The following is a 57457-nucleotide window of genomic DNA, read 5'->3' on the forward strand; positions in this document are numbered from 1 at the left end:
CGAGGCCGCCCGCACGATCGCGGACCTCTGCGACACCATCAAACAGGCTTTCAAGCGCTTCACACCGAATGAGTGCCGCAACTACCTCGTGGCCGCAGGATACGATGCTTTTGACCCTACTTGATCGGATGTAGCCCTAGACCCCGAGGCCCTTCAAGCGGCCTAACGCAAGCAACAGTGCGCCCGGCATAGCGACCCCCGCCGACCCGCCGGGCGCACCCACCCACCCATCACACCACGCCCCCGCGATCCGGCGCCTTCATGCCCTGGATCGTGAAGGGGGACCCGACTCCGCAGCACAAGGACGCCACCCATGGCCAGACAACCATTCCGACCCGTAGAACTCACCGAGGCCCTTCGCCCCGTAGCCGCCCACGTCGATAACTTCATCCATGCCCAGGAGCCCAGCCGAGACACCAACCTCCAAGACCTCGCCCGATCCCTCTCCGGCCTAGGGGGGTCTCTCGCCGGCATGGTGGGAGAACGCGACAGGAAGGCGAAGGAGGATGACAAGGTCAGGGGCGAAGCAGCCTACTGGCAGACCAATGGCACCGGGGCCGCCGAGGCTGTCGCCAAGGGCCTCATCCCCGCCCAGGCCTCCCCCGCCTACCTCAAAGCCTACAAGCGTCTGGAAGGCGAGGTGGCGGGCGGCCAGTTGGAGCAGCAGTTCGCCTCCGCCTACGACACATGGGAGGGGAAGTCCTCGACCGACCCGAAGGCCTACGATGCGTTCCTCGGGTCCTTCATCAAGTCCAACATCACCACCGAGGACCCTGACGTCCTCCGGGGCCTTCTCCCGAAGGTGCATCAGGTCGCGGCCAACTACCTTCAGCGGCACATCGGGGATGCCTCGAAGGCTACCCAGGCCGGCTACAGCACCGCCCTCTCAGCCAGGGGGGAGCAGGCGATTGACGAGGCCAACACCGCAGGCCTCTCCTCCAAGGCCGGCACCGACTACCAAGGGGTCTTCGGCAGGCTTGAAGCCATCCGCGCGGATGGGCTCAAGATCGGCGCCAACCAGGAGCAGGTAGACCAGAAGCTCATCGACACGGTCACCGCCTCCGCCATCTCGAAGCGGGACCCGAAGCTCCTCGACTTCCTGGACCGCAAGGTGCCCGGCCGGGACTATACGTGGTCCAACACCCCCTACGGCCGGGACCAAAAGCAGAAGACCATCGACGCCCTGGAGACCATGGGCCGTAAGTCCATCGCGGACGACGAGAAGAAGAACCGGGAGGAGCTGGCCGCCATCAAGGCCGACACCACCCGGCAGACCATCAAGGCCATCACCGAGAACCCGAACGGCCCGCTCCCGGAAGCCCTCCTTGCCCAGGGCGAGAAGGTGGACCCGGACTTCCGCGTCAACGCCATCACCTGGCGGAACACCATCTCCAAGGCCGGCGGGGTCTCCGATCCTGAGGCCATGCTCGGGGTCACCTCCGACATCATCAACGGTGGCGGCCTCGGCCGGGTCCAGAAGGCGATGCGGGACGGGGTCTTCAAGAACCCGGCGGACCTCACGCGGGCCTACAAGCTGGCCGAGAGCATGGATAAGGGCGGGGCCGACATCGGCGCCATCATGAAGGGCGGCTCGGCGAAGACCATCCTCGATACCATCAAGGTCCGCACGGCCAACGACAAGGACGCCTCGAAGGTGTTCGATGACGGCTCGGTGTCGCCCGAGGGTCTCCAGGCGCAGACGGACTTCAAGCTTCAGATACTCGCCTGGAAGGAAGCCCATCCCACCGCGAATGCCATCGAGCAGGAGAAGGCCATCTCCGGCATCGGCGCCGATATCCTCAAGCGCATCCAGCAGCCGGAGGAGATGGGCGCAGTAGGCTTCGACCGGACGGGGATCGACGGTCCCAACACATTCGGGGCCAACGCGCCGCCTAAGGTCGTCCCGGAGGACCCCGAGGTCGCCCCGGCAAAGCCAGTGGCCAAGCCCCCGGCGGCTCCCGGTAAAGGGCCAGTCTTCGGGAACCCCTCCGTCACCATGCCGAGCGGGCTCCCCGGCGATACCGAGACCCCGGCGCCAGCCAAGCCGGCCACGCCCCCGGCACTCACTCCGGCCAAGCCCGCCGCCCCGGTCAACGAAGCAGACGCCGCCGAGTGGTTCAACAAGCTCGACCCCGAGGTGGCCAAGAGCATCGAGCTTAAGGCTGCCCAGGAGAAGAAGCCGCTGACGCTGAAGGCCCAGGAGGTCTACCAGCGCGGCATCGAGCGCGGGGTCATCCCGGCGCCAGTCCCGAGCCCCGCAAAGCCCGGCAAGCAGTCGAGCACAATGAGGGCGCCGGACGGGACGCCTATCGAGACCGCCAGCGCCAGCGAGGAGGGCATCGGGAAGGCCTTCCGCGAGGCAATAGACCCACCTGCTACGGCCGATACGGTGAGGCTGATGGGTGAGGCCTTCCAGCGGGCGCTTGCCGCCACGGGGAAACCTCAGGGCGGCTACTCGGCGGCCACCCTCCGGGACGATCCCAAGGCCGCCCGCATCCTCGACTTCGTGGCGGGGCCGGAGAGCGGGGGCAACTACAACGCCTTCTTCGGCAACGGCCGGTCCACCAAAAACCTCTCGGCCATGACCTTGGACCAGGTGATGGCGTGGTCGGGGAGCCGGGGAACGGAGTCCTCCGCCACTGGCCGGTACCAGTTCATGAAGGCGACCCTGCGCGGCCTGAAGACCGAGATGGGTCTCTCGGGCTCGGAGCCGTTCTCCCCGGCCTTGCAGGACCGTATGGCCGTCCAACTCCTCAACCGCCGGGGCTACTCCGAGTGGCAGGCCGGGCGGATCACCGATGCCCAGTTTGCCAACCGCCTCGCCCTCGAATGGGCCTCCCTGCCAAACATCACGGCGCAGAACGGCAGACCGGCGGGGGTCTCAGCCTACGCGGGGGACGGCTTGAACCGGAGTTCGGTGTCGCCGGCTTCGGTCCTCGGGGCGCTCACGGGGGTCTTCCGGCGGGGCATGCGGGCGGTGGGTTCATCGAGGCCGCGCGACGGCGAGACCAGCATCTAAGAACGGCAACAGGACGATAGGAGACAGAGCACCATGACGACGACGATGACCAAGGAAGAAGCGGATCAGTTCATCGCCTCGGGCGAGGTGGCGGCCAGCGTCGTGCGGGCCTTCGAGGAGGCGGCGCGGATCGGCAGGGAGGCCATTGCGGAGGACAGGGCGGACCCGGTGAGGCTTATGAGCGAGGCGTTCGAGAGAGCCCAGGCGGCCTTGCCGAGCAACGTCCTGCCGTTCGTGCGGAGGGGAGCTGCCTAAGGGTCCGGGTAGGAGGGCTTGAGGCAGGAAACGAGGCGGCCGGGGGTGGGCGTGATGTCTGCTCCCGGCTGTGGCCGCCGGCCGACTTATTGAGGCCGTTGGAACGTCTGCTTTCTCGCTGCACATCGACTTCAAGCGCAGCCATCATCGCCTCGTCGCGGTGCATCGTGTAAGGAGTGCGAACAGATTACCGGAGAATATTATGGCCAAGGATAAAAAGAGCACGTTTCCCGGCTCGATTCGGGAAAACGAGGAAGCTGTGAAGGCTGAAGCTAAAAAGGTCAGCACCAAGATCGAGGCGGCGTTTGGGAAGTTCGCCAAGAAAATGCGCGAGCGTGCTGACACGGCAAAGTCGAAGATGAACGAGACGCGGAAGCCCGAGAAGCGTGCTGTACTACTGAAGCGCTACGAGTTGTATGCGGATGCAGCAACCCACCTCGAAGAACGACTTTCCCACGACAAAGACTAGCGGGCCAAATCTGGCGCGTGCTACCGCCCGATTGCTGACGCTTCCCCTCAGGCAAGCGGCTTCTGTTGAGAGTGGTGGCGTTGGGTTTCTTTCTCGCAGAGCCGGACGCTCCTCAATCTGATACCTCCCTTGCGTCCGGCACTTAGACCGCCAGGCCAGCTTCGCGTGGCCCATGGATCGTTTTGTGCATCGCCGACGTTTCTCATTGTGCGTGACAGCATCAGGATGCCGCGATGCCGTCGTTGCTCGAAGCCGCCGAAGACGAATTGACCGCCATGGCTCAGGCTGCGCGGGAGGCCATAGACCTTCGCTTGCAGATGTCTCCAGGCGAAGACGGGGTGAGCTTCTGGGCAGCCGTGGCCAAGCTCTATGCCCGAGGTCTGGCGGAGCCCGTAGCGGTGCCTGAGGAATGCTCCGCGTAACCTTGGGCTATGAGAGCCCATATTGAGTGAGAAGGGCCGCTCTCTTCGCCCGCATCTGCATGGCTTTGATGGCGTGCTGACGGCTTGCTTGGAGCAGGGCTTTCTCCCCTTCGCTCTGACCATTACCCATCGCGCGTGCCAAGTTGCCTAGACCAGCGGCTGCATCTTGCTCAGCCTCAATCCCGCTGTCGAGCGTATCGAGAACGCCTTGGACCATCGGAATGAGCTGAGCGTAACCAACGTTCGTTCTCAAGTGCTCCTCCTCTTCGGCCTACGGGTCACGGGTGGCGAGGGCCGACCAGATGGCGTACTGTCAGTCGGGTAATGATGCACCAGAAGGGAAGTGACAGGTAGGCCGACGGTTAAGGGGGTCAAGGTCGAGCGCTAAGATACAGGCAAGCCAATGGGCGAATGCAGCCCAGGTAGCAAAGTTGGTAGCAACGGGTGGCCACCAAGTGCTTGCCCCCCGGCGCTTTACCCCTTCATGTCGGCAGGAGCCGAGACGCAGGCGAAATCTTCGAGTTTCTAATAGTCGAAGGAATGGACCGTGCCGGCATGTCATCCCATGTTCGCAGATCTAGAGTTCGACCCGCGGCCTTCTTGTTTGTCCCGCCCCATTGCTTGAAGTGAAAGGCCACGCTTTGTGCTAGGCAGGCGTCGCGGATAGCACGAACCCAGTCCGCTTCCATTGGGCGACTCCCTGGGCCGCTCTCGCCCCCTGCAATTACCCAATCGATGCCATCCAGATCAGTCGCAGCAATTGGACCCAAAAGCGGCTCAAGGCTTAAAAATCGCACTGCTGCCCCAGTCGCCCTTAGATGATTTACACGCCACCAATAGTCTTGGCTCTCTACGCTGACACCCATCCATACGTTAGAGGGCCACTTCAGTTTCTTTCCAATTGCCTCAAGCCTCTCGGCCCGCTTCGTTAGAACCTGGTAGGTATGCTGCGGGGTTAATGCCATAACTTCAAATACGCGACGGATAAAACTCAGCGGCACTTCCTCGTGAAAGAGGTCTGACATACTATTCACAAAAATCAGCCGACCTGTCGTCCACTTGCGGGGAAGCTCAAGGGCCTTCTCGTCTAGAACCACGCGACCAGTCCACTTGGCCCGCCCGCCAGAAATGCGTGTGGTTCCTGCGTACTTGCTCTGCCCCATCGCCTCTAGTCTGCGAGCCATACGCATGGCGTAGCAGTTCGTGCAGCCCGGCGACAGGATGGTGCAGCCTCCCACTGGGTTCCAAGTAGCTTCCGTCCATTCGATGGGTGATCCAATAGCCATTGCTGCTGCCTTAAAGTCCGGGGAACGAAGCTGTTACATCATCGCCAAAGGTACCAGGGCGCCTTTTCGCTGGCTTTGCGGTAATCTTGTTTTCGGTCTCCAAAGACAGAAGAGCGTCCTTATAATTCTTTTTTATGAACCGGGTATCAACGTGATGGCGACGGTAGACGTCTTCCATGCGTATGGTTTGCCCCTGATACTTGTGGAGCAGCTCTGCGGCCAAACCGTCGAGTGAGCGTTGAAGTGAGAAGAGGAGTGGTGTTCGCGCGTCAGCAGGAGAATACTCAAGGGACGGTACCCCTTGGTCGTTTGTCGAACTTTCCTTAGCCATGATCTCCTTCATGACCTCATACCCACGCTCATGTTTTGATACAAAAATCAAGTAGTGAGTAGACCTGGTTCCAGATGCATTGCGGAAGCGGAACGGAAGAACAAATTTACCGCCAAGCCCCTTAATGGCGCCCGCTATATTCTCCAGTATCAACGCCTCACGCTGCACTGGCGTTAATCCTGCAAGTTGATCTCGAAGTAGACTGGTTCGCACCTCACCAAACAAAGCCGTCATATGCTTATCTACCGCTTCGTTTGATATTCCCGCATTGATCCGGTTGTAGTTAAAAAAGAAGACGCAATCGCAGCCCCAGTCCTTGATTGCCCCTTTGATTAGTCCTAGAGACAGACCAATATATCCGAATGGATCGATAAATGAAAAGGTCGGCACCATCCGTGCGGTTTGTAGCCACGTTGCGATAGAACCCCCAACGTCACCTGTTGTGATTTTTGGCTGATAAGTGAGGGCTCCTATATCAGGAATTTTAGCGAACTCTTTCGCGAGACTGTCGGTGTGCTCTGGGTCTTCATCATTAAACAAGGTCAGCAATGACTTTCGCAAGCTCGGATCAGCGATTGCTTTTTCTATTATCATCAGCGGTGTTGACGCCGACCCATCTTTGTACCGGCCTGGCCCTGCGTATAGGTCAAGATAAGCAACCGGGTTGCCGTTTCGCTGTGCCCAAGGAACGATTATTTTGGCCCATGCAAAAAGGTATTTGCTTACAATTACTGCCTTGACCGCAGATTGGTCTTCACGCTCATTGAAAAACTTGCCTGCCAAGCTCATTCTCCCAAAATAATAAATTACCCTGCGATCAACAAAAGGGTGCTAGCCCATTATTATTGGAGAGAACGTATGAGGAACGCGCCTGAGAGTCAAAGCGACGCACGCAATCAATGCTTGAAGCAGGCGAAGGCGCGTCGCGGCTTGCTATGTTGATCGCCACTACGGCTGAAGCCCGTTGAGCCCGCCTCTGATCCCGTGCTACAGGACCGTGTTACAAAGGCGCTCCGCCCATCCCTCGGACCCTTTATTATCAATCACTTAGCGGCGCACTTGTCCAATCCGTCCCTGGGCACGCTACTGCTGCTTCCAGCTTAGACCCCGGATCACCCCCGGCACCTCAATCCTCGCCATCTCCTCCGCCAGCGCCTTCAGCCCGAAGCCACTACCGTATCCCCGCCCAACGCCCCCGCCGCCACTGTGCCCCGTAAGCGCATCGTGCACCTCTTCCGTCAGCCGTGCGTCTCGCGCCATGCGCTTGAAGGTGTGACGGAACGAGTGAAAGACCTTCGTCGGCTCCTCGACACCAGCCTTCCAACGGAGGTGGCGGTTGAACCACTTGGACCACGGCCCATTCTGCCGCCCCTCTTGGTCCGCCTCGACCTGAGGCCATAGGGGCGACTCCCGGCCAGCGCCGGCAGCTATGAGGGACTGGCGGTAGCGGAGGAGGCCGATGCGAACCAATTCGGGGTGCACGGGGACCTTGCGCCGGCTCGATGCCGTCTTGATGCTTCTCCCACCAGCGGTGCCGATGTCGAGATACCAGACACCCGACTCGGCATCTTGCGCTAGGTCCCTCACGCGGAGTTGGACTAGCTCGCCCTGCCTTGCGCCCGACATCAGGGCGAGCAGCGGCAACCAGAACGATGCCTCCCCGCCGCCGCCGCGTGGCCTCTCACCGTCACAATAGACCCCGGTCCCGAAGATCGCCTTGAGGTCCAATTCAGTGAACGGGAGGCGCTTGTCCTCCGCCCGTGCATCGACCGCCAGCTTGGTGCCCTTCCCGAAGGGATTGCGGAAAGCCGGCAGGGCATCGAGCTTCCCCGCAGCCTCCGCATGGCCGATGATGGCCGCGAGGATGTTGAGGACCTTGTTGACAGTAGCGGCGTGCCGGGATGGGTAGGCCTTGAGGTCGCGTTGCAGCAGTTCCCGCATCGCCAGCCGCTTGAGGTTCTCCGGCATCTGCTTCGGCACCTTCGCAAAGGCGTCCCGGAACTCTCGTGCCATCTCCCGCGTGAGGTCGCCCAAGCGGATGTCACCGTGCCACTCCGTCAGGCGTCGGACCGCGTAGTCGGCTTCGAGCAACGTCCGGTCGCTCGGCTTCTTAGTGCCTCTGGCGCCGCTCCCCGCTTTCCAGGCCTCGTATGCCTCCGATAGCTTCGGCCCTCTCCCCTCGTTCGGCTTAGGGGTGGGCACGATGTCACCCCGCTGCCTGTCGAGCATGCGGCCATATCCGGCAACGTGGGCCTTGAGGATCGCTAGGCCGGTCGCGTGGTAGACCTCCGAGCCTGGATCAATCGGTATGTTTTTCTCGCGGAAGAAAGCGCGGCACTCGGCGTCAACGATCTCTGTATCAAACCGGCTGAGAGCCTCGCGGTACTCCTCATGAAGGGTTTGCAGGCCGGAGCCGTAGGCGTCTGCATGATCTCGTCCGATGCCCCGCCGTCCAAACGGCACGGGCGCCAAGAGAGGCCACTGTGCCCGCTCCTCTGGCGTCTGAAGGTGGCGCCTTGGGTCGCCCTCCGACCTGTGAGCCTCGTCTTCAGCTAGGAGGCCTGCCAGCACCTCCCGCTCAATCGCTTCGGCCGGGGGCAGGACGGTGCGTCTCGGACTGGAAACCGCAGGCTCCCCGCGCTTCTCCCGCTCGGCTGCCTCGAAGTCCGCCATGCAGTCCCGAAGGAAGCGCGAGGCGGCTTGCTTTGCGGTGGCAGGGGATTTGGTCTTGAGGCTGAGCTTCCAGGCCGTCTTGCCCGTCCAGGGGGCCGGCATGAAGGGCCTTAGGTCCGCCGGGATGACACGGCGAAAATAGTACGTGCCCAGCCTGTCGCGGAGGAGGTAAGACATCAGGGCCATGACAGTTTGCACCACCGGTTTGTATGACCGGCGGCTGCATAAGGCACTGATTTAAGGGATATTTCCGCCCAAGCAATGGCTTAGGAAAAGATTGGCGCGCCCGAAAGGATTCGAACCTCTGACCCCCAGATTCGTAGTCTGGTGCTCTATCCAGCTGAGCTACGGGCGCCGACCTGACCGGGGGAGAGTTGTGCGCTCCGCCGTCGGTGGGGGTGTCTAGAATCTCCTTTTCGGCTTGGCAACCCCTTTGCGACCGATCGGCCTGCCTTTCTGCGATCCGCGTGCCGGAGGGTGGTCGCGGGACGCAGTGTCGGTCATGCTGGCCGCTCTCCCTATCGCAGGATACGCCCGACCCGTCATGACCACGCGCACCCCCTCCCTCTCCGGCGACGTCCTCGCCGCCATCGGCGGAACGCCGCTGATCCACCTGCGCCGTGCCTCGGACCTCACCGGCTGCACCATCCTCGGCAAGGCCGAGTTCCTCAATCCCGGCCTGTCCGTGAAGGACCGGGCCGCCCTGTCCATCGTCGCGGATGCCGAGCGGCGCGGGTCGATCCGGCCGGGCGGCACCATCGTCGAGGGGACGGCGGGCAATACCGGCATCGGGCTCGCCCTCGTCGCCTCGGTCCGCGGCTATCGTACGGTCATCGTCATCCCCGAGACGCAGTCGGCCGAGAAGAAGGAGACCCTGCGCCTCGCCGGCGCCCGCCTCGTCGAGGTGCCGGCCGCGCCGTTCTCCAATCCGGACAACTACGTCCATGTGGCGCGCCGGCTCGCCGAGCGTCTGGCAGCGACCGAACCGGCCGGCGCCTTCTTCGCGAACCAGTTCGACAACGTCGCCAACCGGCAGGCGCATGTGGACACGACCGGCCCCGAGCTCTTCGCCGCGACGGAGGGGCGGATCGACGGCTTCGTCTGCGCGGCCGGGACGGGCGGCACCCTCGCCGGCACCGCCCAGGCGCTGCGGACGCTCAAGCCCGGAATCACCGTCGCGCTCGCCGACCCCGAGGGATCGGCCCTTCATGCCTACTACACCACCGGCACGCTGAAGGCCGAAGGCTCCTCGATCACCGAAGGGATCGGCCAGGGCCGGGTGACCGCCAATCTCGAAGGGTTCCGACCGGACCATTCCTTCCGCATCCCCGACACGGAGGCCCTGGACATCGTGTTCGGCCTGATGCGCGAGGAAGGGCTCAGTCTGGGCGGCTCATCGGGAATCAACGTCGCCGGTGCGATCCGGCTGGCACGGGTTCTCGGCCCCGGCCACACCATCGCGACGATCCTCTGCGACGGGGCGGCGCGCTACGCATCGAAGCTGTTCAACCCGGCCTTCCTGACCGAGCGCGGGTTGCCCGTGCCGCCCTGGCTCACGGAAACGGCGGGCGAACTGCCGGACTGGCGGGCGTGACAGCGACTTTCCTGCAACACCGTCATCAATCTGCATCATTGTGACGCGCAAGCGTTGAACGGAATCGGCGGATGGACGTTTCACCGGTCAAGCTCAAGCAATGTTGGTTGGGCGTGACCGGAGTTTCTTTCCCATGACCCTGACCACCATCCTGCTCATCATCCTGATCCTCGCCGTCCTCGGCGGCGGCAACTTCCTCGGTGGCGGTGCTTATCGCGGGCAGAGTTTCGGTCTGGGCGGTATCCTCATCATCATCCTGATCGTGCTGCTGGTCACGGGACGCCTCTGATCGCACGTCCGAACCGGCGGGGTGTTCCGGCGCCCCGCCGTTCACGCATCGCGATCCGAACGGGACCGAGCGGATCCCCTACGGACAGGTGAGGCCGACCACCGAGCCGGCCGCCCTGGAGGCGACCGCGCCCAAGGTCGAGCCCGACCTGTCGGTGGCCGTAACCGGCGAGATGCCGTTCTCGGCCAGAAACGCCACCGCCACGCGGCCATCGACCAGGGGGTAGCTCATCGGCGGCGCAACACCGGCGACGAGCCGGGGCGATAACGGATAACGCGCGACGAGGCCCGCCAGGGCGCCGTCCCGGTCGAGCACGACGGCCCCCGACGATCCCGGCTGAAGCGGCGCGGAGAGCCGCTCCTGGCCCACTTGGCCCGACGAGACTTGGCCCGACGAGATTTGGCCTGACGAGACGGCGATGCCTCCTCCCGCATCGGCCCCCAGGACCACGAGCGCGTCGCCCGGCGTCAATGCGCTCCCCCGCGCGGCCAGGGGGGCGACACGGCCCTTGACGCCGGCCCCTTCCAGAAGCGCCAGACCCCGCCCTGGATCCACTTTGACGATGCGCGCCGCCATGTCGGCGATCCGGGGCGCCGCGCAGGCCTCCAGGGCTGACGAGGTCGTCAGGACACGCCCCGGGGCGACGATGAGGCCGATGCCTGCCGTCGCAGCAGATCGGGACAGAGGTGGGAGGGCTCTCACGGCCGGCCCCGGCAGGGGCCTGTCAAGCGTCCCGCCCGGTTTGGCCGCCACCTGGGCAGGGGCCGTATCGGCCGTCTCGGGGAACGGCGCGAAGCTGTTGGCGATGGCGATGACCAGGCGGTCCACATCCGGCCCGAGGGCCTTGTCGTAGCCGATGGTGAAGCCGCGAATTCCCCCCGCGCCGGCGGCATAGCGAATGTAGGATTTGCCCGTCGCCGTCTCGCCGGTGACCACGAGGAAGTCCGGCCGCTTGATCTTGTAGGTCACCTTGCGGTCGGCGGCCGGCGCGGTGGCACGGGCGAACAGGGTGTCGAGACCGGTCTCGTCCGGGGAGAAGGACTTCGTGTCGAGGGTGACGCGACCGTCCCCGCTCTGCCAGCGGGTTCCGCCGGCCTGAGGGCTGCGCTTGGCGAGCAGCCGCTCCGGCACGCCGATGACGACACCGCTCGCGGAATCTGGTTTCACGGTAAAACGCGCCGCCTTCCGGGCCATGTCGCCGGCCGCGAGGATTGCCGCCCGCATCCTTGCGTCGGGGAAGCCGGGCGCCGGGTTGCCGGCACGCTTCTGGTAGGAGAGCAGGGCGTCGTAAGTGCGTCGCCCGAACGTGCCGGTGATCACGCTGTTGTAGTCGCCGGTCCAGACCAGGGCGTCCTGCCAGCCCTTTCTGTCCGCCTCCGACAGGGGCTCGAAGGCCGCCTTCGCCGCCTCGAAGGCGGGGTCGGCCGCCGGTGCGGGACGGGCGGGCGCTTGAGCGGGACCTTGCGCCTGAACCGGCAGGACGAGGAGGGCCAGAGCCGCCGCAGCCCCTGCGATTCGCGCGCGCTGCGTCATGGTTCACGCTCCCCGATGGCCTTTTGGCGATGCCGTCTGCGGAGGTGTGACAGAGGGATCGCCCGATTTCCAGCGGCTCGTTAGGGCGAACGCGTCATTGCGGCGGCTGCGCGAGGTGCTAGGGTCCGGCGCGGCCCCGAGGGGGGATCGGATGCCGCCGAGGACGAGGTGGGCGATGTCGGGATCAACCGGGCTCGGGCGCGCGACCGCCCGTCTTGCCAAAAGCTTTCTTGCCAAAAGTTTTCTCGCCAGAGGCGTTCTCGCCGGCTCCCTGGCCCTCGGCGGCCTCGTCGCGGCACCGGCCTTCGCCCAGGCGCCGGACCGGCCGGTGGCGCGGCTTGCCACCCCGAAATCAGCGCCATCCCCCAAGGCTTTCGTGCGTGACGCGCTGGCCAGTGACGCGGTCCGTCTCGAAGCGACGGTGAAGGCCGATTCCGCCACGTCGGGCCTCACCAAACCGGCGGCCAAGCTGCGTGCCGAGGGCGAGGCCCTGGTGGAGGCCGAGAAGCCGGCCGATGCCCTCAAGCCCCTCGCCGGCGCCATCGCCGCCGATGCGGGTGATCCGCAGAACTGGCTCGCCTATGCCCGCGCCGCGAGCACGGTGGGCAATGACGAGCAGACCGGCGACTATTCCTACCGACGGACCCTGCGCGGTCAGGCTCGGGCCGCCGCCTATCAGGCTTACCTGAAGGCCCGCGGTGCCGCCGCCGAGGCCGAGGCCCTGGCGGTGCTGGGCGAGGTCTATGCCGATGAATCCGAGTGGCGGCCCTCCCTCGAGGCCTACCGCGCCAGCCTCGCGCTCGCCGACGACGCCACGGTGCGCGAGACCTATGAGGGTCTGCGCGCCGAGCACGGCTTCCGCATCCTCGACTACAAGGTCGATTCCGACGCCGCCGCTCCGCGCGTCTGCTTCCAGTTCTCCGAGAGCCTCGCGCCGAAGACCGACTTCGCGCCCTTCGTCGCCGTCTCGGGCGCGGCCAACGCCGCCGTCACCGGCAGCGGCCAGCAGATCTGCGTCGACGGGCTGAAGCATGGCGAGCGCTACGCCTTCGTGCTGCGCTCGGGCATCCCGTCCTCCGTGGGCGAGGCCTTGCTGAAATCGGCCGATTACGAAGTCTACGTGCGGGACCGCTCGCCCCAGGTGCGCTTCACGGGTCGCAATTATGTCCTGCCGCGCACCGGCCAGGCCGGCGTGCCCCTGGTCTCGGTCAACGCCCCGAAGATCGACGTGGAGGTGCTGCGCGTCGGTGACCGTGGCCTGCTGCCGTCCCTGCGCTCGGAAGAATTCCTCGGCCAGCTCAGCGGCATGACCGCGAAGACCATCGCCGACCAGAAGGGCAGCCGCGTCTGGAAGGGTACCCTCGATACCGCCAAGGCCGAACTGAACCACGAGGCGGTCACGGCCTTCCCGGTGCTGCAGGCGGTCGGCAAGCTGGAGCCCGGTATCTACATCATGCTGGCCCAGGCCAGCGGCGTCGCCACGAATGTCGATGAAGACGGCGGCTACGAGGCCCAGGCAACGCAATGGTTCGTCGTCTCCGATCTCGGCCTGACCGCCTTCAAGGGCCGCGACGGCATCCACGTCTTCGCCCGCTCGCTCGCCAGCGCGAAGACGGTGCCCGGAGCCGAGATCCGTCTGGTGGCCCGCAACAACGAGGTGCTGGCGACGAAGAAGACCGACGGCCAGGGCCACGTCGCCTTCGATCCGGGCCTCGCGCGGGGCGAGGGTGGGATCGCGCCCGGCCTCGTCGTGGCGCAGCTCGGCGACGATTACGGCTTCCTCGATTTCTCGCAGAGCGCCTTCGATCTCACCGATCGCGGCGTGAAGGGGCGGCCGCAGCCGGGCGCGGTGGAGGCCTACGTCTTCCCCGAGCGCGGGGTCTACCGCTCCGGCGAGACAGTGCAGATCACGGCCCTGCTGCGCGATGCCGCCGGCATCGCCGTGCCGGCCCTTCCCCTCACCCTGGTGGTGAAGCGCCCGGACGGGGTCGAGTATCGCCGCGCCCAGGTCGCCGATGCCGGCCTCGGCGGCCGCGCCCTCCCCCTCGCCCTGATGTCGGGCGCGATGCACGGTACCTGGCGGATCGCCGCCTATACCGACGCGAAGGCGCCGCCCGTCGGCGAGGCGACGTTCCTCGTCGAGGATTACGTTCCCGAGCGCCTGGAGGTGACGCTGACGCCGAAGCGCCCGACCCTGACCAAGGGCGAGCCGGCCATCGTCGACGTCGCCGCGCGCTACCTCTACGGCGCACCGGGCTCGGGCCTCGACGTGTCGGGCACGGTCCTGGTCCAGGCGGCCGCGACGAACGGGATCAAGGGGCTCGACGGGTTCTCCATCGGCCTCGACGACGAGAAGGTGGAGGCGACCTCGGCCGAGATCGAGGCCAAGGCCACCACGGACGCCAAGGGGCTGGCGACCCTCACCGTGCCGGTCCAGACGCTCAGCGCCCCCCGGCCCACCGAGGCGAAGATCACCCTCCAGGTCGGCGAGCCCGGCGGTCGGGCGCTGAGCCGCAGCCTCACCCTGCCGATCCTGCCGGCTAACCCCGTCCTGGCTATCCGCAAGAACTTCTCCGGCGACCTCACCGAGGGCGGCGTCGCCGCGTTCGACGTGGTCATGGCGAGCCCCGACGGACGGAGACTCCCGCAGAACGGCGTCGCCTGGACCCTGTCCAGGGTCGACCGGAACTACCAATGGTACCGCGAGGGCGGGCGCTGGTCGTTCGAGCCGGTGACCTCGACGCGGCGCATCGCCGACGGGCGGCTCGATCTCGCCGCCGACGCGCCGGGCCGGGTGAATTCCACGGTCGGCTTCGGCACCTACCGCCTCGAAGCCCTGGTCGCCGGCCGGCCCGAGGCCACGGTCAGCGTCACCTTCACCGTGGGCTGGGGCGGGTCCGAGACCGCGGACGTGCCCGATCTCCTCGACCTCAAGCTCGACAAGCCGAGCTATGCCGCCGGCGAGACCCTGAGGGCGCGCCTCCAGCCGCGATTCAAGGGCACGGCGACCCTCGCCGTGGTGAGCGACAAGGTCCACGACATCCTCGACGTCACGGTGCCGGAGGGCGGCGCCACGGTGGACATTCCCGTGAAGGCGGAATGGGGGGCGGGCGCCTATCTCGTGGCCACCGCCTACCGGCCGCTCGATCAGGCCGCCAAGCGCCTGCCGGGCCGGGCTTTGGGCCTCGCCTGGTTCTCGGTGGATACCGACAAACGCAGCCTCGCCGTGACCGTCGGGGCGCCCGCGACCACGCGGCCCCGCGAGACCCTGACCCTGCCGATCCAGCTCGCCGGCCTCGCCTCCGGGGAGGAGGCGCGGGTGAGCGTGGCCCTGGTCGATGTCGGCATCCTCAACCTGACCCGCTACGAATCGCCCAACCCGTTCGGCTATTTCTTCGGACAGAAGGCGCTCGGACCGGAGATCCGTGACCTCTACGGATACCTGATCGACGGCATGCAGGGGACGCTCGGCGCGATCCGCTCGGGCGGTGACGGCGGCGCGGCGGAACTCTCCGATTCGCCCCCGACCCAGGCGCCGTTGGCGCTCTATTCCGGCGTGGTCCGCGTCGGCCCCGACGGCCGCGCCAGCGTCGACTTTCCCCTGCCCGCCTTCAACGGCACCGGCCGGGTGATGGTGACCGCCTGGAGCAAGACCAGGGTCGGCTCGGCCCAGGCCGACGTGATCATCCGCGATCCCGTCGTGCTCACCGGCACCCTGCCGCGCTTCCTCAATGTCGGCGACCGCTCGCGCTTCTTCATCGCCATCGACAATGTCGAGGGGCAGGCCGGCGACTACACCGTGGATCTCGACCTCACCGGCCCGGTCCTGGTCTCGGCCGGCGCGGTCCACAGCACCCTGAAGCTGGAGCCCGGGGCGAAGACCTCGCTCGTCATCCCGATCACCGCCGCCGGCCCCGGCCTGTCGCGGCTCGACGTGAACCTGTCCGGCCCCGGCATCACCGGCACCGTCGGCCAGAGCTTCTCGCTGAACATCGGCCCCGGCACCGGCGCCCTGGTCCGCCGCTCGGTGAGTTCCCTCGAACCCGGCGCCAGCCTGCAGGTGACGGGCGACCTCCTGGCCGACATCCTCCCCGGCACCGGATCGGTCTCGGTGACGGCCTCCTCCCTCGCCGCCCTCGACGTGCCCGCCCTGCTCCAGGCGCTGGACCGCTATCCCTATGGCTGCTCGGAACAGACCGTGAGCCGGGCAATGCCGCTCCTCTACGTCAACAAGCTCGCCTCATTCGACAGGCTCGGCATCGACGACAAGGTGGACGAGCGGGTGCGGGAGGCCATCGACCGCGTGCTCTCGCGCCAGGACGCGTCGGGCGATTTCGGCCTGTGGAGCGTCGGCGGGTCGAGCGACGTCTGGCTCAATGCCTACGTCACCGACTTCCTGACCCGTGCCCGCGAACGGGGCTTCGCCGTGCCGCAGACCGCCTTCGCCAATGCCCTGGACCGCCTGCGCAACACCGTGGCCAACACCACGGAGGTGCGCGACGGCGGCATGGACATCGCCTACGCGGCCTATGTTCTGGCCCGCAACGGCCGCCCGGTGATGGGCGACCTGCGCTACCTCGCCGACACCAAGCTCGGTGAGTTCGCGACTCCCCTCGGACGCGGCCAGATCGCGGCGGCTCTCGCCCTCCTCGGCGACCGGGGCCGCGCGGCCAGGGCTTTCGACTCGGCGGTGACGGCGCTGGGATCCGCGCGCGACACCTCGACCTATCGCGCCGATTACGGCTCGCGCCTGCGCGACGGGGCCGGCCTTCTCGCCCTTGCCGCCGAAACGGGCCTCGCCCGCGAGACCATCCGGCCGCTGGGTCAGGTCATCACCCAGGAGCGCGCCGGCGGCCGCCTCACCAGCACCCAGGAGAATGCCTGGATGGTGCTCGCCGCCGAGGGCCTCGCCAAGGACGCGGAGGCGTTGAGCTTCAGCGTCGACGGCACGCGGCAATCGGGCCCGGTCTCGCGGCTCTACCGCGCGCCCGCTCTCGATGGGAGGACCGTCACCATCACGAATGACGGGACGAGCGCCGCCCAGACGGTGGTGAGCGTGTCGGGCAATCCCATCGCGCCCGAGCCGGCGGAATCGCGCGGCTACACCATCGAGCGGACCTATCACCGCCTCGACGGCACGGCGGTGGATCTCGCTCAAGGGGTTCGCCAGAACGACCGCCTCGTGGTGGTGCTCAAGGTGACCGAGTCCAAGGCCAGCGCCGGCCGCCTCCTGCTGGTGGACCGCCTTCCCGCCGGCCTCGAGATCGACAACCCGAAGCTCCTCGATTCCGATGCCCTGGCGGGGCTCGCCTTCGCCAAGTCGGACGTGCAGCCGGTGAGCACCGAGTTCCGCGACGACCGTTTCGTGGCGGCCTACGAACGGTCGCCGGAGCAATCCGCCTTCTTCACGGTGGCCTATACCGTGCGGGCGGTCTCACCCGGCACCTACGTCCATCCCGGCGCCACCATCGAGGACATGTACCGCCCCGAGCGCTTCGGCCGCACCGGATTCGGTTCGGTCGAGGTGAGCGCGAAATAGGGCCATGGATCGCGCCGTCCCCTACCCTCCCCCCGCTGCGGGGGAGGGTGCCTGCGGAGCAGGCAGGAGAGGGGGCGACCTCTCCGGACCACGCGCTCCCCTCTCCCGACCCGCTTCGCGGGCCACCCTCCCCCGCAAAGGGGGGAGGGTTCTCGCGAGCGTCATCGCCCTCCTCATCCTCCTGCCCGCCCTGGCCCTCTGGCGCTTCGTCGCGACCCTCCCGCCCCTCGACCTGACCCAAGCCAACCTCCGCTCCACCGTCATCCTCGACCGCGAGAGCCATCTCCTGCGCCCCTTCGCCACCGCCGACGGGCGCTGGCGGCTGCCGGTGACGGCGGCGGAGGTCGATCCGCGCATGCTCGCCATGCTGAAGGCCTACGAGGACTGGCGCTTTGCCGACCATCACGGCATCGACCCCGCCGCGACCCTGCGCGCCGCCTGGCAATGGCTCCGTCACGGCCGGATCGTGTCGGGGGGCTCCACCCTGTCGATGCAGGTGGCCCGCCTGGTCGAGCCGCGGCCCGAGCGCTCGCTCAGTGCCAAGCTCCGCCAGATGGTGCGGGCGGTCCAGCTGGAACGCAGGCTGGGGAAGGACGGCGTGCTCGATCTCTACCTCGCCCTCGCCCCCTATGGCGGTCCGGTGGAGGGGTTGCGGGCGGCGAGCTTCGCCTATTTCGGGCGGGAGCCGGCCCGGCTCTCCTTCGCCGAATCCGCCCTCCTCGTCGGCCTGCCGCAGGCGCCGGAGGCACGCCGGCCGGATCGTTTTCCCGCCCGTGCGCGGCAGGCGCGCGACCGGGTCCTCGACATCGCCGCGGCGCGCGGCGTCATCACGCCCGCCGAGGCGAAGGCCGCCAAGGCCGAACCGGTGCCGGACCAGCGAAAACCCTTCCCGATGCTGGCGGCCCATGCGGCGGAGGCGGCCATGGCCGCCGATCCCGTCGCGCGGGTCCAGCGCCTCAGCCTCGACGGGCGCCTTCAGGCGAGCCTCGAACGGCTCACGGCCGAGCGCGCCGCCGCCATGGGGCCGGGCATCTCGGCGGCGATCCTCGCCATCGACAACCGCACCGGCGCGGTGATCGCCCAGGTGGGAAGCGCCGGCTATCTCGACGCCAGCCGTTCCGGCGCCATCGACATGACGGGGGCGATCCGCTCGCCTGGCTCCGCCCTGAAGCCGTTCATCTACGCACTGGCCTTCGAGAACGGCATTGCCCATCCCGAGACCCTCCTCGACGACCGGCCGGTGCGCTTCGCCGGCTCCTACGCGCCGGAGAATTTCGACCTCAGTTACCAGGGCACCGTCACGGCGCGGCGCGCCCTGCAGCTCTCCCTCAACGTGCCGGCGGTGGACCTGCTGGAGGCGGTGGGTGCCGCCCGCTTCATCGCCCGCCTGCGCGGCGCGGGAGCCCGGATCGACCTGCCGCGCGACACCGCGCCCGGCCTGCCCGTCGCCCTGGGCGGCCTGGGCATCACCCTCACCGACCTCGCGCGGCTGTTCTCCGGCCTCGCCCGGGGAGGCTCGGTTCCCGACCTGATCCGCCGCCTCGACGGGCCGGCCGCCCCGGCCCCGCCGGAGACGCGCGTCACCGAACCGGTGGCGGCGTGGTACGTCGCCGACACCCTGCGCGGGGCGCCGCCCCCCGAGAACGCGCTGCCGAACCGGATCGCGTTCAAGACCGGCACGTCCTACGGCTATCGCGACGCCCTGGCGGTGGGGTTCGACCGGCGGGTCACCATCGCGGTCTGGGTCGGGCGGCCGGACGGCAACGCCGTGCCGGGCCTCGTCGGGCGGGTGGTGGCTGCGCCGATCCTGTTCGACGCGTTCTCGCAGTTCGGCGGCGAGCCCGATTCCGTGCCGATGCCCCGCGACGCCCTGGTGACCACCACCGCCGGCCTGCCGCCGCCCCTGCGCCACATCCGCAGGGACGTGCCCAAGACCCTATCGGCGGCTCTCGGCTCGGCCCTCAAGATCGCCTACCCGCCGGACGGAGCCCGCATCGATCTCGGCCTCGCCGAGCCGGGCCCCCCACCGAGCCTCGCCCTCAAGGCGCTCGGCGGCGTGCCGCCCCTCACCTGGATGGTCAACAGCCTGCCCGTCGCCGAGAGCCCCCGGCGCCAGTCGGAATGGGCACCGGACGGCGCGGGCTTCGCCAGGATCTCGGTGATGGACGCATCGGGAGCCAGCGACAGCGTGGTGGTGAGGCTCGAGTGACGGGCCGGTCCTTCTCCCTACGCGGGCAGGACGACCACCTTCGTCTTCACCGGCGTCCGTGAATACAGGTGGATCATGTCCTGGCTGAGCAGGCCGACACAGCCGCTCGTGATGCCCGTGCCGATCGAGTCGGGCTCGCTCGAGGCGTAGATCGTGTAGAGCGTATAGGCGCCGTTCTGGTAGAGATGGAGGGTACGGGCACCCAGCGGGTTGTCGAGGCCGCCCGGCATGCCGCGGGCGTATTTGGCCGCCTCGGGCTGCCGCCGGATCATCTCCTTGGGCGGCGTCCAGGTCGCCCATTCGGACTTGCGACCGACATAGGCGTCACCGCTCCACAGGAACCCGGCGCGGCCGACATTGGCACCGTAGCGGGTGGCGGCCCCGTCCTCCTCGATGCGGTAGACATAGAAATTGCCGGGATCGACGATGATCGTGCCGGGCGCTTCCTTGGTCTCGTAGCGCACCGTCCGGCGATAGTATTTCGGGTCGATCTTCCTGATGTCGGTGGCCGGGATCGGGAACTTTTCGTCCGGCATCGGCCCGTAGATCGTCGCCGCCTCGGCGAGGATCAGACCGTCGGTCGTCGCGCAACCGGCCAGCCCCAGCGCGCCGAACCCGGCGGCCGAACCGGCCAGAAACGACCGGCGGCTGAGATGCCCCGTCCGGCGCCCGAGCCGGGCCATCTCGTCCATTCCGCCGGCAGCGGCCTTCCCAGAGTCCATCGTCATGATACCGGACTTCCCTTGTCCTGCGGTCCGCCATGTCCCGTGGCCCGACGGCACAACGCACCGGCGGACATCCGTCCAGCGGACTGCCAAGCTGAGTTAGCCGGTCCCCGACTTGGCTGGCAAGCTCGGCATTCCCTCTCCTTCCCTTCATTCCGTGTAAGCAGAAGGCGTTCCTACCAGGGTCAGTCTTCGCGCGTGCGACGCGTCACGCCGGAGGCGCGCGGATTCGAATGTCCTCCGTCTCGGCCAAGCTTCAACGCGGCCGGGTGATTCGATGGACGAAGGGGCGGCGGACATGAATGGGGATCGGACATGAGCGGCAGCATGGTCCCGGTGACCGCCCCCCTCACCGTCGCGGAAGCGGCGCTGGCCGACGTCGCTTCATCCCTCGCGCCGGCGGGCAAACTACGCCTGCCGCTGGCCCTCAAACTCGCCTATACGGCCTTCATGGCGGTGCTCGTGCCCGTCTACTGGACTTGGTACGGGCCGACCAACTTCCTCTACTTCTGCGACCTTGCGCTGATCCTCACCCTGGTCGGCATCTGGCGGGAGAGCCCGCTCCTCGTCTCCATGCCGGCGGTGGGCATCCTGGCGCCGCAGGTGCTGTGGGTGGCGGATTTCCTCGCCGAGCTCGTGGGCGTGCCGCTCACCGGCATGACCGCCTACATGGTCAAGGCCGAGAACCCGCTCTTCCTGCGCGCGCTCTCGCTGTTCCACGGCTGGTTGCCGTTCCTCCTCGTCTACCTGGTCTGGCGCCTCGGCTACGATCGGCGCGCCTGGGCGGCCTGGTCCGGCCTCGCCGTCGCCGTGCTGATGGTGTGCTTCGTCCTGATGCCCGGTCCGCGTCCGGATGCGGGGCTGGTCCCCGTCAACATCAACTACGTCTGGGGCATGAGCGACGCCGTTGCCCAGACGCTGATGCCGGCCTGGGCCTGGTTCGCGAGCCTTCTCGTCACCGTGCCGCTGGTCCTGTGCGGCACCACCCACCTCGTCCTGCGCCGGCTGATGCCGGCGCCGGTGGCGCGGTAGAACCCGTCAGCTTCCGGACTTGCGCACGGCGTCGGACACCGTGATCGGCTTCGGCAGCAGGCCGAGGCGGTGGAACGTGTCGGCCACCTTCTGCTGGTCGGCGATGACCGCGGCGTCGAGGGGCGTCACGCCGTAGGTCAGGCGCTTGAGGGCTACGGTGAGGATCGGCGCCGGGATGCCGATGGCGGGGGCCAGTTCGGCGGCCACCGTGTCGGTATTGTCCTTCGCCCAGGCGTCGATCTCGCCGATCGCGGCGAGGGTGGTGTCGAGCGCCTCCTTGTTGGCGTCCGAGAATGGGCGCGTCGACAGGTAGAACTGGCGGTTCGGCACGATGTCGGTGCCGTTGACGAGAGTCCGCGCGCCGGTGGCCCGCTCGCCCGAGGCGAGGAAGGGGTCCCAGATCACCCAGGCATCCACGGCGCCGCGCGAGAACGCCGCGACCGCGTCGCCGGGCGCCAGGAAGACCGGCGTTACCGCCTCGTAGGGCACACCGGCCTTGGCCAGGGCCTCGACCAGGAAGTAATGGACGTTGGAGCCCTTGTTCAGGGCGATCTTCTTGCCGCGCAGATCGGCGACGGTCTTGATCGGGCTGTCCGTGGCGACGAGGATCGCCTCGCCGAGCGGTGCCGCCGGCTCATGGGCGACGTAGAGGAAATCCGGGTTGTTGGCCTGCCCGAAGATCGGCGGGGCCTCGCCGGCCGAGCCGAGATCGATGGCCCCGGCATTCAGCGCCTCCAGCAGCGGCGGCCCCGAGGGAAACTCGGCCCAGGTCACGCGGTAGCCCAGCGGCGCCAGCTTCTTCTCCAGGAGGCCCTTTCCCTTGAGCAGGACCAGCGTGCCGTATTTCTGGTAGCCGACCCGGATGACCTTGTCCTCGGCGCGCGTCAGCAGGGTGCCGAGGATCAGGAACGCCAGGGCGGTGAGGAAGGCCAGGGTCGTCTGCCTGGGCGGGGAGAGGGTGCGCGCGGTGGAACGGGGCATGGAATGTCCTCGTGCAGCGTCTGGAACGGATGTCCGGTGAGCCCCCCTCGCCCCGCTTGCGGGATGAGGACCGGATGCACCTTGGTGTGCATCCGGTGAGTGGAGGCGAAGTCGAAGCGAGGGTGACTCACCGTCGGCTGCCGCCTCGTGGCGCCGACGACGGGGTCGTCGCCCCCCTCTCCCTCAATGCGCCGCGATGCGGCGGCTGGGGACGATGTCATTGGCGATGACTTCGCCGAAGGGGCCGTTGTTGCGGGCGTTGCTCGGGGGGACGCCGGTGGTGGACCGCAGGGGAAGCTTCGGGAAGACCAGCTCGGCGAAGCGGTAGGCCTCCTCCAGATGCGGGTAGCCCGACAGGATGAAGCGGTCGATGCCGAGGTCGATGTATTCCTTCATCCGGTCGGCCACCTGATCGGCCGAGCCGACGAGCGCCGTACCGGCGCCACCGCGCACGAGGCCGACGCCGGCCCAGAGGTTGGGCGAGACTTCGAGCTTCGAGCGGTCGCCGCCATGCAGCGCCATCATCCGGCTCTGGCCCACGGAATCCTGGCGCTTCAGGGTCGCCTGCGCCCGCGCGATGGTCTCGTCGTCGAGACGCGAGATCAGGTTCTCGGCCGCCGCCCAGGCCTCGCCTTCGGTCTCGCGGACGATGACGTGCAGACGGATGCCGTAGGAGAAGGTTTTTCCCTTCCGATCGGCGGCTTCCTTCGCCTTCGCGATCTTCTCCGCCACACCGGCGGGTGGCTCGCCCCAGGTCAGGTAGACCTCGCAATGCTCGGCCGCGACCTCGATGCCGGCCGGCGAGGAGCCGCCGAAGTACAGGGGCGGATAGGGTTTCTGGACCGGCGGGAAGATGACCCGGCCGTCCTCCACCTTGAGATGCTTGCCTTCGTAGCTCACCGTCTCGCCGGACATGAGCCCGCGCCAGATGTGCAGGAACTCGTCGGTGACGACGTAGCGCTCGTCATGGTCGAGGAAGACGCCGTCGCCGCGCAGTTCCACCGGGTCGCCGCCGGTGACGACATTGATGAGCAGGCGCCCGTCCGAGATCCGGTCCAGGGTCGCGGCCATGCGCGCCGCCATGGACGGCTCCTGCAGGCCGGGACGGACCGCCACGAGGAAGCGCAGGCGCTTCGTCAGGGCGGCCAGGGCCGAGGCGATGACCCAGGAATCCTCGCAGGAGCGGCCGGTGGGCAGCAGCACGCCGTAATAGCCGAGCTCGTCGGCAGCCTGCGCGATCTGGCGGAGATAGGCCAGCGACACGTCGCGGGCCCCCTCCTGCGCGCCGAGGTAGCGGCCGTCGCCGTGGGTGGGGAGGAACCAGAGGACGTCGGTCTCTGCGGTCATGGGATGCTCCTGGGGTTGTGCCGGTGGGATCGCGCGCGTCCGGGGATCAGACCGGGGCACGGTCCTTCAGCAGATGGTCGAGGATGCGGCCTTCCAGGCGCGCGAGTTCGGGGTCGCCGCGCCGGCGCGGGCGGGGCACGTCCACGGTCAGGTCGAGGGCGACGCGGCCCTCCTCGACAACGAGGATGCGGTCGGCCATGGCCGCCGCCTCGGCGACGTCGTGGGTGACGAGGATGGCGGTGAAGCCCTGGTTGCGCCAGATCCGCTCGATCATGTCCTGCATGTCGATGCGCGTCAGAGCGTCCAGTGCACCGAGGGGTTCGTCCAAGGCGAGCAGGCCCGGGCGGCTCACGAGGGCGCGCGCCAAGGCGACGCGCTGGCGCTGGCCGCCGGAAAGGGTCGCCGGCCAGTTGCCGGCCTTGTCGGTGAGGCCGACCTCGGACAGCACGCCGGCGGCCCGCTCGCGCCGTTCCTGGCGCCGCCCGGCCCCGCCGAGACCCACGGCGACGTTGTCGACGACCCTGGCCCAGGGCAGCAGGCGCGGCTCCTGGAACATGATCCGCTTCGTGGCCGAGCGCGCGCCCTGGTTCTCGAGGTCGATCCGCCCGGAGCTCGGCTGTTCGAGCCCGAGGATCAGGCGCAGCAGGGTGCTCTTGCCGCAGCCCGAGCGGCCGACGATGGCCACGAACTGACCAGCCGGGATGTGGAGGTCGAGCCCCTCGATCACCCGATGGCCGTCGAAGGATTTCGACAGGCCGCGCAGGGTGACGGCGACCCCCGTACCCGTACCCGTACCCGTGCCCGTGGTGGGTGCGGGGCGCGTGGCTTGGCGGGCCTGGGGAACGACGGGAACCTCGCGGGGCGGCACGAGGGCGGCATCGGGCGCGCGCAGCAGGGTGGAGGCGGTCATGGACGTCGTCCGTGGGGTTGATGGAAGAACGGGGGCATGTCGCGAGGCCCCTCAGATGTTCCGGTAGGCCGGGTTCCAGGCGAGGAACGAACGCTCCAGCAGCCGGGTCAGGGTGTCGGCGATCTTGCCGAGGAGGGCGTAGATGACGATGGCCAGCACCACCACGTCGACCAGCATGAACTCGCGCGCCTGCATCGCCATGTAGCCGAGGCCGGAGGAGGCCGAGATCGTCTCGGCGACGATGAGTGTCAGCCACATGATGCCGAGCGCATAGCGCAGGCCGACGAAGATCGAGGGCAGCGCGCCGGGCAGGACTACCCGCAGGAACAGGGTGGTGGGCGACATGCCGTAGACCCGGCCCATTTCCACCAGCTGCGGGTCCACCGAGCGGATGCCGTGGAGGGTGTTGGCGTAGATCGGGAAGAACACGCCGATGGCCACGAGGAAGAGCTTCGCCTCCTCGTCGATGCCGAACCACAGGATCACCAGGGGGATCAGCGACAGGTGCGGGATGTTGCGCACCATCTGCAGGGTCGTGTCGGTAAGCTTCTCGGAGAGCTGCGACAGCCCGTTGGCGAGCCCGAGGGCGAAGCCGATGCTGCCGCCGATGAGGAAGCCGACGGCTGCGCGCAGGAAGCTGATCCAGAGATTGCTCCAGAGCTCGCCAGTCCGGCTCGCCTGCCAGCCGGCGGCGATCACGTCCGAGGGGGCGGGCATGAATCGGGTGGAGACGAGGCCGGTGGAGGCCGCCGCCTGCCAGCCGGCGATGATCGCCACCGGCACGAGCCAGGGCGTCAGGCGGCCGAGGATGTCGGAACCGAAGGTGCTCTGCCGTGACATGATCCAGCCCTTGCTGACTTATCCAATCGGCGGACACCCGCCGCCGCGCCGTCGCGCGGGCAGACGGTGATGAGGTCCGCTCACCACCGTCTGGATTCAGGCCTCGAGGCGATCGCCGACCTGGGCGTCTCCGGACCGCGTCCCCGATGCGGCCGGCCGATTGGCCTATCGACTCGGGGCGGCGAAGGCGGCGGCCGGTGCCGTGTCATGGGAGGCGGCAGGCTTCGCCCGCGCCCCGAGCAGTGCCGCGAGCTGGCTCGCCGCGTCGGACACCCGCGCCCGCACGCCTTCGTCGGTGAGAACACCGTCGGAGAAATCCGCGTCGCTGCCATAGACGGAGGTCGGGACGGTCTGCGCGCTGAAGAAGCCGAAGAGGGGGCGCAGGGAATGCTCGACGACGAGGGCATGACGCGCCCCCCCGCCCGTGGCCGAGAGCACGACCGGCTTACCCGCGAGCGCCGCCGGATCGACGAAGTCGAACAGATGCTTGAACAGGCCGGTATAGGCGCCCTTGTAGACCGGCGTCCCGACGATGAGCGCATCGGCGTTCTCGATCGCCTCCAGGATGCGCCGGGCCGGCAGCGAGAGCTGATCGCGCGACCAGGCCGCGCCAAGCCCGGTTCCTGCATCGACCACGTCGAACAGGCGGATGTCGGCGCGCAGCCGCGCGCCGGTCGCCTCGGCCACCGCCTCCACCAGCGCCCGCGTCTTGGAGGGACGCTGCAGGTTGGCGCTGAAGCCGACGATGCGAGGAAGCGGGCCTGAAAAAGAGCTGCCTTGAAGAGACATCGAGCGCCTACCGATCGGGTTCGGGAATGCGCCGGAGGCATCCATCCGAACGAGCCGTCCGGTCATGGAATGCCCCTCGGCATCGTTGCCGAACTGTGATCGCAGCGGCGATCCGGGTCAACGAAACGTGCTTTTAAAAGAACGGGACGTGGGAGATTGGTCTTCGGTAAGACGTCTCCGTAGGAGATGAAACTTTCGACTTGGCAATTTCTTGCAGAAATTGCGGTCGATCGGCGGGGCTGGCCCGGAACAACCCTTCTCGCGAACCGGACTAGGTTCGGCAAACCGAACGACTCGAGGAGCTAGACCAGGGCGTCGCCATGGCACGATTGCTGGACGATGGGCTGGAAGGCCCGCAGGAGCGGCATGTCGAGCTTGCCCGTCATGCCGAGCATGATCGCATGGGCCTCGGCATGCGGGAGAGGCTTGCGATAGGGCCGCCTCTCGGTGAGGGCGGAGTGGATGTCGCAGATCGTCACGAGACGGACGAGATCCGGAATCGCATCGCCGGAGAGGCCGGCCGGGTAGCCGCTGCCGTCGAGCATCTCGTGATGATGCCGGACCACGTCGAGCATGGAGGCATCGAACCCCTCCTGCCGGGCGAGCATGTCGGCGCCGGAGGCGGCATGCGAGCGCATGATCGTCATCTCGTTCGCGGTCAGGGCGCCGGGCTTGTTGAGGATGGCGAGGGGGATCTTTGACTTGCCGATATCGTGCAGCAACGCGGCCTTGGCGAGGCGCTTCCGGTCCGCCCGGGGAATCTTGAGGTGGAAGCCGAAGGCCGCGGCAAAGCCGGCGACGCTGAGGGAGTGCTGGTAGAGCAACTCGTCGTAGCGTCCGATCACCTCAAGCCACGCGCGAATGCCACCCTCCGAGACGGCTTCCAGGATGACGTCGGTCCCGGCATCGGCCTCCTCGGAGGAGACCGGCCGATCGGTTTGCGCCGCATGGAACAGGTCCGCCACCACGGAGCAGGCGCGGAACGCCTTGCCTTCCAACGCGGCGGTCTCGCGGGCGTGGCGCGTCCGCAGCTTCTGGCCGGCCTCGATGAGGATGAACAGGAGGGAGAGAATGGTCGGACGCGGGGTGTCGGCCGCCGTGACGCGCAGGGCCGGATTCGCCTTGTCCGAGATGTGGGCGGGCGCGTTGGTGAGGACGAGGCAGGGCACGCGCAGGGCGAGGAGACGGACCACCCAGGATGCCGCCACGCCGTCACGGGGATCCAGATCGATGACGGCGACGACGGGGAGGATGGCGGGAACCGACTGGTCCCCGAGAACGCTGCGGCAGGGCAGGATGGTGGTGATGGCGCGCGCCAGCAGTCTCACCCGGTCCGGTCGATCCGATACGATGAGGACGGACTTGTCTTGTGTCACGATCCGATCCGCTTCAGACCAGGAAGGTCTGCGTCCGTGCTCACACACTTGCGCACCCGCAAGGTTTACAGAAACAAATCCCTATAAATTGTTTCTTTCCGCAGAACGAATGCACCGCGGTCCGATCTATCATCGACACCTTGGACCGGGATCGCTCCCCTGTCGGAACCATGTCGCGGCCTCACCTAATCCTGTCGCCCTGGTTAACTGGATGGAACGAAATTTGCCTGCAGTCCGCCGGATCCCGCGGCAGTAACCGTCCTTAAAGGCATTCGGGTTAGTGCGGGCGGGCCAGTGAAGGTGGGCGCTCACCGCGCGGCACCTTCCGCCATCGGGAGGGTGGATGCTTTGCTCGCGCGGGACTTCAAATCCTTCTTCGAGACATCGAAGCGTAATGGTGTCATTCTCTCGTTCGGCGGAGACATCTCGGAGAACGTCCTGTTTTCCCTCGGCGAAGTCCTGAAGCTTCGGATGATCCAGGGTGAGACGGACGCGACCATCGCCAAGCGAGTCTTCTCGATCTTTGTCGAGCAGGCGCAGAACATCATTCGTTATTCGGCCGACAAGCTCCCCGCGGACGGGACCTCCTGCAGCATGATCAGTGCGGGAATGATCGTGGTCGGCGTCGAGAACGCACGCTTCTTCGTCGTGTGCGGCAACGAGGTTCCCAAGGCCGATGCCGCCATCCTGCATGAGCGATTGGACCACATTTCCGGCATGTCCAGCGAAGAACTCAAGCGCTTCTACCGCGAGAAGCTGCGCCAGGCCCCCGATGAAGGTAGTCTGGGAGGCAGCATCGGGCTGATCGAGATCGCCCGCCGATCGAGCGCACCGGTCGAGTTCGAATTCCACGACCTCGGCGGCGAGCGCAGCCTGTTCTGCCTCAAAGCCTTTATCTGACGGCGCCCCAGCGATGGACCGGATTCAGATCCCAGCGACCCCCCGTTCCCCGGAGGTGGATTTCGACTTCGCTGCCGGCCGTTTCAGGCTGAGCGGCGAGTCGTATCCGGAGGATGCCGCGGCCTTCTTCGGTCCCCTGCTCCATGCCCTGCGGACCCACCTCGCCGCGTCGAGCTCTGATCCGATCGTGTTCGAAGTCGCCCTGGTCTATTTCAACAGCTCCAGCGCCAAGGGGCTGATGAACCTGTTCATGCCCCTCGAGGACGCCGCCGGCGAAGGCCGTGGCGTGACCATCCGCTGGGTCTATGCCGAGGGCGACGAGACCATCGCCGAGGCCGGAGAGGATTTCGCCTCCGACTTTTCCCACGCACGGTTCGATCTCGTCGAGACCTCGCGGGCGGGGAACTGACACGGATGAAGGTCAAGCCTGAGGTCGTTCCGCAGATCGACCCTTCCCCCCTCGTCGGCGAAGCGTTCAGCCTGTACGACACCGAGGAAGCGGTCCTGGTGAAAACCGATGGGATGCTGGCCGGCCTCGCCCAGGTGGCGGTCGGCGTCCAGCAACTCGCCGAAGCCTACCGCCGCAGCTATGACGAGCAGCGCCGCCTCGTGAGGTTGAGCGACCGGATCCAGCTCGACCTGCAGAGAGCGAATCGCCGCCTCGCCGAGCAGCAACGCGACCTCCAGGCCCTCAACGAGGCGCTCTCCGGCGAGATCGAGCATCGGACGCGTCTCGAAGCGAAGCTGAGGAGCCTCGCCGATACGGACGACCTCACCGGCGCGGTGAACCGACGCCGCTTCATGGAGATCAGCCGGCGTGAATGGCTGAGATACGAACGCGACGGGATTCCCGCCTGCCTCCTCATGGCGGACCTCGACCGGTTCAAACGCCTCAACGACGAATTCGGCCATGCCGCCGGGGACGCGGCCCTCATCTGCTTCGTCGAGACCTGTCGGAGGCGCCTGCGCAAGGTGGACGTGGTCGGCCGCATGGGCGGCGAGGAGTTCGCGATTTTGCTCACCGAGATCGAAGCCGATGCCGGGCTCGCGGTCGCCGAGGACCTCTGCCGGCTTGTCGATGAGACAGGCGTGGAATGGCCTGGCGGACCGCTGGCGCTCTCCGTCAGCATCGGCGTCGCGGCCATCGAGGGAACCGAAACCTTCGAACAGACGCTCGGCCGGGCCGATGCCGCGCTCTATGCCGCCAAACATGCCGGCCGTGGCTGTGTCCGCTCGTTCCGCGGCTCAATCCGGGGCGCACCGCCGCCATGACCTCCGATCCGGCGGCCGACAAGGCATCGCCCGTCATCGGCTCGCCCGCCCGCAAGCGCTCCCTGAGGGGGGGTGGTCCCCTGCGCGGCGACGATTTCCTGGACCTCGCCGGCTTCACCGACGCTTCGGCATCCGCCCCCGGCACGATGCGGCCGGGGGCGCTGCGCGGCTCCGCGCGGGGGCGCGACCTCGACAGTCTCGCACATACCCTGTTCCTGCGGATCTACCCGGTGATCGCCATCGTGGTGCTGGTGACGCAGGTCGGCATCGCCTGGGTGAACTACACCGACAGTCTCAGGCTCTATACCGAACGGGCGAACCTGCTCGTCACCCTCACAGCCCAGGCCATCGCCCGGCCGGGTTGGAGCGAGCGGCCGGACGTCTACACGACGCAGATCCAGGCACTGACCCTCGATCCGGCATTCCGCTTCGTCCGCGCCTGGAACGCGGAGGGTGGCCTGGTGATGTCCATCGGCGAGATGCCGAGCGGACGCAGCATCGAGCTCATCCGTGCCTCCGCCGCCGTCACGGTGGCGGAGCGCGCGGAGCCGGTGGGACGTCTGACGCTGGGACTGTCCACCGAAGCCCTGCGCAGCAGCGCCGAGAAGCAGGCGCTGCTGGCGGTGGGGGCAACCCTCGTGCTGATGCTCGCTTTCGTGCTGACCCTGCATGCCAATGTCCGCAAGCACGTCCTCGCCCCCCTGAAACGACTCCTCCTCGCCATGCGCGAGGTCGAGCACAAGCGTTGGTCGATTGTGGAGTTCGACGGTGCCGTGCGAGCCAGCAACGAGATCGACGTGATCTCCTCGGCCTTCAACCGCATGGTGGAGGGTCTGCGTGCCGGCGACGAGGCGAAGCAACTCCTCGCCGACCTCGAACTGGCCCATGCCAAGCTCGCCGACGCCAACCACCAGGTCATGGAAAGCATCGGCTACGCCCGCCGTATCCAGACCTCCGTCCTGCCCGACCGGATGGCGCTTGCCGGTGCCGGCCTCGACGTCGCCGTTCTGTGGGAGCCGCTGCATCAGGTCGGCGGCGACTATTTCTGGCTGGAACGCCTCGGTGATGTCAGCATCATCGTCGTGGCCGATTGCACCGGCCACGGCGTGCCGGGCGCGTTCATCACGCTCATCGTCGCCACCGCCCTCGACCGCGTGCTGCACGAGCGCGGCCTGCGTTCGCCGGCGGAGATCCTGGCGGCCCTCGACGAGATGGTCCGTGCCCAACTGCGCCAGGACGGGCGCGGTTCGGATTCCGACGACGGGCTCGATTGCGGCGTGTGCATCTGGGACCCGGAGGCGAGGCGCCTGACCTTTGCCGGCGCCGGCCTCTCGCTCACCACCGTCACGGATACGGGGGTGAGCCGCATCAGGGGGGCGAAGCGCGGGCTCGGCTACCCGCGCCATGGGAGCGAGCGGTTCAGCACCGGAAACGTCACCCTGGATGTGACGCCGGGCGACACCTTCTACCTGATGACCGATGGCGTCACCGACCAGATGGGAATCCACGGGACGCAGCGCCAATTGCTCGGGCATCGCGGTGTCGCGGATATCCTCCTGCGCACCCGCGAGGAGGAACTCGGCCTGCAGATCGGGACACTGGAAGCCGAGCTTGCGGCCTATCGCGGGTCCGAGGGGCGCCGGGACGACATGACCCTGGTGGCGTTCCGGCCAACCTGCCGTGTTTGATCCGCCTCCGAACGGGGGCCATCGTCGCACGGTGCGCTGGCACACGCAAAACCACAGGGCAATTCGGCACTCTCGCAGCCTGCCATTCGGAAGATCGGGTCGCGACGCCTCAACCTTGCCGTCATGATGGACGAGGAAGGTTGGTATTCAGGGTGCGATCTTCGTTTGCCTCTGCAGCGTCTCTCCACGTTCCCAAGAGTCGAGATCGATCATGACACGCTTCCTTGCCGCGTCCGTCTGTCTGGGCCTGCTTGTCGCCCTGCCCGTCCAGGCACAGCCATCGAACACGGCGCAGCAGCCGGCCCCCAAGCGCATGACCACGGCCATGGGTGTGACAAAGCCTCCGACGTCCACCTACAACCGGGCCTCCACCGAAAGCGACATGCTCAAGGCGCAGAAGGTCTCCGCCGCCCGCGACAAGGCCTGGGACCGGAAGATGCGGACCACGATGGGCTCGATCTGCCTCGGCTGTTGAGATCGGAGCCCGCGAGGCTCGGTCGATGATCCGGTTCGAGGGCGTTTCCCGCCGTTTTGCCGGGGCGGATCGACCGGCCGTCGACGGGATCGACCTCGACATCGCCGAGGGCACGACCTGCGTCCTGATCGGCCCGTCCGGCTGCGGAAAATCCACCACCCTGCGCATGGTCAATCGGCTCGTGGAACCGGATGCCGGGCGCGTCCTCCTCAACGGACGGGACGTGGCGGAGGTCGATCCGGTGCGGCTACGACGGGGCATCGGCTACGTGCTGCAGGGCATTGGCTTGTTTCCGCACAGAAATGTCGCCGAGAACGTCTCTACCGCGCCGCGCCTCCTGGGCTGGACGCGCGCCCGGATCGCGGATCGCGTGGACGAGATGCTCGCTCTCGTCGGCCTCGATCCTAAGGATTACCGCGACCGCAGGCCCGACGAACTCTCCGGCGGTCAGCGCCAGCGCGTCGGCGTCGCCCGCGCTCTGGCGGCTGACCCTGCCGTTCTCCTCATGGACGAGCCCTTCGGCGCCGTCGATCCCGTTGCCCGTAGCCGGCTACAGAGCGAGATCGGAACAATCCTTCGCCGGCTTAGAAAGACCGTCATCATCGTCACCCACGACATCGACGAGGCGATGCGGATGGGTGATAGCGTCGTGCTGATGCGCGAGGGGCGGATCGCCCAGGCCGGTACGCCGGACCGCCTCCTCGTCGCCCCCGCTGACGCCTTCGTGAAAAGCTTCGTCGGCGAGGACCGCGCCCTGCGCCGTCTGGCGCTGACGGAGGTCGGGACGGTCGCGGTTCCCGGCGAGGCGGAGAATGCGCCGAGCGTCGCTGCCGAGACGTCGTTGAAAGACGCCCTGGCATTGCTCCTCTCGACCGGCGCCGATCACCTCGCGGTCACGGGGAGCGGTGCCCCCGCCATCCTGACTCTCGCCGCCATACGGGACGCCGCGTCGCCACGGACCTGATCGCGCGTTCGTCCCGGCCGAGCGCACCGAGGAAGTGTACTCCTTTACTCCGCCGTGTCGGAGACCCGGAACGTCTCGATGCCCTGTCGTTCCGGATTGATCGCAGCGAGGGCACGCTTGGCCGTCTCGAGCGGATGCTCGGCCTCGATCCGCACCGAGGTCAGGTCCGGGCTCTTGTAGACGGTGACGATGGTGTCCATCACCTCGGTCAGCGTCGTGCGCTTGTCCTCAGGGGCCGCGATGAGAAGCTGCAATCCCCAGGCTTGGTAGAGGTCGACAAGGGCCTGCGAATTGCGCACGTCGAGCTTGGAGAAGGCCTCGTCGAGGAGACAGAGGCCGAGACCGGGATTCTCGTCGCCGGGCCGGTCGCCGGGGTAGTAGGCCGAGGCGAGCGAGGCGGCGATGGCCACGTAGAACGGCGCCTGCGCCTCCCCGCCCGAGCCGCGCAGGGCCCGGTTCGACATGGTGGTGCGGTTGCCCGCCTTGTCCCGCATACCGATCTCGTAGACGAAGTAGTTGCGGTAATCGGCGAGACGCGCCGCGCTCTCGTCCCCGGCGATGAGAGCCGTGATCTCTTCGATCGCGGCGGCGAGAGGCCCCGTGGGCGGGTCCCCGCCCTCCTCCGGCAGGATCGCCTGCGCCGCGTCGGCCGAGCGTGCCACCTCGGTGGCGAGCGCGTGGACGGCGGCGTAGCGGCGGTCCACCGTGGCCTCGAAGGCATAGGTCTGACCGGTGAAGGTCTGGGTGGAGAGCCGCTCGTTGAGGGCGTCGAGGCGGGTGCGGACCCGCTCGAACTTGTCGGCGAGGCGCGTGAGCAGGTCCTCTGTCATGAGCCGGCGCATCTCGCTCTCCGCTCGCACGGCCTGGTCGCGGTAGCGCCGCAGCTCGTGCCCCGCCACCTCGTCATGGGCGCGGGCGACCCAGGAAAATCCGAACGAGGCCGGGGCATCGCCGTTGCCGAGCGGATTCTCGATCCGCCACTGAACGCAGTATTCCGCAAGATCGCGCTCGGCGGCACGGCCTTGCGTGCGTGCCGTCTCCATCGCCTCGCGGGCGGCGCCGCGCGCCGCATTGGCCAAAGCCGCCAGTTCCTTGGACTCGAGGCCCGCCGCATCGGCCCGTACCTTGGCCACCGCCCGCGGGTCGAATCCATCCGGCCTGACGAGACGGATGCGGACGGAATCCCCCGCGATCCAGCGCGCATGGGCGGTGCGCCGTGCCTGGAGCGCGGCGCGGATCGCCTCCCGTGCGGTGGCGACCTTCGCCTTCAGGCCCGCTTCCTCGCCGAGCAGCCCGTCGCGCTTGGGCTCCAGTACCTGGACGAGTTCGGTGAGATAGGCCGATCGCTCCTTGGCGAGCTCCTTGATCTCGGTCTCCAGCGCGCCGGTATCGGCCTTCTCGACCGCCTCGCGCTCGGTGGTGAGGCTGCGCCGGCGCCCTTCCATGGCGTCCGCCTCCTGGCGCAGGGAGACGATGTCGAGATTCATCTCGGCGAGACGGACCCGCAGGATGGCGGCGATGCGGGCGGCCTCGCGCAGGACGCCGGCCTCGCCACGCAGGCGCCGCGCCTCGGCCACCGCGCGCTCCAGGTTCTGCCGGCTCTCCGCCGTGGGGCCGCGGCTGCCCCGCGTCATCATCAGCTGGACCGGCCGCACCACGGAATAGGCCATGCCCGAGGTGGAGCGGCCGCTCGGCGCCACCGCACGGCTCATATGGGCCAGGGCCGCGTCGTTGGGGGCAAGATCGTAGCCGCCGAGGCGCGCGGCGAGGAAGGCTTGAGCATGGGGATCGCGGGTCTCGATGAGCGAAATCGGCCCCTCGTCGTCGCGTCCTCCCCGGCGCCGGGCGGTATCCGTGGTCTTGACCAGCAGGCAGCGGTAGAACTGGCTCTTGCGGGCTTCGAGATGGGCGAAGGCCTCGCCCAGCCTGTCCGGCTCCACCACCAGGGCCTCCCGGGCTCCGCCGAGCAGGCCCTCCAGGGCCGGCCCCCATTTCGGATCGGTGATCTCGGCAAGCTCACAGATCGGCGTGGCCTCGATCCCGAGCCGGGCGAGCTCGTCGCGAAAGCCCGTCGTGTCGGAGGAGAGGCGGGCGCCCCCGGCGCGGCCGGTGCCGATTTCGGCCGAGAGCGCCTGCGCCTCCTTCTCCTGGGCGCGGGCGCGAAGGGCCATGTCCTCGGCGGCGGTATCGAGGGGGGTCGCGATGTCGGGCAGGGCGGCGAGCATCTCGATCAGGCCACCGAGGGGGCCATCCGAGCGTAGCGATTCCTCGGAGGGCGCATCGCGGCGCAGGCCGGAGCGTGAGCAGGCGGCTACGATCCGGGCGGCGTCGATGTCGATCCGCTGGATCTCGGCGAACAGGGTGTTGAGCTTGCCCGCCTCCTGCACCATCCCGACGAGATCGGAGACGCGGGCGGAGAGGTCGCGCTTGTCGCGCGCCAGCATGGCGAGGCCGGCATTGGAGGCGGCGAGCCGCCCCTCCCCCTGGCTCCCGGCCAGCATCGCTTTCTTCCCTGCGATCTCCCCGTCGATCTCGCGCACGAAGCCCTGGCTGGTGGCGACGCTCTCGCGGGCGATGCGCAGGCGCTCGGCGACCTCACCGAGCCTGGAGCGGGCGGTCGCATAGTCGAGAATGCGGCGGCGCAGGTCGGCACCGGCGGCGCGCAGGTCGTCGAGGGCAGCCGAGAGGCTGGCCTCGGCCCAGATCTCGTAGCGCTTCAGGATTCGCCCGAGATGGGAGAGCCGGCGCTCCAACTCTTCGATCGTCTCCAGCAGGCGGCGCCAGTTCTCGACCGACTGGCGGATGCGGGCGACGTCCAGGGGCTCCGGTTCGAGCACGAAGGAGCGCACGAAGGCGGAGGAATCGAAGATCGGCTTGAACGCCACGGCGTTCGAGAAGGTGCGCAGGAAATGCCGCGGCTCCGGACTCGACGCCCCCTCGCGCATGAGCGCCAGCAGTTCGGTTGTGAAGCGCTCGCCCGACGAGCGGAATTCCTCGAATCGGTCGGCCTGGATACGCAGATCCTTGGCGATCTCCGGCCAGGGCGCGACGAAACTGCCCTCGGCGGTCTCACGCACGTAATCGGCGATCTCGAACCTGTGGCCGACCGCGATGAAGCGCGACAGCGTGGTCTCGCGGCTGTCCTCGGCACGGGCGGCGAGGGCGAGGCCTACAGAGACGGTGCGGCCGGTGGTCTCGTTCTCGAAGACCAGGACGATCAGGGTCTCGCAGGCCTCGCGGGTCGGGCGTCCGCCCTCGGCCGGGTCGCTGATCCAGCCGAGGCAGTAATCGCGGACCGTGCGGGCGCTGCGCCCGGAGGCGGAGGCGTTGAGCGCCAGCCGGCTGGCGTTGTTGCCGGCCAGCACCGTTCCGACGGCATCGAAGATCGTCGACTTGCCGGCACCCGTCGGCCCCACCAGGGCAGCCGCCCCCCGGATGCGGATCTGCTCGCGCCGAATCAGGTACCAGTTGGAAAGGACGATGTCGGTGAGGCGGTACACCGGTCGGGCGGCTCCGTGCGAGGCGTTTCGGTGGTCCGGCATGGACGCCGTCGGCCCGTGATGCAAGTCGGGCGGCGGCGTCGCCTCCTCCATGGGGGACGGATGCGTCCCCACGCCAAAATGTTTTCATGTGAAATCTTAACCATCGGTTCGCCGGCCCGGCGAACCGCATTCAGCCGTCGTCGTCGAGGCGCGCCGCGGCCCATGCGCGGACCTGATCCATCCAGGCATCGGGCGAGAGCACGGCAATCCCGGGAAGCAGCATCAGCGGCGTGATCTTCTCGGCCTTGTCGCGCTCGCCCAGACGCAGGGCCCCCTTGCGAGCGAAGAGGCGCAGGATCTCGGTAAGGCGCGCCTCCTCCGGCGCTTCGCTGCGGGCGGCGGTGCGGATCGATTCGGCGATGTCGTCGGTGGTGCATTCCACCACGCCGTCGGTGGTGACGCGGTGCGCACGCAGCCCCTCCTCGTAGGCGAGGCGCAAGGCGAGCAGGACGAGGGTCTCGTCCTTGCGCAGGCGCTCGGCCTGACCATCGTGGCGCACCCCGTCCGGGGGCACGCGCAGGAACACCATCTGGTCGCGGGGCGAGACCTCGAACCCGTATCCGAGGCAGGCGAAATAGCTCTTGAAGAACGGCGCGTAGTGCCGGGCGATCTCGTAGGAGCGCCCGATGCCGGGGGTATCGGAATAGACACACTGGCTCTTGAGCAGCACCTGGAGCGCCCGCGTCAGATCCTCCTCGGACGGCGCCCGCGCCCCCGGAGGCGGCGGCTCGTCGCCGTCGACGATGGCGCGGAAGGCCTCGATCATCCCGACAATCCATGAAGCGTCGAAGCGGAACACCCGTCCCGCCATGGCGCCTCGTTACCCGGATCGCGGTGCTTTCACAAAGGCCCGCCTCTCATGCCGCCTGCTGAGCCGCCTTGAACAGCGACAGGCACTGGGTGTCGCGATGCATGCTCAGGATCGAGGCGCGGTCGATGGACGGGTTCTCGGCGAGCACACGCTGGACCTCCGCCACGACCCGGTCGTAGCGGGAGGGGTCGAAGTTCCGTTCCAGCGGACTGACGGCGATGTAGGTCTCGACCACGAGCACGCGCTCGGATCTCTCCTTGCCCACCTCGACCGCGATCCAGGCGGACTTGATCAAGCATTTACCGGACGTCATCGGCGCAACTCCCAATATTCCCGCATCTTCGGCGGATCTTCGGCAAGCATGATCCTCCTTTCGATGTCTGCCAAGTCCGGACTCATCAATGTGATCAGGCAGAAGTCCCGGATCATCACCGTCTGCAACCGGATGCGGGACTCGTCCCCGATCAGGCGCCGCGCGGGCGGACCGCCGGGTTTCGTCGCTCCACCAGGAAATCCGGGCAGTCGAGCCAGCCGTTGGAGACGCGGCCCGCGACTCGCGAGAGGCGGTAGCGCGTGGTCAGGATGCCATCGAACAGCACGTCGATCTCGCGCAGGCGCTGGAACACCACGAACTCGTCGACATCCGCCACCACGATCTCGGAGCCCCGGATGGCGGGGCTCCCCCCGAGCTTGCGCTCGACGAAGGCAATGACGCGCTCCGGCGTCACCATCACCCGCTGGCGGAAGGCGTCCTTAGCCAGGATGAAGGCTTCGATGGCTGGATCGAGATGAATCTCCGGCAGTGGCTCGGACAGGATCGCTGCGCGCCGCAGGCGGGGGGTGTAGAGATGCGGCTCGCCGATGGGCGGACGCAGGAGCGAGACCTCGGCGGAGGGAGCGGTCTCGGACCATTCGGCGGCGCCCACCGCCCGCAACGCCGCGGCGGTGCGCTCGATCCGGTCGGAATCGCGATGATCGGTGTAGCGCAGGGCCGCCGCGATCCGGCGCTCCAGGCGTGCCACAATATCGGCCACCGCGTCGAGATGCCGGTCGAGCCCCTCGAAGATCGAGAGGATCTCGGCGAGGTCCGCCCGCACCGCCCGCTCCGCGAGGGACAGGTCGGGCGCCCTGCCCTCGCGCAGGCCCGCCTCGGCCAGGGCCCGGAGGGTGAGGTCATCGCGCAGCGCACGGCCCGCCTCGCGGACGATGCCGGAGCGGAACCGGAATGGGTTCAGGCGGGTGTGCAGGGTGCGGTAGTCGCTAACGAGATGGCGCGCCACGAACTCCTCGAAATAGAGGCGGAACGCGACGCCCTGGTCTTCCTCGCGCAGGATCCGCTCCTCGATCTTGCGCATGGAGCCGGCGAGGCTGCGCAGGTGTCCGAGGAAGGCGCGCGAGGCCTTGGCCGCGTTGACAAGAGCCTCCGAGCGCTCGGCCGGGTTGGTCACGGCGCTTTCCAGGCTGCCCAGCACCTCCAGCACCGCGCCGCCATAGGAGCGGGTCTCACCCCGGTCGAGACGGGCGAGTTCTTCGATGACGAGGCGGGCATCCGGATCGAAATCGACCACCGGCACGTAGCGCTCGCGCCGTTCCACCAACCAGCCGGCATCGAGAAGCCGCCGGTAGACCGCCGAGCGTCGCTCCACCGGATCGACCGGCGTCGCTTCGTCGTCGGCGATCTCGCCCTGGGACCAGTCGGCGGAGAAATCGCCGATGGAGGCGAGCAGCTCGCTCTTGCGCAGGGGGTCGGTGGTCTCGGCGAACACCCTGGCATGCAGATGCAGCAGCAGAGCCGCGTTGAAGGCCCGGCTCGGCGAGGCAAGCGGCTTGAACAGATCGTCGAGGAGGCGGGTGAACAGCATGGCGGCGCGGGCGAGGACAGCCCGCGCCGCGGGCCGGAGTCAATCGACCGGCCGCAACGGCCTGTGTGCCGGACGCGACCTCGCCTTGTAAGGGCGGGCCGACGCTCTACAACCCGCGGCAGCGCGTCCGGATGATGCCGGAGAAATCCTTCTCGGAGGTCTGTACTTCGGCGAGCTTGGCGGCGCGCTCGGCCCCCGACAGGCACCGGCCGTAGACGCTGGCGACCCGGCGCATGGTCTCCACATGGCGGCGCCAGACTCGGCAGCGGTTGGCATCGTCGCCATCCGCCTGCTCGAGCTGGTCGATGGCCTGACGCTGCATCGAGTTGGCCACGAGCACGTCGCGGGCGCAGGTCACGTCGGCCCGCGCCGCCGTCAGCGACAGGACGAAGCCCGCCATCGCGACCGCCACCAGCGCTCGCTCAGCCCTCACGTTCATCGGGATCATGCCGCCTCGGATTTCGTAGGCTGGGTCAGGAGCGCATAGAGGGCGCTGGCATCCCTCGCAGCCCGGATCCGGTCGAGAACCCCCGGCTCGCGCAGGAGCCGCGCCACCTGGGCCAGGGCCTTGAGATGCTCCGCGCCCGCACCCTCCGGGGCGAGGAGGAGGAAGGCGATGTCGATCGGCTGACCGTCGAGGGATTCGAAATCCACCGGCCGCTCCAGCCGTGCCACGAGGCCGAACAGCCGGTCGAGGCCCGGAAGCTTGCCGTGGGGAATGGCGACGCCGTCGCCGATACCCGTGGAGCCGAGGCGCTCGCGCTGCTGAAGGGTCTCGAAGACCTCACGCTCGTCGAGAGCGGGAAGCTGGCGCACCGCATGGGCGCTCAATTCCTGAAGGATCTGCTTCTTCGCGCGGGCGCGCAGAGAGGTGACCACGGAATCCGGACTGAGGAATTCCAGAATCGGCATGAAGGACCATCGCCCCATCGGCGGCGACCCACCGGCCACCGCTCGTCTACATTAGCGCTGCGGATGCGTGGTCCCCACGCATCCCGAGGCGGCCGATGGTCGGCACGCGGCCGGCAGAGCGCGTTAAGCTGCCGCCTCCGGCGGGTCCACCCAACCGATCGCTCCGTCACTGCGGCGGTATACGACGTTGATGCGGCCGGTACCAGCGTGAACGAACACGATCACCGGTGCTCCCGTGAGGTCGAGGGCGGTGACCGCCTCGCTCACCGAATGGCGCTTAAGCGCCTTGGTACTCTCGGCGACCACGGGCGGGTGAGCCTCTTCGTCCTCGGAGAGATCGTCGTCGGTCGCCTCCTCCTCCGCGTCGCTCGGCGCGGCGAAAACGGCGTAGGCCGCCTGGACGGTGGCGCCCTCGTGCAGGGCAGCGCCATGATCCTTGAGTCGGTGCTTGTAGCGCTTCAGACGCTTCTCGAGCTTGTCCGCCGTCTGCTCGAAGCTCGAATGGGCGTCGTGCGAGGCGGCTGACGCTTCGAGCGTCAGGCCCGAGACGAGGTGAAGCACGCAATCGGTACGGTAAGCCGTCCCATCCCGTCGAAGCGTCACATGTCCGGAGCAGGTGCCGTTCATGTGGCTGTCGAGATATTTCGACAAGGTGGCGGCCATTCGCTCTTCGACACGCCCGCGAAGGGCTTCGCCGAGGTCCAGGCCGTGGCCTGTGACGCGCAATGACCCCATGTATCCTCCGGTTCTTGTTGCGTTCGGCAGGCGAGTAAAGGAGCCCCGGGAAGAGAAGTCAACGGAATGGCGAGCCGGCTTGGCACGGCTGGTGACAGGCGGGAGAGCCTGACGCGTCCGCCGACGGGCAGACGTCATCCGCGGAACGCATCCGCCCTTAGCGGGCGTAGGCGAAATGCTCGCGGCGGCGCTCGATGGATGAAGGGATGCGCAGGGATTCCCGGTATTTCGCCACCGTGCGCCGGGCGATGTCGATGCCCTCGTCGCGGAGCTTCTGGACGAGGGCGTCGTCCGAGAGCACGTCACCGGTCGCCTCGCCATCCACGAGCTGCTTGATGCGGTGACGCACGGCCTCGGAGGAATGCGAGGCGGTGCCCGCCGCCCCCGGAATGGCGGCGGTGAAGAAGTACTTCATCTCCAGCGTACCCCGGCTTGTGCCGATGGATTTGTTGGAAGTGACCCGCGACACCGTGGATTCGTGCATGCCGATGGCCTCGGCGACCGTCTTGAGGTTGAGGGGGCGCAGATGCGCCACGCCGTTCACGAAGAAGGCGTCCTGCTGGCGCACGATTTCGGAGGCGACCTTGAGGATGGTGCGCGCCCGTTGCTCGAGGCTGCGGGTGAGCCAGTTGGCGGTCTGCAGGCATTCGGACAGGAACGCCTTGTCGCCCTCTGCAGACGCCCCGCGCGAGACGCGGGCATAGTAGCTCTGGTTCACCAGCACGCGGGGCAGTGCCTCGGCATTGAGCTCCACCAGCCAGGACCCGTCGGACGCCGCCCGCACGAAGACGTCGGGGATCAGCACCTCAACCGCGCGCGAGCCGAAGGCCCGGCCGGGCTTCGGGTCGAGGCGGCGCAGTTCGGCCAGCATGTCCACGAGATCCTCGTCGTCGACGCCGCAGAGCCGGCGCAGACTTGGAAAATCGCGCTTGGCCACAAGGTCGAGACGGGAGACCAGGGCCTGCATCGCCGGATCGAACCGGTCCCGCTCGCGCAGTTGCAGGCTCAGACATTCGGCGAGATCGCGGGCCGCGATGCCCGGCGGGTCGAAGGTCTGGATCAGCTTGAGCACCCGCGCCACCGAATCGAGGCTGGCGCCGAGGCGCTCGGCCACCTCGTCGATGGATTCGCGCATGTAACCGGCATCGTCCACCGCATCGATGAGAAAGCCGGCGATTAGCCTGTCGCCGGGATCGCGGGTGGCGAGGTCGAGTTGCGCGCTGAGATGCTCGCGCAGGGAGACTTCCGAGGTCAGGGTCGCCTCGAAATCCGGCGCCTCGCCGTCGAAGCTGCCGCCACTATTGCCGTAGGGCGCGGGGGTCAGGGTAAGCATGTCGCCTGAAGCCGCCTCGCGGGCATGGCTCGGATTCTCGTCGGAGAAGACGTTGTCGAGGCGGGTGTCGAGGACGCTCTCCATCTCGGCGCCGCTGGCAGTGAGCTCGGTTGCCATCCAGTTATCGGGCTCGGCCGAATCGAAATCGCCATCTCCGTCGCCCGGGGCGTCCGGTGCCGGCTCCGTACCCACGCGATCACCGTCCGCATCGCCTTCGACGCGTTCCAAGAGAGGGTTCCGCTCCAGTTCGGCATCGACATAGGTCGCGAGGTCGATCTGGGAGAGCTGAAGAAGCTTGATCGCCTGGAGAAGCTGTGGCGTCATCACCAGGGCTTGGCCCTGACGCATTTCCAGCCGCTGCAGCAAACTCATGGTGTTGCCCCGACGCCGTCAGATGAGCCCAGCCGAACGCGCACAGAACCCTACGTCGCTCGGCATGAATGTTGCTTCTTCTTGTCTTCGCACATGTCTATCGCCATCTCGCGCCGCCGTCAAAGTACGAAGCGCGTGATTCCCGGCGGCGTGCCGCAGCGCAGCATCATGAGCGCCGGCTCCGGACGGGGGCCGTTCTGCCCGCCTAGCTACAAATCTTTGATATTAAACGAAAAATTCCATCGCTTCGCCAGTGGGCATGTCCGCGACGTGAATCGACATGCACAAAACGCATGCATTTCGCAGAAGACATGAGATCTGGCGACAAATGAGGCAGTGGATGAGGAAGGCTTGGCGATGACGGAATTTCAACCATCGCCGGGGGCCATCTCCGAAGCGGCGACGTGAGCATGGCAATCGCCTCATCTCGCTGAACGCCGAATGCAAGACGTGTCAGAGCGTCCCGGCCGGGCGATGATTCGCGGGCCTCGAACCCTATCGGTGACCGAGGTTCCGGTGTCTCTCACAAAACTCCCGTTGCGCCGCCGTGCCCAGAGCGAGGACCGACCGTGACAGGGAGTTTCGTGAAGCATCCCTAGAGGCGGAAATCCTCGCCGAGATAGAGCCGCCGCGCATCCTCGTTGGCGACGATCTCGGCCGGCGTGCCCTCCGTGAGGATACGGCCGGAATGGGCGATGTAAGCGCGGTCGATCAGGCCCAGCGTCTCGCGCACGTTGTGATCGGTGATGAGGACGCCGATCCCGCGCTGCTTGAGGTGCTTCACCAGATCCTGGATGTCGCCCACCGCGATGGGGTCGATGCCGGCGAACGGCTCGTCAAGGAGCATGAAGCTCGGCGAGGTCGCCAGGGCGCGGGCGATCTCGCAGCGCCGCCGCTCACCGCCCGACAGCGCGATCGAGGGCGATTTGCGCAGGCGCGCGATGTCGAATTCCTCGAGCAGCGAATCGAGCTTGCGCTCGCGCTCCTTGCGGCTGGGCTCCACCACTTCGAGCACCGCGCGGATGTTGTCCTCCACCGACAAGCCGCGGAAGATCGAGGCTTCCTGCGGCAGGTAGCCGATGCCGAGGCGCGCGCGCTGGTACATCGGCAGGTGAGTGATCGGCAGACCGTCGAGGCTGATCGAACCGCGATCGGCCGAGACGAGACCGGTGATCATATAGAAGATCGTGGTCTTGCCCGCGCCGTTGGGGCCGAGCAGCCCTACGGCCTCACCGTTGCGCACGGTCAGCCCGGCCTCGTGCACTACGGTGCGCGCGCCGTAGCTCTTGCGCAGGCCCTCCACGTGGAGGATGCCCGGACCGCCGCCATTCCCGGACAGGTCCGTCCCCCCGGCCGCCGGCCTGCCCTTGCCGCGCGCGAAAAGGCGCGACAGGAGCGACGGCGGACGTCCCGGTCCGCCGGAACCGGCGATGCGCGGGCTGATCGGGTCTGGCACCGAGGCCAACGACGGAGCGGAGGTCAATTGGCCTGCGCTCTCGGTTTCGAGGCAGGTTTGTCGGCACTGGCTTCGGAGGGCTTGGGCGCGGGCTTGCCCGCAGTGCTCGCCGGCTGGGCACAGCCCTTCGCGCCGCCCTTGGCGGCCTCTTCCTTCTGTGGCACGAACATCGCCGAGACGCGGCCACCGGCCACCGGGTCCATGTTCGCCCGGCCGGTATTCATGTCGTAAACGAGGCGACTGCCCCGGGTGACGTTCTGGCACTGGCTCAGCACGACGTTGCCGGTGAGCACGATGCGCTTGGCCTCCTGGTCGAACACGGCGTTGTCGCCGGTGGCGACCTGATCGTTCTGCACCACGGTGACGGGGCCGGCGCATTCCACTTTCTGGATGCCGTTTTCGGCCATGCCCGCGGGTGACTTGGCGGCATCGGCGGCGGGCGCGGGAGCGCCGGGCTTGGCATCCTTGCTGCGCTTGTAGTGCACCGTCATCGTCGAACAGCGGATCGTGCTGTCGCCCTGCACGGCCACGACATTGCCGGCGAAGATCGCCTTGTTCTCGCGGTCGAACACGTCGAGCCGGTCCGCATCAATCTTCACGGGTTCCTTGCCGCCGCTTGCGCCGAAGGTGCTTCCGGGAGCGGTCGGCTTGTTCGCTTTCGCGGCGGCGGGCGCCGGAGCGGTGCCCGACGGGATCTGTGCCATCGCGCTTCCAGCTGCGAGGAGGCCGCAGAGGGCGAGCGTGGAGACCAGCGTGAAACGGTTCACCGGTGTGCCTCCCCGTCCCGCGGCTCGGCGGCGGAGGTGAGGATGCGCGGCGATTTCACGTCGGACCCGGTCTCGGATCTGGATTCGACGGTCCGGTCCTCGGACTTGTCCGATCCGTGGAACACGGCGTGCACGTTGCCGATGAAGGAAATGACGCGGCCGTTGTCGATCAGGTCGAGGCCGTCGGAGACCACCGTGCCCGTGGGAAGCGTCACGGTGACGACCTGATCGGACTTCACCGTCCCGGCCTTGAAATCGATGGCGGCGGTCTGGAGACGAATGTCTTCGCCCTTGTCGGTCCACAGCTTGATATCGCGTTCGAGGGACAGGGTCTCGCGCGCCGAATCGAACAGACCGCCGGCGGCCTCCATATGGGCGAGCCCGCCCGAATCGTCGGTGACGAGATGGCCCTTCATGGCCTGGAGTTCGATCAGCGTCGGCTTGCGCACGTCCTGGAAGGCGGCGGTGGCGATGACCTCGTAGCCCCGGTTGTCCTTCCGGAAGCCGGAGAGACGTGGGTTCTCCATCTTCACCTTGGTGCCCGACAGGGTGACCGGCCCCATGGTGACGGCCGGGAGGACGCTGCCGAACGGGTTGAACAACGTCACCACAGCAAGGGCGACGATCGCGGCTCCGGCCGACAGGGGAATGAGACGACGCAGGTAGCGCACCTGCGTGCTGTGGTTGCGAGCGCGCGCATGGGCACGGTGACGGCGCGCATCCGCTCCCGATCCCGTCGTCCCTGTCGCGTGGATGGCGTCGACCCCGTGCATGGTGATGATCCGAGCCGCTCCGCCTGACCGATCCAACGTGAAACCGGCAGGTTGCGCCCCGCAACATGCCACGTCTCGCCCATCATGGGTCGAGCCGTGCGAGCCAGCCTCACCTATGGTCCAGCGCCGGATGCGCGCGGCCGATGGCGAAGTTGTGGCCGTGCCGCAACCTTATGGGCGGAGCGTTGAGGAATCATCAATCGGTCGGGATCGCGGCGGCACGATCGATGTGCGCGGCCGCACCGTCGCGATAGGCCGCACAGGACGCCGCGATGGACGTGCCCGATGGGCCGGAGCCCGGCGCCGATCAGGTATGGGCGAAGATGTCGGTCTCGGCCCACCCTTCGAGATCGAGGAGGGAGCGGGTCGGCAGGAAGTCGAAACAGCGCCGCGCGAGATCCGTGCGTCCCTCACGGGCGAGCATCGCGTCGAGGCGGGCGCGAGCCGCATGCAGATGCAGCACGTCGGAGGCCGCATATTCCACCTGCGCCTGGCTTAGGGACTCGGCGCCCCAATCCGAGGATTGCTGCTGCTTGGACAGGTCGACGCCCACGAGTTCTCGGACCACGTCCTTGAGGCCGTGCCGGTCGGTATAGGTGCGGGCGAGCTTGGAGGCGACCTTGGTGCAGTAGACCGGCCCCGGCATCACGCCGAAGGCCCTGAAGAGCACGGCGAGGTCGAACCGGGCAAAATGGAAGATCTTCGTCACCGCCGGATCAGCCAGCACGCCCTTGAGCCTGTCGGGCGGCGCGGAACCGGGCACGATCTGCACCACGTCGGCAGTGCCGTCGCCGCGCGAGATCTGGACGACGCACAGCCGGTCCCGATGCGGATTGAGCCCCAGCGTCTCGGTGTCGATGGCGATGGCGGCGCCCGGCACGTAATCGGCCGGGAGGTCGCCGCGATGGACGCGGATGATGGGCTGGGGAGGCATCGGGCTTATGTCTTCTGGCGGGAAACCGGGGTCTCGGGCCGCGTAACACCGTGCCCCCCGGCGAACAACCCGGCACCGGACCGGTGCCGGGCTGCCGCGCTGAAGGGTTACTTCTGCTTGGCGATGACTTTGTCCTTGATCCCGTCATAGACGCCCTGGGTGAGGATCTTCTTCGACACGAGCTGATCCTTGCCGTGATAGGGGCGACCCTTGACGATCGCGGCCGAGCGCGCCGCACCGATGCCGGGGAGAGCCTCGAGTTCGGCGGACGAGGCGCTGTTCAGGTCGATGAGATCGGTCTTGGCCGCCGGCGCGACGGGGACAGCGGGCTTGTCAGCCGTCGGCTTGGCCGGGGCGGCCGGAGCCGTAGGCGCCTTCGGTGCGGCGGTGGGAGGGGTGGAGGTCGAGGGGTTTGGCGCCTGGGCGACGGCGGGAGCCGCCGCGAGGCAGCTCAGCACGGCCAGGGTGCGGAGCAGAGATGTGGTCATGCGAGATGAAGTCACGGCAATCTCCCGAGATGCGGCGGCGCAGTCTTCGTTGAGGCGTCTCCGTATTCGCAGGTAGGACACGACGGTTGAACCGGCGCTTAACGAGGCTTCACAGCCTCGCGAGCCCCGCCGCGAACCCGGGCCGGCTGTCCCCCTTGCGGATCGATCGGCGTTTTTCCGAAAGTCCGCCCCCGGGCGGCTCTAGCCAGACGGCCGATGTGCCGCTATACAGCCGCCATCGAATCTCCGTTTGAACACGGTGCCGAGGTTGCCTCTTCCCTCGCGGGGCGGCGCCCGTGCACCCTTTTTGTCGTAGCAGGACTACCCATGGCCGTTCCGAAGCGAAAGACCTCCCCCTCGCGGCGCGGCATGCGCCGGTCCGCCGATGCCCTCAAGGCTCCGACCTATGTCGCCGACAAGGATTCGGGCGAGCTGCGTCGGCCCCACCACATCGATCTGAAGACCGGCATGTATCGCGGTCGCCAGGTCCTCAAGGTGAAGTCCGCCGAGGCCTGATTTGTTCGCTTCGTCTACGTTCCAGCGCAGGGCTGGGACGGGATGATGTCTGCGAGAACCGCCTTCGGGCGGTTTTTTGCGTTCCGTGCCTCGACGGCTCAGGCGCGGCGCTTGTCCGCTCCGGCCCGTGTCGTCTCGGCGTAGCGTGCCGTGGCCGAGCGCATGCGCTCCGCGCGGGAGGCACGCATGGTCGGCTCGCAATTGACGAGAAGCTGAGTCAGGAACTCGGCGTTCGGCCCGCCATAGGCGTCACTCGCCTTGCGGGCTACCGTCTCGCCGCCGTCGACAACGACGAGCGTCCGCGCCGTGCCTCGATCCCCCTCGGGGACGGCGCGACCCGTTTTGGTACATTTCCCCGTGCCGGTCTGTGCCACACGCTGCCCTTCCGCCTGCAATGGGCAGAAAGGCGCAATGGGTGGGCCGACGTTAACGGTTCGTCAGCACTCTCTCGGGACGCGGGCGCGGGACCGCCTATTTCTTGGCGAGGTCTTCCAGGCGGTTGCGCATCTCCGCCATCTGCCGCTTCAACTCGTCGAGGTCACTGTCGGGCGCGGGCACCGGGCTCGCCGGGTGGGACGGCGTCGGCGCCGACGTGGAGGCCTTCATGCCGGAAAGCGGCCCGGTTCCGAAGGTCGTGAACATCTTCATGGCATCGCCGAAGAAGCTCATGTTGGCCCGTACCTGCTCCTCCATGGCGCTCTGGAACACCTTGGGGGCAAAGCTCTGGTTCATCTTCTCGCGCAGGCCGTCCTGGTCGCGGGCGAAATTGGCCATGGAGAATTCGAGGAAGCTCGGCACCATGGTCCGCATGCTGTCGCCGTAGAAGCGGATGAGCTGGCGCAGGAAGGCGACCGGCAGCAGATTGTCATCACCGGCCTTGTTCTCCTGCTCGAAGATGATCTGCGTGAGCACGGAGCGGGTGATGTCGTCGCCCGAACGGGCGTCGTAGACGAGGAAATCCTCACCGTTCTGGACCATCGTTGAGAGGTCCTCGAGCGTGACGTAGGTCGAGGTTCCGGTATGGTACAGTCGCCGGTTCGCGTACTTCTTGATGACGGTCTGCTGAGCCTTACCGTTGTCCGCCATCCTCGTGGCCTTTCCCGACACGTTCATTCCAGCGCCCAATCCCTTCGAGGCCCGATGCGCCGTCCGGGTATCATTCGTATTCGCGCGTGGACGAACCTTAAGGCTTTCGCCCGCTGACGAAAACAGCAATCTGGCCCCGATCCCCGCAGAATAGTGCCACCCGCCCCGCCGGCGCGCCGATGACAAACACCGGCAGGCCACGCGCCCACCTTCCGAGGGCGCTTGACTTCACCCACCCCAACGCTTTCATCGCCTGAGTTGGCTTCAAGCGCGCATGCCCATCGGAGGGCTTCAACGTCGCGCCGGCCCTCAAGAGGAGAACGTCAATGGCAGCGGAAGACATCGTCATCGTCGGCGCGGCGCGGACCGCAGTGGGTTCGTTCGGAGGTGCCTTCAACACCGTACCGGCCCATGAACTCGGCGCCGTGGCGATCAAGGCTGCCCTGGAGCGCGCCGGCGTTTCCCCCGACGACGTGGACGAGGTGATCTTCGGCCAGGTCCTCACCGCCGGCGCCGGCCAGAACCCGGCCCGCCAGGCCGCCATCAAGGCCGGCATCCCGGAGAAGGCCACGGCCTGGGGCGTCAACCAGGTCTGCGGCTCGGGCCTGCGCACGGTCGCCCTCGGCATGCAGCAGATCGCCAACGGCGATGCGACGGTGATCGTGGCCGGCGGCCAGGAATCGATGTCGCTGTCCCCCCATGCGCAGTACCTGCGCGGCGGCCAGAAGATGGGCGACGTGAAGCTCGTCGACACCATGATCAAGGACGGCCTCTGGGACGCCTTCAACGGCTACCACATGGGCACCACCGCCGAGAACGTGGCCCAGGCGTTCCAGCTGACCCGCGAGCAGCAGGACGAGTTCGCGACGAAGTCGCAGAACAAGGCCGAGGCCGCCCGCAAGGAAGGCCGCTTCAAGGACGAGATCGTCCCCGTCACCGTTCCGGGCCGCAAGGGCGACACCATCGTCGACACCGACGAGTACATCCGTGACGGCGCCACCATCGAGGCGATGGCCAAGCTCAAGCCCGCCTTCTCGAAGGACGGCACGGTGACCGCCGCCAATGCGTCCGGCCTCAACGACGGCGCTGCCGCCATCGTGCTGATGTCGGCCTCCGAGGCGGAGCGTCGCGGCATCACCCCGCTCGCCCGGATCGTGTCCTGGGCCACTGTCGGCGTCGACCCCAAGGTGATGGGCACCGGCCCGATCCCGGCCTCGCGCAAGGCCCTCGACAAGGCCGGCTGGAAGCCGTCCGACCTCGACCTGATCGAGGCCAACGAGGCCTTCGCCGCCCAGGCGCTCGCCGTGAACAAGGACATGGGCTGGGACACCGACAAGGTGAACGTCAATGGCGGCGCCATCGCCATCGGTCACCCGATCGGCGCGTCCGGCGCCCGCGTCCTCGTCACCCTGCTGCACGAGCTCAAGCGTCGCGACGCCAAGAAGGGTCTTGCCACCCTCTGCATCGGCGGCGGCATGGGCGTCGCCATGTGCATCGAGCGCATCTGATCCTCCATTTCGCTCGATTGAATACAGTATAATTTCTGCGTTCGTGCCAGATCTCCGAGGATGCCCGCAAACATTGGGGACATTGTCTTGGAGAATTCTTGAGGACGCAGCAAATTTAAATGGCATGGGCGGGCAGAGCCGATTGAGCTAAGCCCGCCCGCGCCGAGAATCTGCAAGAAATTGCATTACGCACGCCATCGAACATCAAAGAAAATTGGAGGAAGCCATGGCTCAAGAACGCATTGCCCTCGTCACGGGTGGAACGCGCGGCATCGGTGCCGCGATCTCGACGGGTCTTAAGGCCAAGGGCTACAAGGTGGCCGCCAATTACGGCGGCAACGACGAGGCGGCCAACGCCTTCAAGGCAGAGACCGGCATCCCGGTCTTCAAGTTCGACGTCGGCGACGCCGCTGCCTGCGAGGCCGGCATCAAGGCCGTCGAGGCCGAACTCGGCCCCATCGACATCCTGGTGAACAATGCCGGCATCACCCGTGACGGCGCGTTCCACAAGATGACCTTCGAGAAGTGGCAGGCGGTCATCAAGACCAACCTCGACTCGATGTTCACGGTCACCCGTCCGGTGATCGAGGGCATGCGCGCCCGCAATTTCGGCCGCATCATCCTGATTTCGTCGATCAACGGCCAGAAGGGCCAGGCCGGCCAGACCAACTACTCGGCCGCCAAGGCCGGCGTGATCGGCTTCGCCAAGGCGCTGGCTCAAGAGAGCGCCTCGAAGGGCATCACCGTCAACGTGATCGCGCCGGGCTACATCGCCACCGACATGGTGATGGCGGTGCCGGAGGATATCCGCAACAAGATCATCTCGACGATTCCCGTGGGCCGCCTCGGCGAGGCCGCCGAGATCGCCCGCGCGGTGGAATACCTCGCGGCGGAAGATTCGGGCTTCATCACCGGCTCGACCCTGACGATCAACGGCGCCCAGTACATCGCCTGACGCCGTCCCGCGGCATCGACAAGACTGAAGGCCTGCCCCGGCGACGGGGCAGGCCTTCTTCGTTCTTGAAAGCCGTCCGGCTTCAGGGAGCTTTGGGCGCCACGGCGGGCGCGGCGGCGTCGGTACGTTCGATCTTGGCGCTCTCGCGCAGCTTCAGGATGAGGTCCTGCTGCGACTTGCGGGTGAGGTACTGGTCGACCTGATCCTTCATCTCGGCGAAGGTCGGCACCGGCTTGGTGCGCCGCTCCTCGACCTTGATCACGTGCCAGCCGAACTGCGTCTTGATCGGGTCGGAGACCTGGCCGACCGGCAGCTTGAAGGCGGCCTCCGCGAAGGGGGCGACCATCCGTTCCTTGGTGAACCAGCCGAGATCTCCGCCCTCGGCCTTGGAGCCGGGATCCTTGGAGAGCTCCGCCGCGATCTTCGAGAAGTCCTCGCCGCCCTTGATCCGGGCCGAGATCTTTTTGGCCTCCTCCTCGTTGTCCACGAGGATGTGGCGGGCATGGGCCTCCTCCTCAGGCTTCATCGTGGTGAGGGTCTGGTCGTAGAGGGCTTTCGCGGCCTCCGGCGTCACCGCCTTCTTCGCCTCACGCTCCAGATACTCGTCGAGGAGGAGCTTGCTTTTGAAGTAGGCGAGCTTGCGCTGGAACTCGGGCGAGTCACCGACCTTGGCCGCCTCGGCCGCCTGGGCGCCGACCTTGAGGTCGACCATGTAGTCGATGAGCAGGTTCTTCTTCTGGGCCTCGTCGACGCCGGGCAGGGAGAGTGCCGGGTCTTCGGCGGCGATGGCGAGGTCGCCCGCGGTGACCGGCGATCCGTTCACCTTGGCCACCACCGTCTCCGGCGCGACCGGAGCCGCGGCGGGGGCGGCGGCCGGCGGCGTCTGCGCCAGGGCCTGCATCGGCAGCGCGACGGAGGCGAGGGGCAGGGCAACGGCCAGCGCCATGGCGCCCGAGCGCCGAAGGAGGAGAGGCGTCGTCATCAATGGGGATTCCTCGAATAGGTGGATGCCGCGTCCGCGAGGCTCTGTCCGGCCGGGTTCGAGACGTGGCAACAGCGAGCGGCGGGACGCCGCGCGGATCTGTGGGCGAGAGGTGGCGCGGGCGAGGGTGGAAGGCAAGCGTGGGCGGGGTTTCGGGTCAATCCGCCCGATCACGATAAGGCGGCTTTAAGCCCGCCCGCCCCACCCTTTCCCAAGCTGCGTGGGAGAGTGGCATGCGAACCGGTTTCATCCTCGCCGCTGCGACCCTGACCCTCGCGGGCGCGATCACCGACACGGAAGCGCGGCTCCGGGTCGGACGATCCGTCCAGTCCCCTCGCCCAGTTCCGCCCATCAATGGCACCCGATCGGTCGCCCTCGGGGCCGGCATCGGGACCGCCGTGTCCATCCGCTCCAGCAGGTTGACGGCGGCCGGCGATCCCGAAGCGGACCGACCTCCGATCCTGCGACCGGTTCTCCCCGTGATCGCTCCCGCTCCGACAAAGGACGTCCGCGCCCCTGCGGAACGGTGCGCCAAGACGCGTCTCGTTGGCTCAGGCTCGGGCTTCTGCGAGATCAACTGACGTCTGCTACGTCCGCAAAGTGAGGCCGGTTCGCTCGTTTTTCTGAGACGGCGCAGGCGTGCCGCCGCCATCGAGCGGTACAGAGGAACTCCCGCACGATGAAGGCGCGGCAGGCGCGTCGGCGACGGCCGGCTCACTCGCACGGTGCCGCTGCCCTTTCGGATGCGTCCGGCAATATTTACCTCTATAAGCCCGCCCAACACATTCTTCCGATATCTCGATTCAGATATCTCGACCGCAGGTTCACGATGCTCGGCGCCCTCGCTAAGAAGATTTTCGGCTCGTCCAACGACCGCCGCGTCAAGGGCTATCGCCCGCGCATTGCCGAAATCAATGCCCTGGAACCGGAGATCGCCGCCCTGTCGGACGAGGCACTGCGCGCCCGCACCGACATGCTGAAGGCCGAGCTCGCCGCCGGAAAGACCCTCGACGAGATCCTGGTGCCCGCCTTCGCCACCGTGCGCGAGGCGGCCAAGCGCACCCTCGGCCAGCGTCATTTCGACGTGCAGCTCATCGGCGGCATGGTGCTCCACGAGAGCGGCATCGCCGAGATGCGCACCGGCGAGGGCAAGACCCTCGTGGCGACGCTGCCGGTCTATCTCAACGCCCTGTCGGGTCTCGGCGTCCATGTGGTCACGGTGAACGACTACCTCGCCTCCCGCGACGCCGAGTGGATGGGCCAGGTCTACCGCTTCCTCGGGCTCACCGTCGGCACCATCGTCCACGGGCTCGACGACGAGCAGCGCCGGGACGCCTATGCCTGCGACATCACCTACGGCACCAACAACGAGTTCGGCTTCGATTACCTGCGCGACAACATGAAGTACGAGCTGAGTCAGCTCTCGCAGCGCGGGCACAATTTCGCGATCGTCGACGAGGTCGATTCGATCCTCATCGACGAGGCGCGCACACCGCTCATCATCTCCGGTCCCGTGGACGACCGCTCGGAGCTCTACGTCTCCGTGGACGCGCTGATGCCCCATCTCGAGAAGGAGCATTACGACCTCGACGAGAAGCAGCGTTCCGTCTCGCTCACCGAGAGCGGCAACGAGTTCATCGAGGACCTGCTCCGCGGCGCCGATCTCCTGAAGGAGGGCGACCTCTACGACGCCCACAACGTCAGCCTCGTCCACCACGTGAACCAGGCGCTTCGCGCCCACACCCTGTTCACCCTGGACAAGGACTACATCGTCAAGAACGACGAGGTGGTGATCATCGACGAGTTCACCGGCCGCATGATGCAGGGACGGCGCTACTCGGAGGGCCTGCACCAGGCCCTGGAGGCCAAGGAGCGGGTGACGATCCAGCCCGAGAACCAGACGCTCGCCTCGATCACCTTCCAGAACTACTTCCGCCTCTACACCAACCTTGCGGGCATGACCGGCACGGCTTCTACCGAGGCCGACGAGTTCGCCGAGATCTACAAGCTCGAAGTCGTCGACATTCCTACCAACAAGGAGGTCGAGCGCGTCGACGAGGACGACGAGGTCTACCGGACGGTGGGCGAGAAATACGACGGCATCATCGCGGAGATCGAGAAGGCGCATGCGCGCCACCAGCCGATCCTGGTCGGCACCGGCTCCATCGAGAAGTCGCAGCATCTGGCCGAGATGCTCACCAAGGCCGGCTTCCGCCAGCTGGACTATTCCGACCTCAATGCGCTGACCGACGTCTATGCCGCCGCTCGCGAAGGCCGGGTGACGAAGACCTTCGCCGTTTTGAACGCCCGCTTCCACGAGCAGGAGGCCTATATCGTCGCCGAGGCCGGCGTGCCGGGCGCCATCACCATCGCCACCAACATGGCCGGTCGCGGCACCGACATCAAACTCGGCGGCAATCTCGAGATGCGCCTGGAAAAGGAGCTCGCCGGCCTGCCCGCAGGCGCCGAGCGGGACGCGAAGGCGGCGGCGATCAAGGCCGAGATCGAGGAGAACCGCGCCAAGGTGCTGGCCTCGGGCGAGCCGGCCGATCCGGAGGCCGGACGCAAGAAGGCTCTTCCCGGCGGCCTGTACATCATCGGCACCGAACGCCACGAATCGCGGCGCATCGACAACCAGCTGCGCGGGCGCTCCGGCCGCCAGGGCGATCCCGGCCGTTCGAAATTCTACCTGTCGCTTCAGGACGACCTGATGCGGATCTTCGGCTCCGACCGCATGGACGGGATGCTGACCCGCCTCGGCCTGGAAAAGGGCGAGGCGATCATCCACCCCTGGATCAACAAGGCCATCGAGAAGGCGCAGCAGAAGGTCGAGGCGCGCAACTTCGACATGCGCAAGAACGTGCTCAAGTACGACAACGTCATGAACGACCAGCGCAAGGTCGTGTTCGAGCAGCGCCGTGACTTCATGGGCCAGGACAGCGTGCGCGAGACCGTGGACGAGATGCGCCACGGCGTCGTCGACGATCTCGTCGCCATCCACGTCCCCGAGAACGCCTATGCCGAACAGTGGGACATCGAGGGCCTGCGCCTGCGCGTCACCGAGGTGTTGAACCTCGACGTGCCGGTGGAGGATTGGGCGAGGGAAGAGGGCATCGCCGACGAGGAGATGCGCGACCGCCTGCGCACCGCCTCCGACGAGGCCTATGCCGCCCGCACCGAGAAGAACACGCCGGAGGTGATGACCTATGTTGAGAAGCAGGTCCTTCTGCAGACCCTCGACCATCTCTGGCGCGAGCATCTCGTCACCCTCGACCACCTGCGCCAGGTGATCGGCTGGCGCGGCTTCGCCCAGCGCGACCCGCTCAACGAGTACAAGTCCGAAGCGTTCGAACTCTTCAACGGCCTCGTCGGCAGCTTGCGCGAACAGGTGACCCAGCAGCTCGCCCGCATCGAGATCACCTACCAGGAGCAGGATTCGCAAGGGGCGAACCCGTTCACGAGCCCGGAACTGCCGTCCATGTTCGCCCAGCATCTCGATCCCGTTACCGGCGAGAACGAGATGGACTATTCCGACCGCGGCACGGGCAGCGCCGGGGGCGGTGGACCGGCCTACGGCTACGCCGCGCAGGCGATGTCCACGGACGCGGCCGTGATCGAGCGCGACCCGAATGATCCGAGCACCTGGGGTCGCGTCGGCCGCAACGAGCCCTGCCCCTGCGGCTCGGGCAAGAAGTACAAGCACTGTCACGGCACGCTGACGGCCTGAACCGGTCACGCATGGCCGGATGTTCGATACGGCCCGAGCATCCGACCGTCGGTCTTCCACTGGAGCATCGCATGCGACAGAAGTCCTTCGGTCCGACCGGCCGCCCCGTCTCCGTTATCGGGCAGGGCACCTGGTATCTCGACGAGGCCTCCCGGCCCGACGCCGTGGCGGCCTTGCGGCGCGGGCTCGATCGGGGAATGAGCCACATCGACACCGCCGAGATGTACGGCGAGGCCGAAGTCGTGGTGGCGGAGGCGATCGCCGGGCGACGCGACGCGGTGTTCCTCGTCTCGAAGGTGCTGCCGAACCATGCCTCGGCACGCTCCGTCGTGACCGCCTGCGAGCGCTCGCTGGCGCGCCTGAAGACGGACCGGCTCGACAGCTATCTCCTGCACTGGCGGGGCGGGACTCCACTCGAAGAGACCATCGGCGCCTTCGAGGGGCTGGTGCGGCAGGGCAAGCTCCTCTCCTGGGGGGTCAGCAATTTCGACGTCCCCGACCTCGAGGAAGCTCTTGCCATAGCCGGCGAAGGCCGCATCGCCTGCAATCAGGTGCTCTATCACCTTGGGGAACGGGCGATCGAACATGCCGTCCTGCCCTGGTGCGAGGCGCATGGTGTCGCCGTCGTCGCCTACAGCCCATTCGGCCATGACGACTTCCCCAAGCCGGACTCGGCCGGTGGGCGCGTGCTAGGCCAGATTGCTGCCGAGACGGGAGCGACGCAGCGGCAGGTCGCGCTCGCGGCGCTGACGCGGTCCGCCTCGGTGTTCACGATCCCGAAGGCCTCGCGCCTTGCGCATGTGGACGACAACGCCGCCGCCGGCGACCTGACCCTCACCGATCGTCAATGGCAAAGCCTCGACGGGGCCTGTCCGCGCGGGCCCAAGCCTGCGCACCTGCCGATGCTCTGAGGCGCGGGCCGGGTTCGCCCTGGCCGGTATGAGAAAAGCCGGGCGTGACCTCCCGGCCACAGCATCGGGAAGATGATCGGGCCTGCCGGCCCGTCTCCGAAAAGAAACCACATTTCCCGCCGAGCTAGACCGTTCGAGAAACAAGCGGGAGCGAGACGGCATGGGGTATCCCCGATCGGCGACGACGGGACTCTACGGGGTCCTGCTGATGACGACGATGGGCCTCGGTGCCTGTAATTCCCCCACCACGACCGGTTCCCTCGGCGGTCCGGGCCTTGCGGCCAAACCCATGGCGGTGAGCGACGAGGAGCGCGACTGCCTCGGACGCGCCATGTATTTCGAATCGAACCGCAGCAATTCCGAAGGCCTGCTCGCCGTCGGCACGGTGGTGATGAACCGCCTCGAAGCCGCCGCCTTCCCGAATGGCGGCATCTGCGCCGTGGTCGGCCAGCCCCGCCAATTCGCCACCGGCGTGCTCACCAAGCCCATGGCGGAGAAGGATCTGACAAAGGTCGCGGACGCCGCCGACGCGGTTCTGGCCGGACAGCGCCACCCGAAGGTGGGCCGCGCCATGTACTTCCACACCGCCGGGCGCACGTTCCACTACAACAACATGCATTACGTGGCGGTGGCCGGCGGCAACGCCTTCTACGAGAAGCGCAAGCCCGGCGAAGTGGAGCAGGCCCGGCCGCCCGCCGCCCTGGCCTTCGCCGCGGCCTCCACCCCGTCTGGTCCCGAAGCAGCAGCGGCAGCACCGGCCCAGGCCGTCGCGACTTCGGCCCCCGCCGGCATTCCCTCGACACCTGCGGTCGCCGCGCTGCCGGAGGTGTCGGACACCCAGCCAGCCTCGACCGCTCAGCCGGAACCGG

49 protein-coding genes, 1 tRNA gene and 1 pseudogene (1 of these 51 cut by a window edge) are annotated in these 57457 nt (G+C 67.4%); 22 read left to right on the forward strand and 29 right to left on the reverse strand.

Annotated elements, in window-relative coordinates:
- From MKK51_RS10850 to MKK51_RS10870, 5 genes and pseudogenes are all read left to right on the forward strand, one after another.
- Window positions 1-124 (forward strand): annotated as a pseudogene (locus MKK51_RS10850) (IS630 family transposase); the annotation flags it as partial.
- Window positions 125-313: 189 nt separating this feature from the next.
- A complete protein-coding gene (locus tag MKK51_RS10855) occupies window positions 314-3019 on the forward strand; it encodes a hypothetical protein (protein WP_243977018.1) in 2706 nt (901 codons plus the stop codon).
- A 33-nt stretch (window positions 3020-3052) separates the two neighbouring features.
- Window positions 3053-3274, forward strand: coding sequence for a hypothetical protein (locus MKK51_RS10860; protein WP_243977019.1), 222 nt, complete (start codon window positions 3053-3055; stop codon window positions 3272-3274).
- A gap of 202 nt (window positions 3275-3476) precedes the next feature.
- Window positions 3477-3743 (forward strand): hypothetical protein, encoded by a 267-nt coding sequence (locus tag MKK51_RS10865; RefSeq protein WP_243977020.1) that lies wholly within the window; start codon window positions 3477-3479, stop codon window positions 3741-3743.
- A 233-nt stretch (window positions 3744-3976) separates the two neighbouring features.
- The gene (locus MKK51_RS10870) at window positions 3977-4165 is read left to right on the forward strand and encodes a hypothetical protein (protein WP_243977021.1); all 189 of its coding nucleotides are present in this window, start codon (window positions 3977-3979) and stop codon (window positions 4163-4165) included.
- Between the two features lie 7 nt (window positions 4166-4172).
- On the opposite strand, the gene MKK51_RS10875 is transcribed toward MKK51_RS10870, so the two are convergent.
- The 5 genes from MKK51_RS10875 to MKK51_RS10895 form a co-directional block, all read right to left on the reverse strand.
- Window positions 4173-4418, reverse strand: coding sequence for a hypothetical protein (locus MKK51_RS10875; protein WP_243977022.1), 246 nt, complete (start codon window positions 4416-4418; stop codon window positions 4173-4175).
- A gap of 229 nt (window positions 4419-4647) precedes the next feature.
- Window positions 4648-5451, reverse strand: a complete 804-nt coding sequence (locus MKK51_RS10880) for a DUF5131 family protein (protein WP_243977023.1) — start codon at window positions 5449-5451, stop codon at window positions 4648-4650.
- Window positions 5452-5461: 10 nt separating this feature from the next.
- Window positions 5462-6565 (reverse strand): three-Cys-motif partner protein TcmP, encoded by a 1104-nt coding sequence (locus MKK51_RS10885; RefSeq protein ID WP_409565661.1) that lies wholly within the window; start codon window positions 6563-6565, stop codon window positions 5462-5464.
- Window positions 6566-6865: 300 nt separating this feature from the next.
- The gene (locus MKK51_RS10890) at window positions 6866-8641 is read right to left on the reverse strand and encodes a site-specific integrase (protein WP_243977025.1); all 1776 of its coding nucleotides are present in this window, start codon (window positions 8639-8641) and stop codon (window positions 6866-6868) included.
- A gap of 92 nt (window positions 8642-8733) precedes the next feature.
- Window positions 8734-8810 (reverse strand) — tRNA-Arg (locus MKK51_RS10895).
- Between the two features lie 189 nt (window positions 8811-8999).
- Here MKK51_RS10895 and MKK51_RS10900 point away from each other — a divergent pair.
- Entirely contained in the window at window positions 9000-10049 is a 1050-nt protein-coding gene (locus tag MKK51_RS10900; RefSeq protein WP_243977027.1) for a cysteine synthase A, read from the forward strand.
- 133 nt (window positions 10050-10182) lie between these two features.
- A complete protein-coding gene (locus MKK51_RS10905) occupies window positions 10183-10338 on the forward strand; it encodes a hypothetical protein (RefSeq protein ID WP_018046049.1) in 156 nt (51 codons plus the stop codon).
- 78 nt (window positions 10339-10416) lie between these two features.
- On the opposite strand, the gene MKK51_RS10910 is transcribed toward MKK51_RS10905, so the two are convergent.
- Window positions 10417-11871, reverse strand: a complete 1455-nt coding sequence (locus MKK51_RS10910; protein ID WP_243977029.1) for a serine protease — start codon at window positions 11869-11871, stop codon at window positions 10417-10419.
- Between the two features lie 175 nt (window positions 11872-12046).
- On the opposite strand from MKK51_RS10910, the gene MKK51_RS10915 reads away from it, so the two are divergent.
- Window positions 12047-17410: an alpha-2-macroglobulin family protein gene (locus tag MKK51_RS10915; RefSeq protein WP_243977031.1), complete on the forward strand. Its 5364-nt coding sequence runs from the start codon at window positions 12047-12049 to the stop codon at window positions 17408-17410.
- A gap of 4 nt (window positions 17411-17414) precedes the next feature.
- Complete coding sequence (gene pbpC / locus MKK51_RS10920) at window positions 17415-19619, forward strand: penicillin-binding protein 1C (protein WP_243977033.1); 2205 nt, start codon at window positions 17415-17417, stop codon at window positions 19617-19619.
- 17 nt (window positions 19620-19636) lie between these two features.
- Here pbpC and MKK51_RS10925 read toward each other — a convergent pair whose 3' ends face one another.
- The gene (locus MKK51_RS10925; protein WP_243977035.1) at window positions 19637-20347 is read right to left on the reverse strand and encodes a L,D-transpeptidase; all 711 of its coding nucleotides are present in this window, start codon (window positions 20345-20347) and stop codon (window positions 19637-19639) included.
- 312 nt (window positions 20348-20659) lie between these two features.
- Here MKK51_RS10925 and MKK51_RS10930 point away from each other — a divergent pair, with 312 nt between their 5' ends.
- Window positions 20660-21376 (forward strand): hypothetical protein, encoded by a 717-nt coding sequence (locus MKK51_RS10930; protein ID WP_243977037.1) that lies wholly within the window; start codon window positions 20660-20662, stop codon window positions 21374-21376.
- A 6-nt stretch (window positions 21377-21382) separates the two neighbouring features.
- On the opposite strand, the gene MKK51_RS10935 is transcribed toward MKK51_RS10930, so the two are convergent.
- The 6 genes from MKK51_RS10935 to MKK51_RS10960 form a co-directional block, all read right to left on the reverse strand.
- On the reverse strand, window positions 21383-22357 hold the full coding sequence (locus MKK51_RS10935; RefSeq protein ID WP_243977039.1) for a sulfonate ABC transporter substrate-binding protein: 975 nt from the start codon (window positions 22355-22357) through the stop codon (window positions 21383-21385).
- Window positions 22358-22540: 183 nt separating this feature from the next.
- Entirely contained in the window at window positions 22541-23704 is a 1164-nt protein-coding gene (gene ssuD, locus MKK51_RS10940; RefSeq protein ID WP_243977041.1) for an FMNH2-dependent alkanesulfonate monooxygenase, read from the reverse strand.
- A gap of 46 nt (window positions 23705-23750) precedes the next feature.
- On the reverse strand, window positions 23751-24614 hold the full coding sequence (locus MKK51_RS10945) for an ATP-binding cassette domain-containing protein (protein ID WP_243977043.1): 864 nt from the start codon (window positions 24612-24614) through the stop codon (window positions 23751-23753).
- Window positions 24615-24665: 51 nt separating this feature from the next.
- The gene (gene ssuC, locus MKK51_RS10950) at window positions 24666-25454 is read right to left on the reverse strand and encodes an aliphatic sulfonate ABC transporter permease SsuC (RefSeq protein ID WP_243977045.1); all 789 of its coding nucleotides are present in this window, start codon (window positions 25452-25454) and stop codon (window positions 24666-24668) included.
- 165 nt (window positions 25455-25619) lie between these two features.
- Window positions 25620-26243, reverse strand: coding sequence for an FMN reductase (msuE, locus tag MKK51_RS10955; RefSeq protein WP_243977047.1), 624 nt, complete (start codon window positions 26241-26243; stop codon window positions 25620-25622).
- Window positions 26244-26545: 302 nt separating this feature from the next.
- Entirely contained in the window at window positions 26546-27619 is a 1074-nt protein-coding gene (locus MKK51_RS10960) for an HD-GYP domain-containing protein (protein ID WP_243977049.1), read from the reverse strand.
- 339 nt (window positions 27620-27958) lie between these two features.
- Between MKK51_RS10960 and MKK51_RS10965 the strand changes: the two genes are divergently transcribed.
- The 6 genes from MKK51_RS10965 (at window position 27959) to MKK51_RS10990 (ending at window position 32918) form a co-directional block, all read left to right on the forward strand.
- Window positions 27959-28519: a SiaB family protein kinase gene (locus tag MKK51_RS10965; RefSeq protein ID WP_243977052.1), complete on the forward strand. Its 561-nt coding sequence runs from the start codon at window positions 27959-27961 to the stop codon at window positions 28517-28519.
- Between the two features lie 13 nt (window positions 28520-28532).
- Complete coding sequence (locus tag MKK51_RS10970) at window positions 28533-28928, forward strand: DUF1987 domain-containing protein (protein ID WP_243977053.1); 396 nt, start codon at window positions 28533-28535, stop codon at window positions 28926-28928.
- Between the two features lie 5 nt (window positions 28929-28933).
- Entirely contained in the window at window positions 28934-29791 is an 858-nt protein-coding gene (locus tag MKK51_RS10975) for a GGDEF domain-containing protein (protein ID WP_243977054.1), read from the forward strand.
- Window positions 29788-31479, forward strand: a complete 1692-nt coding sequence (locus MKK51_RS10980; RefSeq protein ID WP_243977056.1) for a SpoIIE family protein phosphatase — start codon at window positions 29788-29790, stop codon at window positions 31477-31479. Before MKK51_RS10975 ends, MKK51_RS10980 begins: the two co-directional genes overlap by 4 nt.
- Window positions 31480-31690: 211 nt before the next feature.
- Window positions 31691-31954, forward strand: a complete 264-nt coding sequence (locus MKK51_RS10985) for a hypothetical protein (RefSeq protein ID WP_243977058.1) — start codon at window positions 31691-31693, stop codon at window positions 31952-31954.
- A 25-nt stretch (window positions 31955-31979) separates the two neighbouring features.
- Window positions 31980-32918, forward strand: coding sequence for an ABC transporter ATP-binding protein (locus MKK51_RS10990; RefSeq protein ID WP_243977060.1), 939 nt, complete (start codon window positions 31980-31982; stop codon window positions 32916-32918).
- A gap of 44 nt (window positions 32919-32962) precedes the next feature.
- On the opposite strand, the gene MKK51_RS10995 is transcribed toward MKK51_RS10990, so the two are convergent.
- The 13 genes from MKK51_RS10995 to MKK51_RS11055 all read right to left on the reverse strand — a co-directional run bounded on the left by MKK51_RS10995 (window position 32963) and on the right by MKK51_RS11055 (window position 46903).
- Complete coding sequence (locus MKK51_RS10995; RefSeq protein WP_243977062.1) at window positions 32963-36418, reverse strand: SbcC/MukB-like Walker B domain-containing protein; 3456 nt, start codon at window positions 36416-36418, stop codon at window positions 32963-32965.
- Between the two features lie 172 nt (window positions 36419-36590).
- Window positions 36591-37226, reverse strand: a complete 636-nt coding sequence (locus MKK51_RS11000) for a DUF4194 domain-containing protein (RefSeq protein ID WP_243977064.1) — start codon at window positions 37224-37226, stop codon at window positions 36591-36593.
- 91 nt (window positions 37227-37317) lie between these two features.
- The gene (locus tag MKK51_RS11005) at window positions 37318-37584 is read right to left on the reverse strand and encodes a hypothetical protein (RefSeq protein ID WP_027171305.1); all 267 of its coding nucleotides are present in this window, start codon (window positions 37582-37584) and stop codon (window positions 37318-37320) included.
- A gap of 151 nt (window positions 37585-37735) precedes the next feature.
- Entirely contained in the window at window positions 37736-39133 is a 1398-nt protein-coding gene (locus tag MKK51_RS11010; RefSeq protein WP_243977066.1) for a Wadjet anti-phage system protein JetA family protein, read from the reverse strand.
- Between the two features lie 106 nt (window positions 39134-39239).
- Complete coding sequence (locus MKK51_RS11015) at window positions 39240-39533, reverse strand: hypothetical protein (RefSeq protein ID WP_243977317.1); 294 nt, start codon at window positions 39531-39533, stop codon at window positions 39240-39242.
- 44 nt (window positions 39534-39577) lie between these two features.
- Window positions 39578-40045: a PTS IIA-like nitrogen regulatory protein PtsN gene (gene ptsN / locus MKK51_RS11020; RefSeq protein WP_243977068.1), complete on the reverse strand. Its 468-nt coding sequence runs from the start codon at window positions 40043-40045 to the stop codon at window positions 39578-39580.
- A 123-nt stretch (window positions 40046-40168) separates the two neighbouring features.
- Window positions 40169-40780: a ribosome hibernation-promoting factor, HPF/YfiA family gene (gene hpf / locus MKK51_RS11025; RefSeq protein ID WP_243977070.1), complete on the reverse strand. Its 612-nt coding sequence runs from the start codon at window positions 40778-40780 to the stop codon at window positions 40169-40171.
- Window positions 40781-40937: 157 nt separating this feature from the next.
- Window positions 40938-42485, reverse strand: a complete 1548-nt coding sequence (gene rpoN, locus MKK51_RS11030; RefSeq protein WP_243977072.1) for an RNA polymerase factor sigma-54 — start codon at window positions 42483-42485, stop codon at window positions 40938-40940.
- Between the two features lie 595 nt (window positions 42486-43080).
- Entirely contained in the window at window positions 43081-43929 is an 849-nt protein-coding gene (lptB, locus tag MKK51_RS11035; RefSeq protein WP_243977318.1) for an LPS export ABC transporter ATP-binding protein, read from the reverse strand.
- 35 nt (window positions 43930-43964) lie between these two features.
- Window positions 43965-44645: an LptA/OstA family protein gene (locus MKK51_RS11040; RefSeq protein ID WP_279601080.1), complete on the reverse strand. Its 681-nt coding sequence runs from the start codon at window positions 44643-44645 to the stop codon at window positions 43965-43967.
- A 59-nt stretch (window positions 44646-44704) separates the two neighbouring features.
- Window positions 44705-45481 carry a lipopolysaccharide-assembly, LptC-related protein gene (locus MKK51_RS11045; RefSeq protein WP_243977076.1) on the reverse strand — a complete coding sequence of 259 codons (777 nt, stop codon included), beginning with the start codon at window positions 45479-45481 and terminating at the stop codon, window positions 44705-44707.
- Between the two features lie 307 nt (window positions 45482-45788).
- Window positions 45789-46415: a ribonuclease D gene (locus MKK51_RS11050; RefSeq protein WP_243977078.1), complete on the reverse strand. Its 627-nt coding sequence runs from the start codon at window positions 46413-46415 to the stop codon at window positions 45789-45791.
- 107 nt (window positions 46416-46522) lie between these two features.
- The gene (locus tag MKK51_RS11055; RefSeq protein ID WP_243977080.1) at window positions 46523-46903 is read right to left on the reverse strand and encodes a ComEA family DNA-binding protein; all 381 of its coding nucleotides are present in this window, start codon (window positions 46901-46903) and stop codon (window positions 46523-46525) included.
- A gap of 327 nt (window positions 46904-47230) precedes the next feature.
- Between MKK51_RS11055 and rpmF the strand changes: the two genes are divergently transcribed.
- Entirely contained in the window at window positions 47231-47419 is a 189-nt protein-coding gene (gene rpmF / locus MKK51_RS11060; protein ID WP_018046018.1) for a 50S ribosomal protein L32, read from the forward strand.
- A 98-nt stretch (window positions 47420-47517) separates the two neighbouring features.
- Here the strand turns inward: rpmF and MKK51_RS11065 are convergent, their stop codons facing one another.
- Window positions 47518-47793 (reverse strand): hypothetical protein, encoded by a 276-nt coding sequence (locus MKK51_RS11065; RefSeq protein ID WP_243977082.1) that lies wholly within the window; start codon window positions 47791-47793, stop codon window positions 47518-47520.
- Window positions 47794-47890: 97 nt separating this feature from the next.
- Window positions 47891-48505: a polyhydroxyalkanoate synthesis repressor PhaR gene (gene phaR, locus MKK51_RS11070; protein ID WP_243977084.1), complete on the reverse strand. Its 615-nt coding sequence runs from the start codon at window positions 48503-48505 to the stop codon at window positions 47891-47893.
- Between the two features lie 326 nt (window positions 48506-48831).
- Between phaR and MKK51_RS11075 the strand changes: the two genes are divergently transcribed.
- Window positions 48832-50013 (forward strand): acetyl-CoA C-acetyltransferase, encoded by a 1182-nt coding sequence (locus MKK51_RS11075; protein ID WP_243977086.1) that lies wholly within the window; start codon window positions 48832-48834, stop codon window positions 50011-50013.
- Between the two features lie 226 nt (window positions 50014-50239).
- Complete coding sequence (gene phbB, locus MKK51_RS11080; RefSeq protein ID WP_026176322.1) at window positions 50240-50968, forward strand: acetoacetyl-CoA reductase; 729 nt, start codon at window positions 50240-50242, stop codon at window positions 50966-50968.
- A gap of 82 nt (window positions 50969-51050) precedes the next feature.
- Here phbB and MKK51_RS11085 read toward each other — a convergent pair whose 3' ends face one another.
- Window positions 51051-51950, reverse strand: a complete 900-nt coding sequence (locus tag MKK51_RS11085) for a peptidylprolyl isomerase (RefSeq protein ID WP_243977088.1) — start codon at window positions 51948-51950, stop codon at window positions 51051-51053.
- A gap of 829 nt (window positions 51951-52779) precedes the next feature.
- Here MKK51_RS11085 and secA point away from each other — a divergent pair.
- The 3 genes from secA to MKK51_RS11100 all read left to right on the forward strand — a co-directional run.
- Window positions 52780-55677 (forward strand): preprotein translocase subunit SecA, encoded by a 2898-nt coding sequence (gene secA / locus MKK51_RS11090; RefSeq protein ID WP_243977090.1) that lies wholly within the window; start codon window positions 52780-52782, stop codon window positions 55675-55677.
- 71 nt (window positions 55678-55748) lie between these two features.
- Entirely contained in the window at window positions 55749-56588 is an 840-nt protein-coding gene (locus tag MKK51_RS11095) for an aldo/keto reductase (RefSeq protein ID WP_243977092.1), read from the forward strand.
- A gap of 160 nt (window positions 56589-56748) precedes the next feature.
- A protein-coding gene (locus MKK51_RS11100) for a cell wall hydrolase (protein WP_243977094.1) crosses the window boundary here: on the forward strand, window positions 56749-57457 show its 5' portion. It continues 170 nt past the right edge of the window; 709 of the gene's 879 nt are visible here — the first part of the coding sequence; it begins with the start codon at window positions 56749-56751; its stop codon lies beyond the right edge, outside the window.

Source organism: Methylobacterium sp. E-045 (assembly GCF_022829685.1).
Lineage (GTDB): Bacteria > Pseudomonadota > Alphaproteobacteria > Rhizobiales > Beijerinckiaceae > Methylobacterium.

What these genes read in the sequence shown, in the direction of transcription:
- MKK51_RS10855 (WP_243977018.1), top strand. Translation starts at nt 314, where the DNA reads ATGGCCAGACAACCATTCCGACCCGTAGAACTCACCGAGGCCCTTCGC.
- MKK51_RS10860 (WP_243977019.1), top strand. Translation starts at nt 3,053, where the DNA reads ATGACGACGACGATGACCAAGGAAGAAGCGGATCAGTTCATCGCCTCG.
- MKK51_RS10865 (WP_243977020.1), top strand. Translation starts at nt 3,477, where the DNA reads ATGGCCAAGGATAAAAAGAGCACGTTTCCCGGCTCGATTCGGGAAAAC.
- MKK51_RS10870 (WP_243977021.1), top strand. Translation starts at nt 3,977, where the DNA reads ATGCCGTCGTTGCTCGAAGCCGCCGAAGACGAATTGACCGCCATGGCT.
- MKK51_RS10880 (WP_243977023.1), bottom strand. Translation starts at nt 5,451, where the DNA reads ATGGCTATTGGATCACCCATCGAATGGACGGAAGCTACTTGGAACCCA.
- MKK51_RS10890 (WP_243977025.1), bottom strand. Translation starts at nt 8,641, where the DNA reads ATGGCCCTGATGTCTTACCTCCTCCGCGACAGGCTGGGCACGTACTAT.
- MKK51_RS10900 (WP_243977027.1), top strand. Translation starts at nt 9,000, where the DNA reads ATGACCACGCGCACCCCCTCCCTCTCCGGCGACGTCCTCGCCGCCATC.
- MKK51_RS10905 (WP_018046049.1), top strand. Translation starts at nt 10,183, where the DNA reads ATGACCCTGACCACCATCCTGCTCATCATCCTGATCCTCGCCGTCCTC.
- MKK51_RS10910 (WP_243977029.1), bottom strand. Translation starts at nt 11,871, where the DNA reads ATGACGCAGCGCGCGCGAATCGCAGGGGCTGCGGCGGCTCTGGCCCTC.
- MKK51_RS10915 (WP_243977031.1), top strand. Translation starts at nt 12,047, where the DNA reads ATGTCGGGATCAACCGGGCTCGGGCGCGCGACCGCCCGTCTTGCCAAA.
- pbpC (WP_243977033.1), top strand. Translation starts at nt 17,415, where the DNA reads ATGGATCGCGCCGTCCCCTACCCTCCCCCCGCTGCGGGGGAGGGTGCC.
- MKK51_RS10925 (WP_243977035.1), bottom strand. Translation starts at nt 20,347, where the DNA reads ATGACGATGGACTCTGGGAAGGCCGCTGCCGGCGGAATGGACGAGATG.
- MKK51_RS10930 (WP_243977037.1), top strand. Translation starts at nt 20,660, where the DNA reads ATGAGCGGCAGCATGGTCCCGGTGACCGCCCCCCTCACCGTCGCGGAA.
- MKK51_RS10935 (WP_243977039.1), bottom strand. Translation starts at nt 22,357, where the DNA reads ATGCCCCGTTCCACCGCGCGCACCCTCTCCCCGCCCAGGCAGACGACC.
- ssuD (WP_243977041.1), bottom strand. Translation starts at nt 23,704, where the DNA reads ATGACCGCAGAGACCGACGTCCTCTGGTTCCTCCCCACCCACGGCGAC.
- MKK51_RS10945 (WP_243977043.1), bottom strand. Translation starts at nt 24,614, where the DNA reads ATGACCGCCTCCACCCTGCTGCGCGCGCCCGATGCCGCCCTCGTGCCG.
- ssuC (WP_243977045.1), bottom strand. Translation starts at nt 25,454, where the DNA reads ATGTCACGGCAGAGCACCTTCGGTTCCGACATCCTCGGCCGCCTGACG.
- msuE (WP_243977047.1), bottom strand. Translation starts at nt 26,243, where the DNA reads ATGTCTCTTCAAGGCAGCTCTTTTTCAGGCCCGCTTCCTCGCATCGTC.
- MKK51_RS10970 (WP_243977053.1), top strand. Translation starts at nt 28,533, where the DNA reads ATGGACCGGATTCAGATCCCAGCGACCCCCCGTTCCCCGGAGGTGGAT.
- MKK51_RS10975 (WP_243977054.1), top strand. Translation starts at nt 28,934, where the DNA reads ATGAAGGTCAAGCCTGAGGTCGTTCCGCAGATCGACCCTTCCCCCCTC.
- MKK51_RS10980 (WP_243977056.1), top strand. Translation starts at nt 29,788, where the DNA reads ATGACCTCCGATCCGGCGGCCGACAAGGCATCGCCCGTCATCGGCTCG.
- MKK51_RS10985 (WP_243977058.1), top strand. Translation starts at nt 31,691, where the DNA reads ATGACACGCTTCCTTGCCGCGTCCGTCTGTCTGGGCCTGCTTGTCGCC.
- MKK51_RS10990 (WP_243977060.1), top strand. Translation starts at nt 31,980, where the DNA reads ATGATCCGGTTCGAGGGCGTTTCCCGCCGTTTTGCCGGGGCGGATCGA.
- MKK51_RS11000 (WP_243977064.1), bottom strand. Translation starts at nt 37,226, where the DNA reads ATGATCGAGGCCTTCCGCGCCATCGTCGACGGCGACGAGCCGCCGCCT.
- MKK51_RS11005 (WP_027171305.1), bottom strand. Translation starts at nt 37,584, where the DNA reads ATGACGTCCGGTAAATGCTTGATCAAGTCCGCCTGGATCGCGGTCGAG.
- MKK51_RS11010 (WP_243977066.1), bottom strand. Translation starts at nt 39,133, where the DNA reads ATGCTGTTCACCCGCCTCCTCGACGATCTGTTCAAGCCGCTTGCCTCG.
- MKK51_RS11015 (WP_243977317.1), bottom strand. Translation starts at nt 39,533, where the DNA reads ATGGCGGGCTTCGTCCTGTCGCTGACGGCGGCGCGGGCCGACGTGACC.
- ptsN (WP_243977068.1), bottom strand. Translation starts at nt 40,045, where the DNA reads ATGCCGATTCTGGAATTCCTCAGTCCGGATTCCGTGGTCACCTCTCTG.
- hpf (WP_243977070.1), bottom strand. Translation starts at nt 40,780, where the DNA reads ATGGGGTCATTGCGCGTCACAGGCCACGGCCTGGACCTCGGCGAAGCC.
- rpoN (WP_243977072.1), bottom strand. Translation starts at nt 42,485, where the DNA reads ATGAGTTTGCTGCAGCGGCTGGAAATGCGTCAGGGCCAAGCCCTGGTG.
- MKK51_RS11040 (WP_279601080.1), bottom strand. Translation starts at nt 44,645, where the DNA reads ATGGCACAGATCCCGTCGGGCACCGCTCCGGCGCCCGCCGCCGCGAAA.
- MKK51_RS11045 (WP_243977076.1), bottom strand. Translation starts at nt 45,481, where the DNA reads ATGCACGGGGTCGACGCCATCCACGCGACAGGGACGACGGGATCGGGA.
- MKK51_RS11050 (WP_243977078.1), bottom strand. Translation starts at nt 46,415, where the DNA reads ATGCCTCCCCAGCCCATCATCCGCGTCCATCGCGGCGACCTCCCGGCC.
- MKK51_RS11055 (WP_243977080.1), bottom strand. Translation starts at nt 46,903, where the DNA reads ATGACCACATCTCTGCTCCGCACCCTGGCCGTGCTGAGCTGCCTCGCG.
- rpmF (WP_018046018.1), top strand. Translation starts at nt 47,231, where the DNA reads ATGGCCGTTCCGAAGCGAAAGACCTCCCCCTCGCGGCGCGGCATGCGC.
- phaR (WP_243977084.1), bottom strand. Translation starts at nt 48,505, where the DNA reads ATGGCGGACAACGGTAAGGCTCAGCAGACCGTCATCAAGAAGTACGCG.
- MKK51_RS11075 (WP_243977086.1), top strand. Translation starts at nt 48,832, where the DNA reads ATGGCAGCGGAAGACATCGTCATCGTCGGCGCGGCGCGGACCGCAGTG.
- phbB (WP_026176322.1), top strand. Translation starts at nt 50,240, where the DNA reads ATGGCTCAAGAACGCATTGCCCTCGTCACGGGTGGAACGCGCGGCATC.
- MKK51_RS11085 (WP_243977088.1), bottom strand. Translation starts at nt 51,950, where the DNA reads ATGACGACGCCTCTCCTCCTTCGGCGCTCGGGCGCCATGGCGCTGGCC.
- secA (WP_243977090.1), top strand. Translation starts at nt 52,780, where the DNA reads ATGCTCGGCGCCCTCGCTAAGAAGATTTTCGGCTCGTCCAACGACCGC.
- MKK51_RS11095 (WP_243977092.1), top strand. Translation starts at nt 55,749, where the DNA reads ATGCGACAGAAGTCCTTCGGTCCGACCGGCCGCCCCGTCTCCGTTATC.